Origin of the sequence: Maribacter zhoushanensis (assembly GCF_029350975.1) — a bacterium.
GTDB lineage: Bacteria > Bacteroidota > Bacteroidia > Flavobacteriales > Flavobacteriaceae > Maribacter > Maribacter zhoushanensis.
The window spans coordinates 57,672-115,342 of sequence record NZ_JARKMR010000007.1 but is presented as its reverse complement, the minus strand read 5'-3'; the positions used below and the strand labels follow the sequence as shown (position 1 = coordinate 115,342).

The following is a 57,671-nucleotide window of genomic DNA, read 5'->3' as shown; positions in this document are numbered from 1 at the left end:
GTCAAAATATTTAAGGGATATGCCTTTAAAGTTTTTTGTACGTATAGAATTTTTATTGGGTTTAATTGGTGGTATATCAGTGCCTTTACTTTTTTATTCGTTTGTGTCGGTCAGTGCCCTTGCGTTACAGATTATATGTTTGGTTATTATACTGCTAATTGGTCTTTTAACGGGTATGGAAGTTCCGTTACTTACATTTGTCTCTAATGAAGTTGATTTTAAAAATAATTTATCAAATGTGCTGTCTTTAGACTATATAGGCGGGTTGATAGCCACATTATTATTTCCCTTTATTTTATTGCCGTTTGTTGGTTTATATTACTCTTCTTTAATATTCGGTATTATTAATATTGTTTTAGGTTTGGTGTTGAATCATTTTCTTTTACAAAAATCTAAAAAGACGTTATTGTTAGGTCTAGCTTCAATGGCAGTACTTGTTGTACTAGTTATTTTTGGAGGTAAGTTTTTAAAAATATGGGATCAGGCAATTTATAAAAATCCAATAGTATTAAATGAGCAAACACCATATCAGAAAATTGTAGTTACAAAAAAGCAGGAAGACGTAAGGTTATATTTAAATAGAGTTATTCAATTTTCATCTTCTGACGAGTATAGATATCATGAGCCTTTAGTTCATGTTCCTATTTCATTACACGAAAACCCAAAAACTGTATTAATTCTTGGTGGCGGTGAAAATCTTGCCAGCAGAGAGGTTTTAAAGCATCCAAGTATTACGCAGGTAGATGTTGTGGACATTGATAGTACTATGTTTCATTTAGCTAAAAGAAACCCTTATTTTATGAAAATAAATGAAGGTGCAGCAAAGAATAAGCGTGTAAATCTAATAGCGGAAGATGCTTTTACATTTTTGCATAATGAAGCTAAGGGATATGATATTATAATTGCAGATTTGCCAGACCCTACAAACGAAGCTTTGGCACGGTTGTACAGCAAACAGTTTTTTCTATTAGCTAAACAACGATTGAATAAAAATGGATTATTTGTAACCCAGTCAGGTGAAATATATTTTTCAAATTCTGTGTTCAGTTGTATAAATAATACATTGTCACCAATTTTTAAATATGTAAAGCCATATCACTCTTACATACCTTCTTTTGGTGATTGGGGTTTTGTATTGGCAAGTGATGATAAGATAGAAGAGCGGAGTATTAAATCAACTCTGCCAAAAGATTTGAAATATCTGACCGAAAATCAATTTCAAATGGCTTTTCAGTTTCCTAAGGATATTACAATTAAAGAAACAAAAGTGAATACGTTAGATAGTCCGATTATTCTGAATTATTTCATTGATGATTGGAATAAGTGGAAAACCGATTTGCAATCGGGTACAAAATAAAAGACTCCTTTTAAAAAAAAGAAGTCTTTCTAGTTGTTCGATTTTTGATTGTAATTCTGTAATAAAGCATTTGAATGCTTTGCAGTCTTGCCTCAAGGTTGTTTAAAGTTAATCTTTTGAAATATTACCGGAACCAGAAGTTTTGGTATTTATTTTTTCAGGATTTCCTCTATAAGAAATATCACCAGAACCTGATACGCGAGCTTTAATAGATTTTTTTGCGGTAACCTCTATATCTGCAGAACCAGAAACTGTGGCTTCCACGTTGTCGGCTTCTAAATCAAAAGCCTCTATATCTCCACTGCCTGATATTGTAGCTTCAAAGTCTTTAGTAGCTCCGCTTAAGGCAATATTTCCTGATCCGGACATAGATGTAGAAATGGAATTTGAATCGATATCCAAAGTAATATCTCCCGATCCTGACATTGCAGTACTGAATTTATCGGCTTTAATTTTTGTTTTTCCAACGATATCACCAGAACCTGACATGGCAACATGGCTAATTGATTCTACAGGTACTGTAATGTGAATTCCAGATTTCCAATTACTTGATTTTAGATTAACGCCTTTTTCTGTTTTAATGACCAATTTGCCATCTTTTACTTCTGTGATAATATATTCTAAAAGATTTTCTTCACCTTTTAAGGTAATCTCTCCTTCATTACCAGAAACCAAGTCAACATCAAACCAGCCTGATACTGCTACTCCGTCATAATCGCCAGTATTTCTTTCAATGGTAATATTGTTTCCGTTTCCTTTAATAGTCTTTCCCCATTGTGCTGAACAGGAAAGGGAGATTAATCCCGCACATAATAATACACTTAACTTTTTCATGATATTCATTTTAAATTGATTGATATTTATTTTTTTGTAAAGCTTATTCCGCCATAGTCACTTGATAGTGTCATTCTATTTCCACTTCCTTTAGATCCGTAAAAGCCTTCGTAGTGTTTGTCAGAAGATTTTTCAGTACTGATGTTGATGGTGAAATCGTCCTTACCGCTAACTCCAGAATAACTAGTAGATATATCGAAATCAAAATGGTATTCGTTGTTATACCCAATTTTAATGCCCGTGTAATCTGTTCTTATCTCTACATTACCGGCATCTGCAGCTAATTCGTCTATACGAACCGAACCATAGTCTGCATGGATGGATACATCTCCATGAACAATACCTAGTTTTACGGTTATATAGTCCCCATTTCCATCTATATTTTTTAATTCAGAAACATCCATATTTCCATAATTGCTGGTGTATTCCAGATTATCCATGCTGCCAATGCTGGCATTTGTATAATCGGCATTTATAGCTAGGTTTCCGGCTTTTTCAATGGTAAAACCTGAGTAGTCTGCTCTAATCTCTCCACTATTGACGTAGCCAATGGTAGATTTAGAAGTATAATCGAAATTTAATTTATTGTTTCTACCTCTAAGCTCACCTAATTCTAATCTACCGTAGTCACAACTAATTCTGGCATGACCATCTATTCTGTCCAAAATAATATTACCATAGTCGTTGCTAAGGTTGACATTGTTTTTGATAGGTACTTTTATCGTGTAATTGATCTGCATATTAACATTGCTGTTATTTCCCCAGCTCCATCCCCAGCCATTACTACTTTTATTGAAAATAGTTTCAGCAGATACGCGTTCGTTACTAGCTTCAAAATCAACAGAAATCTCATCTAGTTTTTTCTGAACCTTATCTTCATTGTTTCCGTTGGTCTTAATATGAACTTCAATAACAATTTTGTTCTCGTTCCAGGAAGTGATGTTTAAATTGCCGTAAGAGTTGTCTATTTTAAGCAAAGCGTTGGCATTTACATTAAATTCTTTTTTAATGGTTTTTTCTCTGGTATGTTTACCATCAAAAGAATTATTGGCGGTAGCCACGGTTGTGAACGCTAGCATTAATAGCCAAGTGTATTTATATAGTAAAGTTTTCATCATTCGATTTTTTTATTGATTTAATATTTTCAATCTGTATCATTACTTCGTTAAGAAGGTCTATTCTAGTTTGGAAATTTGTGATCATAGCGCTTAATATTAGTTTGCTATTACCACCGTTTAAAAGGTCTTGTTCCATTTTTGTATAGTTCAATTGAAGTTTTTTCAATTGTGCCATGGTATCATTAATAATTCTTTCTGTTTCTGGTGATTTTTCAGAATTCAGTTCGTTGATCTGCTCTTCGATTAGGTTTGCAAAATAAAATTGTGTCTTAGAAGCTTCCGGCGAAATTTCGGCAACTTTTTCTTCTATACTATTGGCAGTGTTCAATTGAAAAATGCCAACGGATAATAGAATAGCAATAGAAGCGGCAACGGATAAGAATAACATCCAAGGATTCTTTTTCTTTGGTTCAAGCGTTGCCACGCCTTTAGATTCGTTTAATTTTTCTAAAAAACGTTGTTGGTGCCCACTGGTGGGTTCCGCATAATCCATTTTGTCCTGTAGCTCAATAAAAAGCTCGTCAATAGTATCTTTCTTCATTAGACCGCAAGTATTAATTTTTTTCTAAGACTTTCTTTAGCTCGTGAAACAGTAGTTCTGCAATTGGCATAACTAATATTCATGATTTCGCAAATTTCATCATAATCAAACCCTTCAATTAGATGTAAGGTCAAAGAAATTCTGTAATTGTCTTTTAAATCTTTCATGGTTTCCATCACTTTTTGAGCCTTTAGTTCTGTAAACACATGGTCAGATGCAATTCCGTCATTATCTTCGACCTTGTACAATACTTCATCTAAAGCAACTTCATTCTTTTTTTGTTGCTTTCTATATTGATGTATGCTGTTGTTGATAACAATGCGTTTCAACCAGGATCCAAAAGTTACTTCCCCTTTAAAAGTATGCAGTTTCGTAAATGCGCTTAAAAACGATTCTTGCATAATGTCTTCTGCTTGGGCAGTGTCTTTTACAATTCTGAGTGCAGTATTAAACATGGCCTTGTAATACCTGTTGTACACTTCTAGCTGTGCACTTTGTTTACCGGCTATGCACAATTGCACTAGCTCATCAATATGTTCCTTTTGTTGGCTCAAAAAGTGATTGGTTTATTGAAAGATGATTCAATTTACGGTTTGTTACAGTTTGGTAGAATTATTATTAAAAATTCTTTCTTTTTTATAAAGTTCAATTTTTAAAATGAAATAATTTAGTTGGCATAAGAATTGAAATACTTATGTGCAGATGAAGATGTAAAAAGCTGTATTCGCTTAGTTTTCATGGCTATTACAGTATTTATTTATAATTTATAAAAATAAAGTTCTGATCGTTTAATGACAGAATGACCGATATATGAGTATGGAAGATTCTAAATTTTCAAATTTTGACAATATGTCTTTACAAGGAATAGATCAAGATTCTGAGCTTATACCACTATTGACTCCAGAAGATGAGGAGCAAATGAATAGTGAAACCTTGCCTGAAACTTTACCAATTTTACCTTTAAGAAATACCGTGCTTTTTCCTGGTGTGGTAATACCTATTACTGCAGGTAGAGATAAAAGCATACAATTGATAAAAGATGCCAATAATGGCTCTAAGGTCATTGGTGTGGTTTCACAGAAAGATGAGGAAACGGAAAATCCGGATGTACAAGATATTAACACTTTAGGTACGGTAGCAAGAATTTTACGTGTGCTACAGATGCCAGATGGTAATACTACCGTAATTATACAAGGTAAAAAGCGTTTTGAGATTGCTGAGGTACTTACCAAAAAACCATATTTTACGGCAACGGTAAGAGAGACCGAAGAAATAAGACCGGAAAAGAACGATAAGGAATTCTTGGCTATAATCGAGTCAATCAAAGAATTGGCATTAAAGATTATTAGAGATAATCCTAATATTCCTAGTGAAGCATCTTTTGCCATTAAGAATATTCAAAGTAATTCATTCTTAATAAATTTTGTATCCTCTAATCTAAATTTAGATGTTAAGGCAAAGCAAGATTTATTAGAGATAGGTAGCTTACAAGAAAGAGCATTGGCAACATTGAAATATATGAATGTTGAAATGCAAAAGCTGGAGCTTAAGAATGATATACAGTCTAAAGTTAGAAATGACTTGGACCAGCAGCAAAGAGAATACTTTTTACATCAGCAAATGAAAACCATTCAAGAAGAATTGGGAGGCGTTTCATATGATGAGGAATTAGAGGAGATGAAAATCAAATCTAAAAAGAAGAAGTGGGGTAAAAAGGTAAAGGAACATTTTGATAAAGAACTAGCTAAAATGAAGAGAATGAACCCGCAAGTGGCGGAATATTCTATTCAACGAAATTATTTAGATCTATTATTGGAATTACCTTGGAAAGAATATTCAAAAGATAAGTTCGATTTAAAAAGAGCACAGAGAATATTAGACCGTGATCATTACGGTCTAGAAGATGTTAAGAAGAGAATCATTGAATATTTAGCGGTATTAAAACTGCGAAACGATATGAAGTCTCCAATTTTATGTCTTTACGGACCTCCGGGAGTTGGTAAAACATCATTGGGTAAATCTGTTGCAGAGGCATTAGGTAGAGAATATGTGCGTATGTCACTTGGTGGATTACGTGATGAAGCTGAGATTAGAGGTCATCGTAAAACTTACATAGGTGCAATGCCAGGTAGAATTATCCAAAGTCTTAAAAAGGCAGGTACATCTAATCCTGTTTTTATTTTAGATGAAATAGATAAGTTGTCAAACAGCAATCAGGGAGATCCTTCTTCTGCGATGCTTGAGGTTTTAGATCCTGAACAGAATAGCGACTTTCATGATAATTTCTTAGAGTTGGGTTATGATCTTTCTAAAGTAATGTTCGTTGCTACCGCCAATAATTTGGGTAGTATACAGCCAGCACTTAGAGACCGTATGGAAATTATAAATGTGAGTGGATATACTATTGAAGAAAAAGTGGAGATTGCTAAAAAGCATTTATTGCCAAAGCAATTGACCGAGCATGGTTTAGATGCTAGTCATTTAAAAATAGGAAAGCCACAACTTGAGAAAATTGTTGAAGGGTATACGCGTGAATCTGGTGTGCGTTCTTTAGAAAAGCAAATAGCCAAAATGGTACGTTATGCCGCTAAATCTATTGCTACAGAAGAAGCGTATGATATTAAAGTAAGCAATGAAGATATTATGGAAGTATTGGGAGCACCAAAAATGGAGCGTAACAAATATGAAAATAATGAAGTTGCGGGTGTGGTTACAGGTTTAGCTTGGACCAGTGTTGGTGGAGATATTTTGTTCATAGAATCTATACTTTCAAAAGGTAAAGGATCTATGAGTATCACGGGTAACCTAGGTAAGGTCATGAAAGAATCTGCTACCATTGCCATGGAATACATAAAATCTAATGCAGAACGTTTTGGTATTGATCCATCTGTATTTGAAAAGTATAATGTGCATATACATGTGCCAGAAGGTGCAACGCCAAAAGATGGGCCAAGCGCGGGTATTACCATGCTAACTTCTTTGGTTTCATTGTTTACTCAAAAGCGAATAAAAAAGAGTTTGGCAATGACGGGTGAGATTACTTTACGTGGTAAAGTGTTGCCTGTTGGTGGAATAAAGGAGAAGATTCTTGCAGCTAAAAGAGCAAAAATCAAAGAGATTATTCTTTGTGCGGATAATGAGCGTGACATCAAGGAAATCAAAGAATCTTACTTAAAAGGATTGACTTTTCATTATGTAAAGGAAATGTCTGAAGTTATTGATATTGCCATTACGGATGATAATGTAAAAAACGCAAAGGAATTATAATCTAGCTTTTCTTTATATTTTTGAAACAATGAAAAAAATTACCATTGCAATAGACGGATTCTCTTCTACGGGAAAAAGCACCTTGGCCAAGCAATTAGCGAAAAAGCTAGAATATGTATATGTGGACACAGGTGCAATGTACCGTGCGGTTACTTTATTTGCTATGAAATCTGGTTTTGTAGATGCAGTTAAAGTTGATGAAGACGCATTGGTGAATTCATTAGGTGACATTGAGCTGAATTTCATCTTTAATTCAGATGTAGGATTTGCCGAAATGTATTTGAATGGTGAAAATGTAGAGAAAGAAATTAGAACCATGCCGGTATCTAAGAATGTTAGTCAGGTTTCTGTAATACAAGCCGTACGAGAGAAACTAGTAGCTATGCAGCAAGCAATGGGTGTGGACAAGGGTATAGTGATGGACGGTAGAGATATAGGAACTGTCGTATTTCCAGATGCAGAACTTAAAATTTTCATGACCGCTTCACCAGAAAAAAGAGCGGTAAGAAGATACAAAGAATTGCTGGATAGGGGAGAGGATGTTGATTATGAAGATATTCTTGAAAATGTTCAAAAACGAGATTATATAGATAGTAACCGGGTAATTTCACCTTTAAAAAGGGCAGATGATGCCATAGAGTTTGATAATAGTGATTTAGGACTAGAGGATCAGTTTCAAAGAATCTATGAACATTCGCTTCGGGTTATTGAGAAGCAAGCATAAAAAAAAGAGGTTAGCATTGCTAACCTCTTTTTTTTATAGTATTGATACTATTTGTTTGGAATAACCAATACTTGATCTGGATGAATAACATCCGGATTTTTCAAGATACCAGTATTTGCTTCAAAAATCTCTTTGTATTTCATTGCATCACCATAGTAGTGTTTTGCTATTTTGCTTAAAGACTCACCACCTTTAACTACGTGTCTGTGATATACAGAATCGTCTTCAACAGAGATATTAGCTTTAATGTCAGAAGGGCTTTCACCGCCTAGTTGCTTAATTTTATCCCACATTAGGTCTTTTTCATAAGGCGTTTTTGCTTGTCCTTTTACTTTAAGAACATCACCTTCAACAGTTACATTACCGTCTTTTATACCTAATTGCTCACCAAGATCCAATACACCTTGATATTTTGCCTTAACACTCATAATTTTACTTTTTTTTAATGGTTATTATAATACTTCTAAGATAAGCATATTTAAGATGTATTACTCTAAAATCATGCCATAATCCATAAATGAACGTGTAATAAGTAGTTCTGTTGCCTAATTTAAATAAAATGATTATTTTTGCACACCTTTTTTGCAAGGAAGTCAAGAGAAAAAGGGATTAGATAAACAAATAAATATAACTACTTTCATAGTTGTTGCCTAAGTCTTGATAAGGTTATGGAATACAAATTATTAATCAGCAAATGGCTGAAGAAAAAACAAACGCAGAGGTAGAAGCTACTACTGAAGCAACACAACAAGCTGTTGAAACTCCACAGCAAGATCCAAAAGAATTCTTAGAAAACTTTAACTGGGAAAAATACGAGCAAGGAATTGAGCGTGTTGATGATTCTAAATTAAAGGAATTTGAAGAATTAGTTGCCGAAAACTTCGTAGATACTGCCGATGAGGAAGTAGTAGAAGGTAAGGTTGTTTATATTACTGATAGAGAAGCTATCATTGATATTAACGCAAAATCTGAAGGTGTAATTTCGTTGAACGAATTTCGTTACAACCCAGGTTTAAAAGTTGGTGACAAAGTAGAGGTATTGATCGATATTCGTGAGGATAAAAGTGGTCAATTAGTATTGTCTCACAGAAAGGCGAGAACTATTATGGCTTGGGACCGTGTTAATGCGGCTCATGACAAAGAGGAAATCGTTAGTGGTTTTGTTAAGTGCAGAACTAAAGGTGGTATGATCGTTGACGTATTTGGTATTGAAGCTTTCTTGCCAGGTTCTCAAATTGATGTTAAGCCTATTCGTGATTACGATCAGTATGTTAACAAAACAATGGAATTCAAGGTTGTAAAAATCAATCACGAATTTAAGAACGTTGTTGTTTCTCATAAAGCTCTAATTGAAGCTGATATTGAAGAACAGAAGAAAGAAATCATTAGCCAATTAGAAAAAGGACAAGTATTAGAAGGTGTTGTTAAAAACATTACTTCATACGGTGTGTTTATTGATCTTGGTGGTGTTGATGGTTTAGTTCACATTACTGACCTTTCTTGGAGTAGAATCAACCACCCGAACGAGGTTGTTGAATTAGATCAGAAATTAAATGTTGTAATTCTTGATTTTGATGAAAACAAATCTAGAATTCAATTAGGTCTTAAGCAATTAGAGAAGCACCCTTGGGAAGCTTTATCTGATGAAATTAAGATTGGTGATAAAGTAAAAGGTAAAGTAGTTGTTATAGCTGATTATGGCGCGTTCATTGAAGTTGTTGAAGGTGTTGAAGGTCTTATCCACGTATCTGAAATGTCTTGGTCTACGCACTTGCGTTCAGCACAAGATTTCGTAAAAGTTGGTGATGAGGTTGAAGCGGTTGTATTGACATTGGATCGTGAAGATCGTAAAATGTCTCTTGGTATCAAGCAATTGACTCCAGACCCTTGGACTGATATTACTACTAAATACCCTGTAGGTTCTAAGCATAAAGGTATTGTAAGAAACTTTACAAACTTTGGTGTTTTTGTTGAGCTAGAAGAAGGTATTGACGGTTTAATTTACATCTCTGATCTTTCTTGGACTAAGAAAATCAAGCATCCATCTGAGTTTACTAACGTAGGTGATACTTTAGAAGTTGAAGTATTAGAATTAGATGTTGATGGTCGTAAGTTAAGCTTAGGTCATAAGCAAACTACTGAAAACCCATGGGATAAATATGAAACTGAATTCGCTTTGGGTACAGTTCATACAGCAACCATTTCTGATGTAGTTGATAAAGGTGCAACAATTGAATTTAACGAAGATATTACTGCATTCATTCCTCAACGTCATTTAGAGAAAGAAGATGGTAAGAAACTAGGTAAAGGCGATGAAGCTGAATTCAAGATTATTGAGTTCAATAAAGACTTCAAACGTGTAGTAGCTAGTCATACTGCTATTTTCCGTGAAGAGGAGCAACGTAATGTAAAAGCAGCTGTCAAAAGACAAGCAGCTAGCGCAGATGAAGCTAAGCCTACTTTAGGTGATGCTAACGATGCACTACAAGCGTTGAAAGACAAAATGGAAGCTGATTCTAAGAAGAAGTAATTTCATTAGTACACATTCTTGAAAAAGGATGATAGATTAAAGCCCGGATATATATATCCGGGCTTTTTGTTTTTTAGGCTTTGATTGAGATGATATATTTGGTAAAGCAACTTAAGTTTCCAGATTGTAGGTTAATAGTATCGTTAGGAAATTATGATTGGTGCAAGAGACTTATAGGGTATGACTGAAGTAGCATAGCCAAGTCATGAAGCTCCTATAGGTAATATTGACAGTTGTGTTAAAGTAGCGATATATTCAATTATATATATAGTTGAGAAGAATAAATGTAAAAGCCTAGATTATTCATCTAGGCTTTTTTCAATATCCATAATTCTCAGTTCCTATTACGGTTCCAAAAAAATGAATTACTAATGGAGATTTTAATAATAGAAGTATAATTCACTTCATAATTTATTGTTTTAATAAGTATTTATTTTTTTAAATTAGTACACCTTCTTCTTTACAAACCAAATGTCTTCTAAGCTCAAGTTCAACGTTACTAAGTGAAAGTTCTCTTTTACCAATACGTTTTGTAAAAGTCCCTTAGAGCCATAGCTGTATGAAAGATTGATCATGGAGTGTGTACCTCTACTGGTTGGTATACCTATACCCGCTGTAAAATTATAGCCTTCTACTTTGTTGTCGCCTATTGCCAAGTATCCGTTGTCATAATTGTAACCTAGTCTGTATGCTAGTCTTTGACCATATTTGTAGCTAGTAGGGTCTTGAATGAATTCTAACCCGAAGGCATAAATATCTTGGTCTTCATAACTGCCAATATTTTCAGATTGATCGGTGTCTGTCCAAAAGTTTTTCTTGTAGTCTGCGCTAAAAGTCAATTCCTTAATAGGCTTAAGGCTTAGACCAAAACCTAGTTCAAGTGGTAGTTTAAAATCAGAAACATTATCAGAGCTCTCATCTTCAACAGAAATTGCTATTCCAGATATAGATTTGTCTACAGACCTTTTTAGATTGCCATTTAAGCTTGTAGGTAATTGTACGGTACTACCTATGGTTAATTTATCATTGATATCATATTGAAATCCAAAACCTAATCTTGCACCGCTATAATTTGTTTTTTCTATAGACTCAAAGGTAGAAGTATTGTAAATAAATGACTCTGTTTCTTCTATGTTCCCAAATAAGAAAGAGGCACTAAGACCTAATCTTAATTTAGGCATAATCGCATAACCAACATTTAGTCTAATATCATTTAATCCACCTAGTCCTGTTACATTACTTTTAAAAGAATCGGTAGATCCTTCAATATTGCTACTTACGCCAAGTAATGAATAGCCAACATCACTATAAGGAACCATGGTAATACCTGCACCCAAATTTTCCATTATTCTAAACCCGAATGCGAGATTGGAAAAATTTACATTAGATTTCTCTTCAGCAGAAGAAGTATTGCTATAGCTGTTAAACTCACCTGTTACACCAATATCGTATAAAAATGAATTTTGAGGAATAAGTGAGTAATTGGCAGGGTTAAGATTGTTAAGTTCATATGGGGATTTTATTCCAATACCGCTGTATCCTAAACTATTGAATTTACCAATACTGGTTTGGTTAATTACCCCTAAACCATATAATGAGTATGGTGAGCTAGTCAAAGCTTCAGATTGCGCTGAAGTTTGTTGCATTGCAAATAATGCTGCTATAGTAATAAATATAATTTGGTTAATCTTCATCGTATACTCCGTATGTTAATTCTAAAACTGTTTCATTTTCGCCATTGCCGTTTCCGTTGAGTATAAATCTATCAACTGTGGAATTATAATCAGGAGGAAGCAATATCAAAGCATCATCGATATCTCTATCATTTAATTGCAACTCCTCTAAATAATAGGATATGGGTATTTCATAATAGATATCATTAAATTCTTGATTATCCCTATTAAGAATAGCGTATGAGGTAGATGATAAAGTTTCTGTTAATTCATTGTTTTGATCAACCACATAAACAGCAAGAGTGTCTCTTAGTTTTAAATGATCATTGTATGATTGGGCTACAGGTTTTATTTTTAAAGTGCCGTCTAAAATTGTACCACTGCCAGGTATGTCATAAAGACTTTTAATGCTAGGGAATTGCACACGCATAGCTATACCTATACCGGCTTGTATATAACTTTGATTATTAGAGTCTGCGCTTTCAAGATTGGTCTTGCTGTCTGTTAAACTCTGTAAAGGAGTTATAGGGTCGTCTGCCGTGATACTGTTAAAAAATGGAATAGGAGTGGTAGTTGCATCTATTTGAATATCAAGATAATCTTGTTCAGATTCATATTCAGTATCTGTACTATAGTATAAACGCATATAGGTATTTTCAGAAGATTTAGAAAAACCAATAACAGACCCATCATCAACATCATCTGGCAAGAGGCCAATACCTTTAAAATAATCTCGATACTCATCAATGTTTACAATATCTTTTTCTTGAAGTTTAGAAAACACTTCATTACCAAAATCGTCTATGAGTTTTATAGTTATAGAATCGCCTGCCAAAGGTCTGGGGGTGTATTCAAAAAACCCTAGATCATCTTCATCATAACCAATTTTGCTTGTATTGTAGAAATAATCATCGTTTTCTGGTTTTAGACTCTCATTAATTTTTTTAATATGAATAGTATTTTTCTGGAGCGTATCATTATAATAATAGTTGTCATACCCCAATACCATAACAATACTATCAAAAACAGCCTCTGAATCTATCGTATAAGTTTCTGGTAGAAACTGCATATAACTAGAGGCAGTAACGGTACCGAATACGGTATCTGTATATTTTCCTAATAGTATTCTAGTAGATTCTGAAGTGACAATACTATCAAACTTCATAGTAGATGTACTGACCGTTAAAGTGTCTATCAGTATAAGTCGAATATTACTGTCTGTAAAAGTTTCGCCGGCAACAAATTCAGAATCATTGTAAATATCATCGCTACAAGAATAAGCGACAAAAGCGAGGAAACCGCCTACTATAATGATGTAGAGCGCACGTAGTTTGTTTAAGAACACCTTCATTTAGAAATTAATTTTTCTCAAAGCTAAATACCAAGCGTGGTTGTAAAAACCTGAATAGACGAATCGTGAATGTTAAGGGATAAACCCTGTTATTTGAACTATTAATCAAAAGTTTGTGTTCGTAGATAAAAACTAGGGTTTGGTATGTTAAAAATCAACCTTAATCTATTGTGTTTTTTTCAACGCTAGGGTCTCTAGTAGATTTGATCTTGAATTGAAAGAACCTTAAAACAAAAAAATAATGAATAAAAGAAAATCGTATGTGTACAAGATTACTGGTATAGCGCTATTGGCCATGGTAATTACAAGTTGTTCAAGTGATGATGACGGTGACGATTTAGGAAACTGGGTAGATAAATCTGTATTTGACGGTAGCCCAAGAAGTAGTATGTCTGGCTTTACAATTGACAATGTTGGCTATATGGGTGTTGGGTATGATGGTGATGATTATTTAGCTTCATTTTGGGCATATGATATAGAAGGAGATTACTGGTCTCAGAAAGCAGATTTTCCTGGTGCTGCCAGAAATGCTGCAGTAGGGTTTGAAATTGACGGTACAGGTTATATTGGGTCTGGCTATGATGGGGTTGATGAATTAACAGATTTTTATAGCTATAATACTGCATCAAATACATGGACGGAAATTGCGCCTTTAACGACTGCTAGAAGAAGTGCAGTTGGTTTTGGTGCTAATGGGTTTGGTTATGTTGGTACTGGTTATGATGGTGAAAATGATAGAAAAGATTTTTGGAAGTATAACCCAGCCAATGATTCTTGGACAGAGCTAGTAGGCTTTGGAGGAAACAAAAGAAGATCGGCAACGACCTTTACAATTGATGGTTTGGTGTATTTAGGTACAGGTGTTTCTAACGGGGTTTACTTGGATGATTTCTGGGTGTTTGATCCAACAACAGAAAGCTGGACAAAGAAATTAGATTTAGATGAAGAAGATGATTATGCCGTACAAAGAAGTAATGCTGTTGGTTTTGCATTAAATGGGTACGGTTATATAGCAACAGGTGAATTAGGTGGTGCTACCAATACGGTTTGGGAGTATGATCCAGTATCAGATGAGTGGGAGCAAAAAACTTCTTTTGAAGGAGCTACAAGACAAGATGCGATAGCATTTTCTAATGGTAGTCGTGTATTTATAGGAATGGGTAGAACGGGTACTTTATACCTAGATGATTTAGATGAATTCTTTCCTCAAGATGAGTACGAAGAGGAAGATTAACTTTTCATAGTGAGTGCAATTGTTAATTTTTTGGGTCAATCTGAGTGGATTGGCCCATTTTTAAACATTTATTTATGAGTTCTACTATAAAATACTCGGTAGTTATTGTGCTATTTTTGGCGTTAGTGTTTGGCTATTCCATTTATAATCAATCTGCAACAAGTCCAAGTCAACTATTTCATAGCGAGGTTGTAGATTTAAATGATGGATATGGTTATCAAATTATGAGGGGAGAGAAAGTAATTATTTTACAGGAATATATTCCTGGATTATCTGGTAAGCAAAAGTTTGAAACAGAAGAACAAGCCTTAAAAACAGCTAGTCTGGTATTATCGAAAATAGAAGATGGAGAGTCTCCAATGTTGTTGCCATCAGACTTAGTAGAATTGAATATTTCTACTGTGGTAGATCACTAATTACTTTATGCAAGCAATTTTTAAAAATAGGGTTCAAATAGTAGTTCATATTAGTTTATGGATATTATTATATGGATTTATTTTTTATCCTATTTTAAATAATGCAAGACCAATTCCTTCAGATGTATTTCCGAAGCTTCTTGTTATTATCATTCTTTTTTATTTTAACTATTTCTATCTAGTCCCAGAATTTTTATTAAAAAAAAGTGTGTTATCATATTTTATTTTATCGTTGGGTCTCTTAGTAGTTTCCGCTTTATTGTTGAATCATTTTTATGAACCCAGGTTTCCAGAAAATTTTTTCATGGACAGGGAACGACCAAGAGGTTTTATGATAATGCCATATTATAGATCTTTTGTAAGTCTTGCCATACCTTATGTTATCAGTGCCATCTTAAGAATGTATGTGGAGTGGAAACGTAATGAGAATTTAAGATTATCCGTTGAAAAAGAGAGTATAAAGTCAGAGTTGCAGTTTTTGAAAGCGCAATTGAATCCACATTTTTTATTCAATTCCCTGAATACAATTTACGCGCTTTCTGTAAAAAAATCACCAGATACTTCAGAAGCTATAGTGGATTTATCTGAATTAATGAGGTACATGATCTATGAGGCAGATAAAGATTTGGTACCCCTAAATAAGGAAATAGATTATATAAAAAGTTACATACAGTTACAGCGTTTAAGATTATCAGATAGTGAGAATGTGTCTTTAAAAATAACAGGAGAAGATAGGGGTAGGGCAGTGCCACCTTTATTGTTTATTTCATTTATAGAAAATGCATTTAAGTATGGTACAGACTATAAAGGTAAAACTTATGTAAAAATTACGTTGACTATAACAGACGCTTCTGTTTATTTAAATGTAAAGAACAAAATTGGAATCTTTAAAGAGCCTACTAAAAACTCAGGTATTGGCTTAGAAAATATCAGAAATCAATTAGAATTAATTTATCCAGGGTTACATAACCTTAAAGTTGATAATGACGGTAAAGATTATGAAGTGTCGTTAACTATTTACCAAAAAACAATCTAGCCTATGAAATGTATAATTATAGATGATGAGCCACTAGCTATTGAAATACTTTCTGGGTACTGTGAAAAGTTAGATTTTATTGAATTGGTAAACACCTACACAAATCCGTTAGATGCTATAACGGAAATCAAAGAAAAGAAAATTGACTTGATTTTTTGTGACATAGAAATGCCACAAATCAATGGCATAGATTTCATGGGTACTTTAGATAATAGACCTTTATTCATTTTCACGACAGCTTATTCGCAGTATGCAGTTGATGGTTTTGAGTTGAATGCAGTAGATTATTTGGTAAAACCAATACCGTATCATCGTTTTATAAAATCCGTTTCTAGAGTACAGGATTTAATTTCTAAAAAACAAGAACCAATTATGGAAGCAAATGTTTTCTCATCCGCAGGCGATAATTCAGTAGAAAAAAAGTTCATTTTTGTTAAAGCAGAATATGAGAGTATAAAAATTGATTTAGACCAAATTGAGTACGTACAAGGCTTAAAGGACTATTTAAAAATTCATATAGCTAATACCAATAAGACCATTCTTACTTTGATGAGTTTTAAGGAGATTATGAACAAATTACCTTCTAATCAGTTTCTTAGAGTGCATAAATCATATCTTGTCAATGTTGATTATATTAAAACGGTTCAACGTAATAGAATTGTTATAAATGATATGCGTATACCTATTGGTGAGAGTCATAAAGAAGCTTTCTTTTCTATTTTAGGCTTGTAGAATTATATTTTAGCGTACTAAAATTAATTTTTCGAATTTACTTCATAATATAAGCTGTCAAAGTTTAGATAGAATTATCTATTTTTGTTTAGCTAAAAGCACGGGTGCCAATTATGAGTCAAAAAGTTTTACTCTCTTCCAAAGAAATCAATATCATCCTGCATAGATTGGCTTGTCAGCTTCTTGAGAATCACTTAAGTTTTGAAAATACAGTTTTAATAGGCATTCAACCTAGGGGCAAGTTTCTTGCGCAACGCCTAACTAAGATTCTAAAAGAAGAATATAAGGTGAAGCAGATTGATTTAGGTTTTTTGGATATTACGTTTTATCGGGACGATTTTAGAAGGGGAGAAAAGACCTTAGAGGCAACAAAAACCAAAATTGATTTTTTAATAGAAGATAAGAACGTAGTCTTAATTGATGATGTGCTGTATACGGGTAGAAGTATAAATGCAGCATTGACCGCTTTACAATCTTTTGGTAGACCAAAAGACGTAGAACTCTTATGTTTAATTGATCGTAGGTTTAGCAGACATTTACCAATACAGCCTAATTACAGAGGTCGTCAGGTAGATGCTATTAATGATGAGAAGGTAAAGGTGATGTGGGAAGAAAATGACGGAGAAGATATTATATATTTAGTAAATAGATAAGAAAATGAGCGAACTGAGTGTTAAACACTTACTGGGAATTAAATACCTAAAGGAAACCGATATTCAGCTTATTTTTGAAACTGCCGATCATTTTAAGGAAGTGATCAACCGATCGATCAAAAAAGTTCCTTCGCTTAGAGATATTACTATTGCCAATATTTTTTTTGAGAATAGTACCAGAACAAAATTGTCTTTTGAACTTGCTGAAAAAAGGTTGTCTGCAGATGTGCTTAATTTTTCAGCCAGTCAATCTTCGGTAAAGAAAGGTGAAACTTTAATAGATACCGTAAATAATATTTTATCTATGAAAGTAGATATGGTGGTTATGCGGCATCCAAACCCAGGTGCGGGTATTTTCTTGTCAAAACATGTTAATGCTTCTATTGTTAATGCTGGTGACGGTGCACATGAGCACCCTACACAAGCGTTGTTAGACTCTTATTCCATTCGTGAAAAATTGGGTGATGTTGCGGGTAAAAATGTGGTGATAGTTGGTGATATTCTTCATTCTAGGGTGGCACTTTCAAATATTTTTGCACTAAAATTACAGGGAGCGAACGTTAAAGTTTGTGGTCCTAAGACATTGTTGCCTAAATATATAGAATCTTTAGGGGTAGGTGTTGAAACTAATTTAAGAAAAGCGTTGGAATGGTGCGATGTAGCAAATATGTTGCGAATACAGAACGAAAGATTAGATATTAGTTATTTTCCAACTACAAGGGAATATACCCAGCAATTTGGTGTGAACAAGAAACTACTTGATAGTTTGGATAAAGAAATTGTTATCATGCACCCCGGACCAATTAATAGGGGAGTTGAGATTACAAGTGATGTTGCCGATTCAAAGCAATCTATTATTTTGAATCAAGTTGAAAACGGAGTTGCCATACGTATGGCGGTAATATATTTATTAGCATCTAAAATTAAATGATATGATTTTTACTAAAGAAGAATCGTTGATTATCGTCTCTCAAGAAGAAATTTCTATTGAACGTTTTTTAGAAAATTTGGATAAGGAATATGATAAATTAAAGAATGACAATTTGGTGTTAGATTTATTGAGTTTCTCTGAGCTGACACCTTACAATGTTATTTCTTTTCTAGAAATAGCCAGAAAACACAAAGAGAATGAACAATCTTTTGTGTTGGTGTCCAACAAAGTATCTTATGATGACGTACCAGAAGAAATTAATTTAGTGCCTACACTTCAAGAAGCTAGAGATATTGTTGAAATGGAAGAAATAGAACGTGATTTGGGTATTTAGAGAAAACCCAAAACACCAATAAGAATACTTAAGTAATTTTTTATGCATCTTACTGTATTGGGTTGTTATGCGGCAACACCAAGAACACTTACAAACCCAACATCTCAAGTGCTGGAAATCAATAATCACATTGTGTTAATTGATTGTGGTGAGGGTACTCAAGTAGAGCTGAGAAGGCATAAGATAAAGTTCTCAAGAATCAACCATATTTTTATTTCCCATTTACACGGAGATCACTTTTTTGGATTACCTGGTTTTATTTCTACAATGAGATTGTTGGGTAGGGAGAAAGAATTACATGTTTATGGACCAAAAGGAATAAAAGAAGCAATTACCCTACTTTTAAAGTTGGGAGATTCTTGGACCAACTACCCGTTATTGTTTCATGAGCTATCAAGTAAAGAATCAGAACTTGTCTTTGAGGATAGTAAAATAAGCGTATCCACGATACCGTTAGATCATCGAATTTATACAAATGGTTATTTATTTCGAGAAAAAGTAGGGAAACGAAAACTAAATATTCATGCTGCCGAGGAATATGGTATTGATAAAGCATATTATCAAAACATAAAAAATGGAAAGGACGTAACTTTAGATGATGGAGAGGTAATTGCGAATACAAAATTGACTTTTGACCCGCCTAAACCAAAATCATATGCTTTTTGTAGTGATACTATTTATGATGAAAGCTTGGCTGCGAAAATCAAAAATGTTGATGTTTTATACCATGAATCTACATTTTTAGAGTCAGAAGCAGAATTGGCGACAAAAACCAAACATGCTACAGCTATGCAGGCAGCAAAAGTAGCAAAAGATGCAAGTGTAAAAACCTTATTATTAGGTCATTATTCTACACGTTACAAATCTATAGAACTATTTAAGGAAGAAGCTTCAACAATTTTCCCTAATGTGTTACTTGCCGATGATGGCAAGACTTTCGATTTTTAAACCTTTTAATCTGTTTTTATAGCGTTTATTTTCCTTTCTTTTTAGAACTTTGTTTATCTTGTTTTTAACACGAAAATGATGCAAAAAGATTTAGGGGATTATAGGAAATCTTACGAGAAAAGTGCGTTGATGGAAGACAGTATATCTGACAATCCAATCCAACTTTTTCAAACATGGTTCTATGAGGTTGAAAAATCTGATGGGGTAGATGAACCTAATGCCATGACCGTATCTACGGTAGGCTTAGATGGTTTTCCTAAAAGTAGGGTTGTACTTCTAAAAAAATACACTCACGAGGGTTTTATTTTTTATACGAATTACAATAGTGAAAAAGGTCGTGCCATTAGTGAGAACCCTAATATCTGTATTTCGTTTTTCTGGCCTAATTTAGAACGTCAGGTAATCATAAAAGGTATTGCAGAAAAACTCCCTGAAAATCTATCTGATGGTTATTTTGATTCAAGGCCAGATGGTAGCAAACTAGGTGCATTGGTTTCCGATCAGAGTACGGTAATAGATTCTAGAGAAGTTTTAGAAGATAAGCTTAGTAGATTGGAGAAAGAATATGAAGGTAAGGAAATTGAAAGGCCAGGTCATTGGGGCGGGTATTTGGTAAGACCGGTTTCTATGGAGTTTTGGCAAGGTAGACCCAATAGATTACATGATCGTATTAGATATAGCCTAACGGAAGAATATGATTGGAAAATGGAGCGATTAGCCCCTTAAATAAAATATAATGAAGAATCTATTTTTAATGCGTCATGGCAAGTCTTCTTGGGAGCTAAATGTTAGTGATCAAGATAGGGCGTTGTTACAGCGAGGAATTTCTGATGCCCGTTTGGTAGCCGATGAAATTGCAAAACTGAATTTAAAAATAGATCAAGTTTATACCAGTCCTGCAAACAGGGCGTTTCATACCTGTATGATTTGTTTGCGAACGCTATATTATCCTTTAGAGAATTGTAGTGTAACTGCAGATTTATATGATTTTTCAGGAAATCAAGTGTTCCAGTTTATTCAGCAATTAGATAATAATTTAAATAATGTTCTTCTATTTGGACACAACCATACTTTTACCCATTTAGCTAATTCTATGGGAGATAGGCGTATTGATAATGTGCCTACTAGCGGATTTGTTCATTTACAATTCCAAGAAAATACTTGGGCTAATGTTATCAAAGGCTCAACAATACAAACCATTTTTCCGAAGCAACTAAAAGCATGATAAAAAATAACAACCAGTACGTAAATAGAGAAATAAGTTGGTTATGGTTCAACGAGCGTGTATTACAAGAAAGCGCAGATAAGAATGTTCCATTAATTGAAAGACTTCGTTTTTTAGGTATTTTTTCAAACAACTTAGATGAGTTTTTTAAAGTTCGTTATGCAACGGTAAAGCGTATAGTTGAAGCCGGTAAAACTGGTAAAAGTGTATTGGGTGGTGAGAAAGCAAAAGACCTTTTAGAAGAGATTACAAATATTGTAATTGAGCAGCAAACCAAGAGTTTAACAATTCTTAGAAGAATTGAGCATGAGCTTGAGGGCGAGAATATTTTTATCATCAAGGAAACGGAATTAAACGAGAAGCAAAAAGAATTCGTTAAAGCTTATTTCTTGAAAGAGGTAAGTCCGCAGTTAATGACAATCATTCTGAATGATCTTACACGCTTTCCTACCTTAAAGGATACGGCAGCTTATTTGGCTGTTAAAATGGTAATTAAGAGTGAGGAGAGTAAAAAGGAAAAACGTTATGCATTAATTGAGATTCCAAAAGGAATAGATCGTTTTGTTGTACTGCCAGATGAAGCTGGTAAAAGTTATATCATTATACTTGATGATTTGATTAGGTATTGCTTGGACAACATTTTTACCATGTTTGAGTATGAATCTATTTCGGCTCACATGATAAAGATTACTAGAGATGCAGAATTAGATATTGATAATGATTTAAGTAAGAGTTTTATTGAGAAAATATCTTCAAGTGTAGAGCATAGAAAAATAGGTGATCCGGTACGTTTTGTATATGACAAAAGTATTGGTAGAGATACGTTGACTTTTCTAAAAGAAAAGATGAACATTGAAGATACGGATAGTGTAATACCTGGTGGCAGGTATCATAACCGTAGAGATTATATGGGCTTTCCTAGTTTAGGTAGAAAAGATTTACTGTATGACAAAATAACACCGTTACCCGTAAAAGGTCTTAGTGTAGAGGGTAGTATTTTAGAAAGTATTGCCAAAAAAGACTATTTGCAGTATACACCTTATCATACCTTTACATATGTTTTAAAGTTTTTGCGTGAAGCGGCTTTAGACCCTAAGGTTCGTACAATAAAGATTACGGTGTATAGACTGGCAAGTAATTCTCAAATTGCGGCATCTTTAATCAATGCCGTTAAAAACGGAAAACAAGTAACGGTACAAATAGAGCTTCAAGCTCGTTTTGATGAGCAGGCCAATATTGAGTATGCAGAGCAGCTACAGGCAGAAGGAGTAAAACTTATTTTTGGGGTACCAGGATTAAAAGTACATAGTAAAATATGCTTGATTGAGCGTGAAGAGGCTGGTTCTATTAAACGCTACGGATTTGTAAGTACTGGTAATTTCAATGAGTCTACAGCAAGAATTTATACCGATTTTACACTCTTTACAGCAGATGATTCTATACTAAAAGAACTGAATAAAGTCTTTGATTTCTTTGAGACTACTTATAAAATCAATAAATACAAACACCTTATAGTTTCTCCGCATTATACCAAGAATGCGTTTATGAAATTGATTGATAATGAAATAGCAAATGCCAAGGAAGGTAAAGAAGCTTTCATCAAAATTAAAATGAACAGTTTTACATCATACAAAATGGTAGATAAACTGTATGAAGCAAGTAGGGCAGGGGTAAAGATCCAGTTGATCATAAGGGGTATATGTTGCTTAATACCAGGTGTTGAGGGTATGAGCGAAAACATAGAAGCTATAAGTGTAATAGATAAATTTTTGGAGCATACCAGAATCTTTGCTTTCGCTAATGGAGGTGATACTAAAATTTATATTTCATCTGCAGATTGGATGACAAGAAACCTTGATTATAGAGTTGAAGTAGGTTGTCCAATTTATGATGAGGACATTAAAAAGGAATTAATGGATACTTTTGATATCTGTTGGAAAGATAATATGAAAGCGCGTGTATTCAATGCCGCACAAGATAATGCCTATAGAAAGACTACGTTACCTAGAATTAGGTCTCAATTTGCTACATATGAATATTATTCGAACAAACAAGAATCTTAAAAAAGAGCTCTTTTGAAGGTAAGAAAATTTGCAGCGATTGACATAGGTTCTAATGCTATAAGGTTGCTTACGCACAACGTTATTGAAGATAAGGGTAAAAAGACCCAATTCAGAAAAAGCGCTTTGGTCAGGGTACCTGTAAGATTAGGAGAAGATTCATTTACCGTAGGTGAAATATCTGAAGTAAATGAAGCAAGGTTGATAAAGACAATGAAAGCCTTTAAGCTTTTAATGGATGTAGCGGGAGTTGAGAAGTATAGAGCCTGCGCTACCTCTGCAATGCGGGAGGCAAATAATGGAAATGAGATTATAAAAAAAATCTCCCAAGAATCAGGAATAGAAATAGACTTGATTGATGGTAAGCAAGAAGCTGCAATAATAGCTTCTACCGACTTAAAGAGCTTAATTACTAATGATCAGTCATACCTGTACATTGATGTTGGTGGAGGTAGTACTGAATTTACCTTATTTTCTAAGGGCAAGATTCAAGTTTCAAAATCATTCAAGTTAGGTACGGTCAGGCTTTTGAATGATATGGTTAAGCCAGAAACATGGAAAAAATTAGAAGAATGGATAAAGGTTAATTTAAAAGACAAACCTAAATTATCAATTATAGGTTCTGGTGGTAACATAAACAAGTTACATAAGTTGTCAGGTAGAAAAGAAGGAGAGCCATTATCTTATATTTGGTTAAATGCTCAATATCATTTTTTAGACAGCTTAAGTTATGATGACAGAATATCAGAATTAGGATTAAATCCGGATAGGGCAGATGTTATAATACCGGCTACAAAGATTTTTTTATCAGCAGCTAAATGGAGTGGAGCCAAAAAAATTCACGTGCCTAAAATCGGTCTATCAGATGGTATAATTAAGGATTTATATAATTCTGAGAATAAGTAAGTTAAATTTTAACCGTGAATAGATTCTTTAGTACCTAAATCTTTCATGATTTGGGCTTCATATTCTAGAAGGCTGTCCCATTTTTTATTTACCTCTTCTAATTCACCATATTTACGGGCAAACTTTAAGAACATGGTATAATGACCAGCTTCACTAATCATTAACTTGTGATAGAAATCCGCTAGTTCTTTATCTTCCAATTCTTCGGAGAGCAGCCTAAAACGTTCACAGCTACGAGCTTCAATAAGTGCAGCATAGAGTAATCTATGAACCAATTGCGTAGTTCTGCTACCTCCCTTGGGAAAAAACTTGATTAGTTCAATAACATAGTCATCTTTACGGTCTCTGCCTAAAGTATTGCCACGCTTTAAAATAAGGTCATGTACCATTTTAAAATGACCCATTTCTTCTCTAGATAAAGCAACCATTTCAGTAACAAGCTCTGTATATTCGGGAAAAGATACTATTAGCGATATAGCCGTACTAGCGGCTTTCTGCTCGCAGTATGCATGATCAGTAAGAATCTCATCAATATTTTTCTCTACAATATTTACCCATCTTGGATCGGTAGGTAGTTTTAGACCTAGCATAGTTTACTTTTTTTCAAAATTAGAAAGATTTTGAAGACCATACCAATTTTAATCAAAAACCTAGATGTCTTAGTGCTTAATAATAATTATTTTTGAGTTACCATCAATCCAAAATCAAAATGCACGATCAACAAGATATTCATAGTTTATTATTACAATATGGTAATGAAGAAAGTGTTACTTGGTTAAAGGGTAAAATAGAAAAGATGGCTGGTATTAAATCTTCCAAAGATTTATTTATGACTTATAGCCTTTTAAATGTGAAGTTTGATGGTGTAGAGCCAATTTTATTTGAAAAATTCAATTCAGAAAATGCTCGGTATTTTAGTGAGCATTCGGCAAGTATTTTACAGGTAGCGCGTATTTATTTGCTGTCAGAAGTGCTAGGGCAAGATTTGGAATTCTACACTTCAAAGGTAGCGAATATCATACAGGTGGCTGATACCGGTGAATTAGAAACCTTTTTAAAATATTTAATTCTTTTACCCAATCCTGAAGCTTACAAGGAAACAGCAGTAGAAGCTTTAAGAACTAATATTGCAGCAATTTTTGATGCAATAACATTGAATAATCCGTATCCTACAAAGTATTTCAATGATCAACAATGGAATCAAATGTTCTTAAAAGCGGCATTTATGGAGCGTGACCTTTCGCAAATAGAATCTGTTGACGAAAGGGCAAATGCAGATTTAGCTAGAATAATATCTGATTATGCTCATGAAAGATGGGCTGCGGGAAGAAAAATAGACCCATTATTTTGGAGACCAGTATCAAAGTTTTTAAATGAAGCGCTTTTAAATGATATGAAAGTACTTTTAAGTAGTGAAGATAAAGTAGAGAATAATGCTGGCGCTCTTTGTTGTTATTACTCAGATAATGATAGAGCTATGGCGATTTTAAATAGTAAACCAGAGCTAAAACATAAAATAGCGGATGGTGAAATAACTTGGAATACGATTAAACAACAATAGAATGGAAGATAAAATGATGATTATTGACCCGCATGTCCACATGACGTCAAGAACAACAGATGATTATGAGGCAATGGCGGCTGCGGGAGTTGTGGCGGTAATTGAACCTTCGTTTTGGCTTGGTCAGCCTAGAACTCAAGTAGGCTCTTTTCAAGATTACTATAGTAGTCTAGTAGGGTGGGAGCCTTTTAGGGCTAGTCAATTTGGAATTAAGCATTACTGTACTATTGGTTTAAATTCTAAAGAAGCCAACAATGAAGCTTTGGCGGAACAAGTTATTGAATTGTTGCCCTTATACTTGCATAAAGAGAATGTGGTAGCTATTGGTGAAATAGGCTATGACGACCAAACACCTGCAGAGGACAAGTTCTTTAGAATGCAATTGGATATGGCGAAGGAATTAGATATGACCGTACAGGTACATACGCCACACCGAGATAAAAAAGCAGGAACCATAAAGAGTATGGAAGTGTGTTTAGAACATGGTTTAGACCCGGCTAATGTTATTATTGACCATAATAATGAAGAAACGGTAAAAGAAGTTCTTGACCGTGGTTTTATTGCTGCGTTTACTATTTACCCAAAAACAAAAATGGGTAATGAGCGTATGGTTGAGGTAGTTAGAAAATTCGGAAGTTCTAATATCATCGTTGATAGCTCTGCAGATTGGGGTGTCAGTGACCCATTGGCAGTGCCAAAAACAGCTTCTTTAATGTTGAAAAGAGGTATTTCTATGGAAGACGTTAGAAAAACCTGTTATCAAAATGCGTTAGATGCTTTTAGTAAGAACGGGAAAATGAAAGAAGCACATTGGTTACAACCAGATAGTATTAATCAATCGCAACTATTTAACGACAATAGTGTTTTAAGAGGTCAGAAGCCAAGAATAGACGAAGACCAAATTACCTAAAATGAAAGATAAGTTAATGGGTTTTGCTCGTTTGGCAAGACCTGCAAATTTGCCAACTGCAGCAGCAGATATTCTGGCGGGTATTGCTATCGCGTTATATCTACGAAATATAGAAGTACTTAATTTTCTGGTAGAGCAAAGCGGTGATGTGCTTTTATTGGTTTTTTCATCTGTTGCTCTATATGCAGGAGGGGTTGTTTTTAACGATGTTTTTGATGCGGAATTAGATGCTGTGGAAAGACCTGAAAGAGCTATACCTAGCGGACTGGTGCCGCAACGTGAAGCTGTTTATTTTGGCACTATTTTAATGTTGATCGGTATTACCCTGGCATTCAAATGTGCAATGTTGTCCGGACTCATTTCAGTTGCCTTGACCTTTGCAATTTTAACCTATGATGGGTATTTTAAGCAATTTGGTTTTGGCGGTCCATTGAACATGGGTATCTGTCGTGGGCTAAATCTTTTAATGGGAATGTCTATTTTAGGAACGGTTTCTAATTGGTACATTTCTCTAGTACCTGTAGTATATATCTTCGCTATCACTTTAATTAGTAGGGGAGAAGTACATGGGGATAATAAAAAACATATTGTTTGGGCGGGTATTTTATATGCAATTGTAATAACTTCAATTACTTTAATGGTAATGCTACAAACATCTCAAATTATATATATAATTCCGTTCTTAGTCTTATTTGGATATTTAATTTTTAAACCGCTATTAAAGGCTTACAAAGATAATTCTCCCAAAAATATTAAGAAAGCCGTAATGGGAGGTGTATTGTCGTTGGTGGTAATGAACGCTTGTTGGGTAGCCGGTTTTTCTAATTGGTACTTGGCCTTAGCTGTTTTATTATTACTACCATTATCAATACTATTGTCTAAACTATTTGCAGTAACATAAAATACATATGCAATTACAACCTATAAAACAGTCTTTTCAAGTTCAGTATGATTATCAGCTGTACTTTACCTCAGGGCTATTTGCTTTGAAGAATCCTTTATTCGCAAATCTAATTGCAGACTATAAAGATTTTGAGCCTGTTAAACTTCTTTTTGTGTTGGATGACGGAGTTGAAAGTCATCATCCTACATTAATAAATCAAATTGAAGCATATTGTGAACAGCATAAACAAATTATAAAGTACACCAATACATTAGTGTTGCCAGGTGGTGAGCAAGTAAAAAATAGTGATAAAGCTATAGATTCTGTATTGCAAGAAGTCAATAAAAACAAAATATGTCGCCATTCATTTGTAGTGGTTATAGGTGGAGGAGCAGTAATTGATATGGTGGGTTATGCCGCTGCAATTGCGCATAGAGGAGTAAAGTTGATTAGAATTCCAACAACAGTTTTATCTCAGAACGATTCTGCAGTAGGTGTAAAGAATAGTGTAAACGCTTTTAAAAAGAAGAATTTCTTAGGCACATTTGCGCCTCCATTTGCAATTATTAATGATAGTAGTTTTCTAGAAACCCTAGAACAACGTGATTGGATTTCCGGTATATCTGAAGCTATTAAAGTAGCTTTAATTAAGGATAAAACCTTCTTTAAATATATTGCAGAAAATGCTGTGGCATTGAAGAATAGAGAAATGGAGCCAATGCAATACGTAATTTATAAATGTGCAGAAATGCATATGCACCATATAGCACAAGGCGGTGATCCGTTTGAATCAGGGTCATCAAGACCTTTGGATTTTGGACATTGGGCTGCCCACAAGATGGAATTCATGACAAATTATGAATTACGTCATGGAGAAGCTGTTGCCAAAGGCATCGCATTAGATATTACTTATGCGCAGTTAATTGGATTAATTTCGGAAGTAGATTTACAGCACATTTTAGATGTTATGATTGCCATTGGTTTTGATTTGTCTCTTCCGGTTCAGGGAGAAGAACAAATAACGGCTCTATTGAACGGTATAGAAGAGTTTAGAGAGCATTTAGGTGGTAAGTTGACAATTACCCTAATTTCAGACTTAGGTGTAAAGCATGATGTTCATACTATTGATATGGAGCTAATGTCACAAGCAATTACAAAGTTGAATCATCAATTCGCATTAAATTAAGTTCAATGCAGCTAAAAGAGAATTTTCATTTAACCTATTGTACAAATATTCATCCTGGTCAAGACTGGAAAAGTACTTTTGAAAGTATTAAACAACATGTACCGATTATTAAGCAAGAAGTTTCAAAAGAACAACCTTTTGGGCTAGGGCTTCGCTTATCAAATAAAGCAAGTGAGGAGCTTGATTTAGGTGATAACATGTCCGATTTTAAAAAGTGGTTAGACGAGAATAATCTCTATGTATTCACCATGAACGGATTTCCTTATGGGGATTTTCATGATGAACGTGTGAAAGATATGGTACATGCTCCAGATTGGACAACCAATGAGCGTTTGAGGTATACCAAAAGATTGTTCCGCCAATTGTCGGAATTAATTCCCGAAGGTATGAACGGAGGAATATCAACATCACCTATAACCTATAAATACTGGCATAAAACAGAAAGAGAAACAAAAAATGCTTTTCAGGTTGGAGCTGAAAATATGCTCGAAGTTGCCAAGCACTTATTTGAAATTGAACAAGCTACAGAAACTTATCTGCATTTAGATATTGAGCCCGAACCAGACGGATTGTTAGAAAACAGCGATGAGGTATTGGCATTTTATTCAGAGTACTTATTGCCTTTAGGGACTGCTTATTTTAAAAAAGAACTGAATTTAAATCCGGAAGAGGCAGAAGCTTTAATTAAAAAATATATTACCGTTTGTTATGATGTTTGCCATTTTGCATTAGCTTATGAAGAGCCAGCCGATACATTTGCCAAGTTTAAAACAAAAGATATCAAAGTTGGTAAAATTCAAGTAAGTGCCGCATTGAAAATTCTTTTTAATGGAGAATATGATGAACGTATTTGGCAAGAGCTTTCACAATTTAACGAGCCTACCTATTTACATCAAGTAACTGAAAAAATACATAATCAAGTAAAAACTTATAGCGATCTGCCGCTAGTTCTAGAGGGTGATAGAAATCATAAAGAACTAAGGGCACATTATCATGTTCCTATTTTCTTGGAAAAATATGGCGAGTTGTTCTCAACACAAGATCATATTTTAAAAACAATGAATTATATGAAATCGAATCCTATATCTGAACACCTAGAAATAGAAACCTATACTTGGGAGGTGCTTCCGGCAGATTTAAAACAAGATTTATCAGTATCTATAATTCGTGAATTAGAGTGGTTTAAATCACACATGTAAAATGAAGAAAACGGTAGTCATAAATGTTGTTGGGTTAACAAAGCGATTGATAGGTGAGCATACTCCGTTTATTAAATCATTTTTAGAGAAAGGTCAAACCTCATACATAGAGCCGGTTTTACCGGGTGTTACTTGTGCTGTGCAATCTACCTACGTAACTGGTAAATGGCCATCTCAACATGGTATTGTTGGTAATGGTTGGTATTTTAAAGATGAGTGCGAGGTTAAATTCTGGCGGCAATCGAACAAGTTGGTAGAACAGTCAAAAATATGGGATGATGTAAAAGATAAGCATCCTAATTTCACTTGTGCTAATCATTTTTGGTGGTACAATATGTATAGTAATGTTGACTATAGTCTAACGCCAAGACCAAATTATTTAGCAGATGGCAGGAAAATTCCAGATGTATATTCTCATCCGGCACAGTTGCGTGATGATATGCAGAATACCTTAGGAACATTTCCTTTATTTGAATTTTGGGGACCAAAAACTACAATTAATTCATCGAAATGGATTGCTGATGCAGCACTGTTGACTGATAAAAAACATAACCCAGATCTTACATTTATTTATTTGCCGCACTTAGATTATAATTTGCAGCGATATGGTCTTGATTTTAAAATCATTTCCAAAGATTTAAATGAAATTGATACTGTAGTTAAACAGCTGGTAGAACATTATGAAGCATTAGAAACCAGGGTGATTCTACTTTCTGAATATGGGATTACGAATGTAAACAGACCAGTTCATTTGAATCGCATATTACGTGAAGAGGGTTTTATTGCTGTACGTGAAGAAAGAGGGTTAGAGCTTTTAGATGCTGGGGCAAGTGATGCTTTTGCCGTTGCAGATCATCAAATTGCACATGTTTATTGCAAGAATAAGCAAGATATTGAAAGGGTAGCTTCCTTGATTAAGAGTGTAGAAGGAGTAGAAAAAGTACTATATAGTGAAGATTTAAAAAAACATCATATAAATCATGAGCGTTGTGGTGATATTGTGATTGTTGCAGATAAGGATTCTTGGTTTACGTATTATTTCTGGCTAGATGATGCGAAAGCACCTGATTATGCAAGAATGGTTGATATCCACAAAAAACCAGGTTACGATCCGGTTGAAATGATGACAGATCCAAAAGATAAATTGGTGATGGCCAAAGTAGTTGGTAAGCTACTTAAAAAGAAAATAGGCTTTAGAACGGTCATGAATATAATACCGATCGATGCAACTTTGATTAAAGGTTCACACGGTAGATTAACTGAAGATGTAGAAGATTTTCCAATATTTATAAGTAATCATGTAACTGGTGATAACGATCAGAAAATTAGTGCAATACAAGTGCGTGATCTTATTGAAGATCACTTATTAAAGTAAATTTAAATGAATCTATTATTTAAGATATTAGGCTACGTTTTTGCTGTATTATTCACTGTAGGTGCAGGTTTACAATACAATGATCCAGACTCGTTACATTGGATTGTTATTTACGGTATTGCAGCTTTAATCTCTTTATTGTTTGCGCTAAATAAAGTAGGATATATTGTGCCATTGGTTTTAGGTGTACTAGCTTTTGTGGGCTTCATTTATCTTTATCCAACAGACTTTCAAGGGTTCGATTTAAATGACGGAGATATCGTTACTGTAGAATTAGGTAGAGAGGCTTTCGGACTTTTAATAATTTCGATTGTGCTTTTAGTCTTTGCTTTCAGAATTAGGAGAAGGTTATAAAAATAAATCGAATTCTTGTCTCAGCAAATCAATTACCGGATTCTTTTCTCTTAGTTTTTGGTATTTTTCTTCGGGAGTAAATGCAAATTTCGTAGATGTTGTTTCATTTACTGTAATATTTAAGTGAACGAAATGGTTGTTCAGTTTAGCACGTAAATACTCCATCAATTCAAACTGTTCACGCTCAATCTCCTTTTTCATGGTACCGTTAGGAAGCTCTAAATGAATAGCGAAGCCCTCTTTTAATTTAGGAATATCTGAATGTAGGTTAGAAGCTAGAATTTTTTGACCTTTCTTATCGATAATCTCTATAAAATCTGCCCAATGCTTACGGAGTTCATCTTCAGTAAATGGGTCTTTTGGTAGGTTGTTTTCATCAATAACAACCTCTATTTTGTTTAACTCGTGTTGTTTTTTGGCGTTTAAGCTAGAAATTGAAAGTCCTGAAACCCTTTTGATAGGGCGATTAATAATCGGCTTTTTAACATCAGTACTGGTTTCTGCTGAAGTTGATGTTTCAGTATTTTGTTGAGGTTCTTCTCTGGTTTTTTTAGGAGCTACTTGCGTCTCAATAGTTGTTGTAGCTTTTTTAGGTTCTACCAGGGTTTCCGTAGTACTGTTTATAGCACTTGTTGCTTTAGGAGTCTCGGTTTGTGTTACTGCTGGTTGATTTCCAGTTACAGGTTTAACTTCAGATTCCTTTTTGGATGGTCTTGGAGCTTGATTATAAAATGCAGATGGGGCAATGAAATCAATAGTCTTATTGTTAAGAGCTACGGATTCAGGATTTTTTTTTTCTCCATCAAAATTGATAGAGGCAAGTTTCATTAGCGTTAATTCAACAAGTAAGCGTTGATTTTTACTCGTTTTATACTTTAAATCGCAGTCATTTGAAATTTCCAATCCTTTAAGAAGGAAGGAGGGAGCCGTTCTTTTGCTTTGGTCTCTATATAGTTGTTGTGCGGCTTCGCCAACTTCTAGTAAGTTGATTGTATCTGGATGTTGGCATACCATTAAATCTCTAAAATGAGATGCAAGACCAGATATAAAGTGATGTCCGTCAAAACCAAGAGATAATGTCTTATTGAATAATATAAGTAACCCTGGAATATTATGCTCTAATATTAAATCTGTAGCCTCAAAATAAGTATCGTAGTCTAAGACATTTAAATTTTCGGTAACCGCTTTACGAGTAAGCTCTGAACCGGAAAAGCTGACAACCCTGTCAAAAATAGAAAGAGCATCACGCATAGCACCATCTGCCTTTTGGGCAATGATATGCAACGCATCATCTTTAGCATTTACACCTTGGTTTTCTGCTATATATTTTAAATACTCGGCAGCATCTTTAACCGTAATTCTTTTAAAATCAAAAATTTGACATCTAGAAAGAATCGTTGGTATGATCTTATGCTTCTCTGTTGTTGCCAAAATAAAAATAGCATGCTTTGGTGGCTCTTCTAAAGTTTTTAGAAATGCGTTAAAAGCGGACTGAGATAACATATGTACCTCATCAATAATATATACCTTGTATTTACCTACTTGTGGTGGTATACGTACTTGATCAATTAAGTTACGAATATCATCTACAGAGTTATTTGAAGCTGCATCCAATTCAAAAATATTGAATGCGAAATCTTCATTTTCTTTTTCGGTACCATCAGAATTTATCTGTTTTGCCAAAATACGGGCGCAGGTAGTTTTACCAACACCTCTTGGTCCACAGAATAACAAAGCTTGTGCAAGGTGATTTTGGTCTATTGCATTTTGTAGTGTATTGGTTATAGACTGCTGACCCACAACATCTTTAAATGTCTGGGGTCTATACTTTCTAGCCGATACAATAAATGGTTCCAAAATTCTATCTCTAATTAAACTTATACAAATATAAATATAGCCTTTAATTCTAACGAGAATAAAGAAAAGAGATCATCCTTAGTTATCAACAATTGCAGTACATTTGCGCTCAGCAGGCCACCTTATCGCTGCCAAGTAATTGGGAGAGGAAAGTCTGGACACCATAGTGCAGTATAGCGGGTAACGCCCGTCCGCAGAGATGTGAGGACAAGTGCAACAGAAAGCAAGTACAGTTCGGCTGTAGTGAAACCAGGTAAACTCTATACGGTGAAACGTCATGTAAATCGGTGTTTAAGGGCTGCACGCCCAAGTCGAAGGGTAGGCGGTTAGAGCTCAGGGGTAACCCTTTGCCTAGATAAATGATAAGGAATTCTGATTTTTTCAGAATACAGAATCCGGCTTATGGCCTGCTTTTTTTATGATTAGGTAGATTTGGAATTTACCTATTGGAAATAAACTTCAGCTTAGTTAAATATTCTCAGCACTTAAATAATAGGATCTCTTCTTTTACAACTTACTTTTCAAAAAAGCTAAATACGCTACCACCGTATTTTCTTGAATTTTTATAGTGTGAAAATTCAGCTAAACTAGTTCGGTTAGAATGCTCTATAATTAATACGCCATCTTCTAATAGAAGGTCATTTTCAAAAACCAGTTCGGGTAATTTTTCAAAATCCGTTAACTCCATATCGTAGAAAGGATCAGCGAATATGATATCGAATTTCTCTGTATTTCTTTGAAGAAAGCTAAATACATCGCTCTTTAAAGTGCGAATATTCATGTCTAGCAATTCAACCGTTTTGTCAATGAATTGTATGCATCCGGAGTGTGCATCTATAGCAAGAACATCATCAACACCTCTAGATGAGAATTCATAACTAATATTGCCGGTGCCAGCAAAAAGATCAAGGACTTTAAGGTCTGGAAAATAGTAGCTATTATTCAAAATATTGAACAAGCTCTCTTTAGCCATGTCTTTTGTAGGTCTAACAGGTAGTTTTTTAGGAGCCATTAAGTGACGACCTTTATGTTTTCCTGATATGATGCGCATTATATTGTATTAATAAGGGTGAAATCTATAGAGCCTGTTGCAGGTTCTCCAAGTTTTAATAGTTGAGCCGCTGAAGGTTCAAATATGCTGATATTCTGGATGTAATTATAGCAAAGTTGAAAAGTTTCGTCATCTTCTTCAATATCTCCAAATAGTTTTACAATAACGGTTTTAGGGTCTAATTCCAACTGCTCAATTACGAAAAGTAGGTAATAGACAAAATCCTCTTTTGTTTGATATTTAAAACTATTGTATAGAAGAAGTTTACGTTGATTTAGAACTGTAATATCTAATTGCTCTGTATTAACATGAACAAAACAGGTAATTGTTTGATTTTGTGTTTGGTTGTTTAGTAAGGACTGTAACAATACTGTGCCGGTATGCATAAAATCAAACTCGCCAAAAAGATCGTAGATGTAATTATTAATGTTAACATATGGCACATACACATTAACTAAGTCATGATTTTCAACCTCATCGTAAGCTAAAACATCGTTAGCTAATACCTTGGTATTGAATTTAAGGTATTCATTTAAATGATTGGGGTTGAATAATGATTTTGGTACCAGACCAAAAAGTGTATTTCTATGAACAGCTACAACTTCATCAAACTGCATGTTTTCTATATCATGCTTTTGTAAAAGAATTTGCAATTCATCTTTAGCGGTCATTGGGTTTTTTTCTTCAGAGAAATCTATTCTATCAGAAATCAACAATTTTTGCGAAACAGTATCTGCTACACAAAAAGAAAGTCCATTCAAGCTAACCTGAATGGACAATTTTTTAAAATTTTTATCCGCTATGTTTAAGCTATTATTTTTTAACTTTTTTGTCATATATGGATGGCCAGTTACCGCTTGTACTAACTTCGTCTAAAGAACCTACATAAATAGATGGTCCGTTTACTTCTTCTACACTTAATGCAGCTTTTTCACGAGATAATAAATCTTTAGGCTGATCGTAAAGAACAACTTCTTTATCAACTTTTGCTTCAAAAACAGGAGCTTTATATCCACTCTTTTCAACAAAACCAGCTTTCATTGTAAATTTCTCACCGTTTGCTGCTGTAGGTACATCCATTAAGCTCTTGTATCTAGCATCAGATTTAAAAAGTGAATCTTTTACAGAAACAGTTCCTAATGTATCGATGATTTTCATTTCTTTTAGCATATCAATTCCATATGCCTTGTCAAATTCCATGAAAGAAGAGTCTCTCTGTTGTGTAATAACATATTTACCAGTATCGATAAAACGAATAAGACTGTTGAAGTCGTTAGCGTATTTGCCGTTTACTGTTTTGTAGGCCTCTTGAGAGTTTTTAATGTCTTTCAATTTGGCGATAACCTGAGAATAGCGCTCTATTTTTACCTCTTTAAATTTGATTGGTCCTGTTATGGAGTTGTAAATAAAGTATCCTAAAGCGATACATCCAATCCAAAGTACTATTTGTATTATGGTCTTCATTTCGTATGTGTTATTTTTATTTAGTGGTCTTCACAAATCTACAATTTTTTTTTAATCGTAAAAGTTTTTAGGCTAAAAATCATCTTTATCTTTGAAGCCACATGAAACCAACAACACCCGCATCATTCTATAGTATACTAGAAACCAAATTTCCTCACTCACCAACTGCCACACAATCAGTGGCTTTGCAGAAATTGGCCGAATTCACACTTTCAACTGTTAAAGATGAAGTTTTTTTGTTAAAAGGTTACGCGGGTACTGGTAAAACTACCTTAATAGGCACTTTAGTTAACAGTTTATGGAAGGTTCAGAAGAAGGCGGTGCTCATGGCACCTACGGGTAGAGCGGCAAAAGTGATGTCTAATTATTCAAAAACGCAGGCATTTACTATCCATAGAAAAATATATTTCCCCAAAAAGCAAAGTGGTGGTGGAGTACAGTTTGTAATGGCCCCTAATAAACATAGAGATACCTTATTTATAGTTGATGAAGCATCTATGATTCCGGACACGGCGGCCGACTCTAAATTATTTGAAAACGGATCTTTGTTAGATGATTTAATGATGTTCGTCTATTCTGGTCACAAATGTAAGTTGTTATTAATAGGAGACACCGCCCAATTACCACCGGTTCATTTAGTATTGAGTCCTGCTTTGGATGGTGATAAACTTTCTTTGAATTATAATAAAGAAGTAGTTCGTTTAGAATTAAATGAAGTAGTAAGGCAAGCAGGAGATTCAGGCATTTTGGCAAATGCAACCCTGTTAAGGGAGCAATTGCAAAGCGAATTCTTTGAAGATTTTAAATTTGATGTTGATCCGTTTACAGATATAGTAAGGTTAATAGATGGAAATGAGATCCAAGAAGCTATTGATAGTTCATATTCGGAAAATGGAAAAGAGGAAACAGCATTTATAGTACGTTCCAATAAAAGAGCGAACCTATACAATCAGAATATTAGGGAACGTATACTGTTTTTAGAGAACGACATTGCTGTTGGCGATTTTATGATGGTAGTTAAGAATAACTATTATTGGTTAAAGCCAAGTTCAGAAGCTGGATTTATTGCTAACGGAGATATTATAGAGATTCTAGAAATATATGACATTAAGGAGATCTACACCTTTAAGTTTGCGGAGGTTAAGGTTAAAATGGTCGATTATCCAAATATGGCACCGTTTGAAACGGTATTGTTATTAGATACCATTACTGCTGAATCACCTTCCTTATCTTATGAGGATGGTAATAGATTATATCAAGAAGTAATGAAAGATTTTGCGCATGAAAGTTCTAAGTATAAAAAGTTTTTGGGCGTTAAGAATAATAAGTATTTCAATGGGTTGCAAGTAAAATTCTCATATGCCATAACCTGTCATAAATCTCAAGGGGGACAATGGGATACCGTTTTTATAGAACAGCCATATTTACCTAATGGTATAGATAAAGAATACTTACGCTGGCTGTATACAGCGGTAACTAGGGCAAAGAGCAAGTTGTATCTTATTGGTTTTAAGGACGATTTTTTTCTTGATTAAGAAAAGGCTATTTTAGTAAATATTCATACCAGAAAGAACATCACACCAATAGTAAACAGCATATGACAACAGATACGGTTTTAAGTATATTTTTAGGAATAGGATTGGCGGCATCTGTAGGTTTCAGGGTGTTTTTACCATTGTTCGCCTTGAGTTTGGCATCTTATTTTGGTGTATGGGAACTAAATGATAATTGGCAATGGATAGGAAGTTTAGTTGCGGTATTAACCTTAGGTATAGCAACATTGTTAGAAATATTTGCCTATTTCATCCCATGGTTCGATAATTTGTTAGATAGTATTGCGGTTCCTTTAGCGGCAATAGCAGGTACCGCAGTGATGGTGTCTACGGTTGCAGATTTAGATCCCGTAATCACTTGGTCATTGGCAATAATTGCGGGTGGTGGTACTGCTACGGCAATAAAAGGAGCTGGAGCAACAGGTAGGTTGGCGTCAACCGCTACAACTGGTGGTTTGGCAAATCCTGTAATAACTACTGTAGAAACAGGTACTGCAGCGGTAGTATCGGTCGCTTCGATATTTGCACCTATCTTAGCAGCGGTTTTGGTAATCATCATCTTGGTTGTCATTTTTAGGATATACAGAAGCCTAAGACCAAAGGCAAAAACATAAAATAGAAGTAGTTGAAAAAAATAGCAATGATTCCTGCCCGTTATGCGGCATCAAGATTTCCTGCAAAATTGATGCAGGATTTAGCTGGTAAACCGGTCATTTTAAGAACTTATCAAGCTGCGGTGCACACCAAGTTGTTTGATGAAGTATATGTGGTTACAGATAGTGATGTTATCTATGACACTATTGTTAAAGCAGGTGGTTTGGCAATTATGAGTAAAAAAGAACATGACTGTGGTAGTGATCGTATTGCAGAAGCGGTTATGCAGATGGATGTTGATATAATTGTAAATGTGCAAGGAGACGAACCATTTACTGACCGCGAAAGTTTAGAAGGGGTAATGAAGGTTTTTGAGGATGACATTCACAAAGAAATTGATTTGGCATCTTTAATGGTTAAGATAACCGATGAAGAAGAAATCAATAATCCCAACACTGTAAAGGTAATTGTAGACAACAGAGATTTTGCATTGTATTTTTCAAGGTCACCAATACCTTACCCAAGGGCAAAAAGTGAGCAGACCATATATTACAAGCATAAAGGTATATATGCCTTTAGAAAAAGTGCTTTAATGGATTTTCAAAGGTTGCCTATGTTACAGCTAGAGGCAACGGAGAAAATTGAAGCTATTCGTTATTTAGAATATGGTAAGAAGATTAAAATGGTAGAAACAAATGTTCAGGGTATAGAGATTGATACGCCTGAAGATTTAAAGAGAGCTCAAGCGGCATGGAAATAAATTTTGATGGAATAAATGTAATTGGCTTTGATGCTGATGATACCTTATGGGTAAATGAAACTTACTTTAGGGATACTGAAGATAAGTTTGCCAATTTATTGGAGAAGTACGAAACCAAAAATAAAATAGATCAGGAGCTCTTTAGAACAGAAATAAAGAATTTAAATTTATATGGTTATGGTGTAAAGGGATTTATGCTTTCTATGATTGAATGTGCTCTAGAACTGTCTAATAATGAGGTTTCTACTAAGACGTTGGGAGCACTTTTAGATTTAGGTAAAGATATGATTACCCAGCCTGTTGAATTATTGGACGGAGTAGAAGATGTTTTGAAAAGTTTAAAAGATAGGTACCGATTAATAGTCTTGACAAAAGGAGATCTATTAGATCAAGAACGAAAATTAGAACGATCGGGATTGTCAGAGTATTTTCATCATGTAGAAGTATTGAGTGATAAAAAGGAAAAGAATTATAGTCATTTGTTAGAACATTTACAGATAGCCCCAGGTGAGTTTTTAATGATAGGTAATTCTTTGAAATCCGACGTTTTGCCGTTAGTTGAAATAGGGGCAAGAGCTGTGCATGTGCCATTTCATACCACTTGGGAGCATGAAAAGGTAGAAGGTCCGGTAGAAAATAAGGGATACATGACTATTTCTACACTAACGGATATTTTGGAATATGTTTAATGATAGTGGACGTGAATAAACAAATGACATTGAAGAAAATACCAACAAAGGCTTCGGAAGAGTTTAGAAATTTTCCAATGGTACCAAGAGTAGTGTACGGTAAAGGAAGTTTCAGTACCCTAGGCGATATTTTAATGCCAAAAAGAAAACATTCAGAAGCACCAATGATTTATTTGGTAGATGATGTTTTTGAAAATACTGAACTTATAAGTAGAATACCTAATATTTTTTGTGACCAGATTATTTTAATTTCTGCGGAAGAAGAGCCGAAGACAGCGCAAGTAGATGCCCTTGTGAAAATGATACAAGAAAAGTTTACTGAATTACCGTCAGGCATTGTTGGTATCGGTGGTGGTACTTTATTAGATTTGGCAAAAGCAGTTGCAATAATGTTGACCAATAATGGTAGCGCATCAGAATATCAAGGGTGGGATTTAGTCAATAAACAAGCTATCTATCACGTAGGTGTACCTACTATAAGTGGAACCGGAGCAGAAGTGTCAAGAACTACAGTATTAATGGGCCCCGAAAAGAAACTGGGCATTAATTCTGATTACACCACTTTTGATCAGGTTTTGTTAGATCCAGATTTAACTAAGGGCGTATCAAAAGAACAATGGTTTTATACAGGTATGGATTGTTATATACATTGTATAGAATCATTGAACGGAACTTTCTTGAATGCCTTTAGTCAAAGTTATGGCGAGAAATCTTTAGAACTTTGTAAAGAAGTATTTTTAGAAGATATAGAGGCATCGGACAGTAGAGAGAAGCTGATGATGGCATCTTGGCATGGAGGTATGAGTATTGCATATTCGCAGGTTGGTGTGGCTCATGCTATGAGTTATGGCCTAGGATATGTTTTAGGTGTTAAGCACGGTATAGGCAATTGCCTTGTCTTTCAATATTTAGAAGAGTTTTATCCTGAGGGAGTGGAAGTTTTCAATAAAATGCTTAAAAAGCATGATATTAAGTTACCAAAAGGAATTTGCGCAAACTTGTCTAATTCAGAAATGGATACTATGATAACTGTTGCCTTAGGTATGGCGCCTTTATGGGAGAATGCTCTAGGCAAAGATTGGAAATCAGTAATTACTCCTGAAAAGTTAAAAGCTATTTATAAAAAAATATAGTTTATTTCAATTACTTATTTAATTCGCAGTATTTCTCAATTGGGGTAATCTGCAATCATATGATATGCAACAAATAGCAAAATTTATATATTTTAAAATTCTAGGATGGAAACTCAATGGAGCTTTTCCTTCCCATTTGGATAAGTTTGTTGCTATTGTAGTACCACATACCAGCTGGTGGGATTTTTTGTTGGGATTGTTAATTCGTGCTGTCTGGCAAGAAGAAATAAATTTTGTAGGCAAAAAGAGTTTATTTAAACCTCCATTTGGTTGGTTTTTTCGTTGGACAGGTGGTGCGCCTATAGATCGTACCAAAACCAATGATACCGTAAAAGCTACAGCAGCCATTTTCAGTGAGCGAAAAAGGTTCAGACTGGCACTTTCTCCCGAAGGCACCAGAAAAAAAGTAGAGAAATGGAAAACAGGATTCTACTACATTGCTAAAACCGCCAATGTACCCATTGTATTAGTGGCGTTTGACTACGGCAAAAAAGAAATAAAATTATCAGAACCTCTTATCCCAACCGAAGATAAAGAAGCTGACTTCAAAATATATCATGCTTTTTTTGAAGGGGTAGAGGGGAAGTATTGATAAATTTATTTCTGTTTTTTTTGAATTCTAATCTTACAAACAAAAAAGGAGACCAAATAGGTCTCCTTTTTTATTTTAAATATGTAAAGTTTATTCTTGCATAGAGTGATATACATTCTGCACATCATCGTCTTCTTCTAATTTTTCTAGCAGCTTTTCTACATCCGCAGCTTCTTCTTCGTTTAGTGATTTCGTTACTTGCGGTATACGTTCAAAGCCTGAAGATAAAATTTCTATTTCACGGTTCTCCAATTCTTTTTGTAGGGCGCCAAAACTTTCAAATGGTCCGTAGATTAGAATTCCATCATCGTCTACGAAAACTTCTTCTGCTCCGAAATCAATTAATTCTAACTCTATTTCTTCCGGGTCTAAACCTTCTGCAGGAATACGGAAGTTACAAGTATGGTCAAACATGAATTCAACAGAACCAGATGTACCTAAGTTACCGTTGCATTTATTGAAGTAACTTCTAACATTGGCAACAGTTCTTGTATTATTGTCAGTGGCAGTTTCTACTAGTACCGCTATACCATGAGGGGCATAACCTTCAAAAAGAACTTCTTTATAATCACCAAGACTTTTGTCACTTGCTCTTTTAATAGCGCGCTCAACATTGTCCTTAGGCATGTTGACCGACTTGGCATTTTGAATAACTGCTCTTAGTCTTGAATTAGAATCTGGATCCGGTCCGCCTTCTTTTACGGCCATCACAATATCTTTGCCTATACGAGTAAAGGCTTTGGACATTGCTGACCATCTTTTCATTTTACGTGCTTTTCTAAACTCAAAAGCTCTTCCCATGGTAAATTATTTTAAACAAATGTACAAAAACGTATAACGTTCAGAAATCAATAAATGAATTTCGTGAATGCCATTTTTGATTATTGATATTGGTTATTAAAATTCACTTTCTATTATATCCTCTATTGTTCTAGCAAGAACAAAATCTTTTTCGGTAACACCGTTTGCATCGTGAGTGTTTAAACGAATATTTAAGGTATTATATACATTACTCCAATCTGGGTGATGACTTTGGGCTTCACATTCAAAAGCAATTCTTGTCATCACAGAAAATGCTTCCTTAAAATTTTTAAATTCAAATGTGGTTTCTATGGCGCCATCCACATATTCCCATCCGTCAAGTTGACCCAAATAGTCCGCTATTTGCTGATCAGTAAATTTTTCCATTTCTTTCATAATTGCTACTAATTTAAAACATGATGGTCAATAATATCTTGAAAAGTAAACTGTAAGTTTTTGGGTAAGGTATTGGTCTTTGGCAAAACAGCCAAATATCTATCTTCATTGGTGGTATACACCCTTTTTATAATAGGATTAAAATTGCCAACACGTTCTAATATTTCTTTTATAAAATCTTCATGATGCGTTAAGTTGTTACTTCCTAAGTGATAAATACCAGTTTTGTTTCTATTTATAAGATAATGAATTTGTTGGGTTAATTTATCGTCATTGGTGACATTTAATATCAAATTAGGAAATACTTCTACAGGTTCATTTTCTATTATAGCCTTTTTCATATCCTTGACCCTGGGAGAGCCGTTGCCAAATACCATGGGTACTCTTAGTATAGCCATTTTGTTTTTTGGTAGCCTAAGCAACATATTTTCAATCTTGATTTTGAGTCTGCCATAAACACTTTCAGATAAAGTCTTGTCCATCTCGTAAGATGGATATTTGCTATACGCATCAAAAACATTTGCTGAAGAAATGAAGTATATCTTACAATCTTCTTTTAGAATATATTCTGATATATGATTATGTGCAATGACTAGGGCTGCAAAATTTCCCCTTAAAGCAGAAACAATTACTTGTGGCTTAACTTCTTCTAAAACTTCAACGATATCATCTTCTTCAAGGTTATAATGTACAAATTGCTTATTTGCTGAAAACGTATTTGCAGCATGGCAATAGGTGCCATAGGTATCAAAATAATTACAAAGCTCTTTGTAAATAGCATTACCTATGAATCCGCTTCCGCCAAGAATCAATATTTTTTTAGAGTCTAATTTCAAAAAATAGAAAGTTCTGTTTCTGTAGTTAATTTTTCTAGGGCAAGCATTCCTAATTTAGAATTTCCTTTTGGGTTGAGTCCTGGAGACCAAGTAGCTACACAGAATTTATTTGGTAATAATGCAACGATACCGCCACCGACACCACTTTTGCCCGGTAAGCCAACTTCAAAGGCAAATTCCCCAGCTTCATCGTAAAATCCGCAAGTAAGCATTATAGCATTAATACGTTTCACTTGAGTTACGGTTAAGAATATATTGTTTCTTCTACATTTTCCATGATTCATGAACATAAAAAATGTGTTGGTTAACTGTGCACAACTCATGCTAAGTGAACATTGATGAAAATAAAAATCTAAAACTACATCTACGTCATTTTTTAGATTTCCATAGGATTTTAAAAGATTTGCAGCTGCAAAATTCCGGAACCCTGTTCGTTTTTCAGAATTTGCTACGTCTACATCATAACGAATAGAATCGTCGTTTGCAATATCTTGAACGAATGCTAAAAACTCTTCCTTAGGATTTTCTAATTGAGATACTAAAATATCGGCAATTACAATGGCACCCGGATTTATCAAAGGATTCCTAGGAATTCCATTTTCTAATTCCAAAAGCGATAAATGATTAAAAGGGTCTCCAGATGGCTCGACATCTACACGTGTCCAAATCTTTTCCCCAATTAACCCTAAGGCCATTGAAAGACTTAGAACTTTAGATATACTCTGTATAGAAAACCTTTCATCTGAATTGCCTGCAGAATAGTTTTGTTGTTTGTTATCTATAAGATGAATGCCAAAATTATTTACATCAACCTTTGCTAATTCTGGAATGTAATCTGCAATCTTACCTTTATTCTTTTCTTTGCTGGCAGCTTCATTTATAGTGGTAAGAATACTTTGAAAATCTATCATTTACTTTTTGTAAAAGGGTAATTTAACTATAGTTGCAGGTACAGCTTTCTTTCTAATTTGAATGTTTATTTTGCTACCTATTTCCGTAAATATAGGAGGAACATAACCAAGTCCAATTCCAGTTCCCATAGAAGGTGACATGGTACCTGAGGTGACTACACCAATTGTTTTTCCGCTAGTATCAACAATATCGTAACCATGTCTTGGTATGCCACGTTCATCCAATATAAACGCTACCAATTTACGTTCGGGTCCATGTTGTTTTTCTTTTGCCAAAGCTTCAGAATTCACAAAGTCTTTGGTGAATTTTGTCACCCATCCTAGGCCAGCTTCAAAAGGAGAGGTGTTGTCATCAATATCATTTCCGTAAAGGCAGTATCCCATTTCTAGACGTAAGGTGTCTCTTGCGGCTAATCCTATAGGTTTTATACCAAAATCGGCTCCTGCTTCAAAAACTTTATCCCAAATTTGTTTGACCTCTTCATTTTTGCAATAAATTTCAAATCCACCAGAACCTGTATATCCAGTAGCAGAAATAATAACATTTTCAATACCTGCAAAATCAGATACTTCAAAGTGATAAAACTTGATATCAGCTAAGTTTACAGAAGTTAATGATTGCATTGCCTCAACCGCCTTTGGACCTTGTATTGCTAAAAGCGAATATCCTTCAGAAATATCTCGCATATCTGCTTTTAAATCTGAGTTATAAGATGAAATATGGTTCCAATCTTTTTCAATATTAGAGGCGTTTACTACCAATAAATATTGCTCGTCTTTAATTTTATATATGATTAAATCATCTACGATACCGCCCGTTTCATTAGGTAAACAGCTATACTGTGCTCTACCAATAGTTAATTTTGAGGCATCGTTAGAAGATACTTTTTGAATTAAGGCTAATGCATTTGGTCCTGAAATTAAGAACTCACCCATATGCGATACATCAAAAACCCCAACAGCATTACGTACTGTTTCATGTTCGGCATTTACACCTTCGTAAGAAACAGGCATATTGTAACCAGCAAATGGCACCATTTTGGCACCAAGAGATTCGTGTGTTGTGGTAAGTGCAGTATTTTTCATCTTAATCTATTTATTAGCAATACAAATTTATCGAAAATAAATAGAAGCAAATGTGGCTAATCCCTGAATTGGGAAAATATTATTCTTTAATTAAGTTCTAAGATTTTAAAAGAAAATTTTTGAGTCCGTCGTAAGTTGAAATCTTAATAGATTTTTTAGTTTTTCCCATCACTCTCTGAATCTGAGAAGGAATTTCTAGTTTTTCATCAAGTGTTTCTTCAACGATATCCAAGAATTTTACCGGGTGCGCAGTTTCTAAGAAAATACCATAGGTGTTAGGGTGTTGTTCTTGATACTTTTTTAACCCCAAGTAACCTACAGCACCATGAGGATCAGCAATGTATCCATTGATATTGTAAATTTCTTTTAAGGCATCTTTTGTTTGATTGTCATTAAAAGGATATGAAGAAAGATTCTTTTTTAAATCTTCGAAATTATCTTGAAATAAATGCCTAATTCTTATAAAGTTACTTGGATCGCCAACATCCATGGCATTAGAAATAGTGGCTGTTGATGGTTTAGGGGTATACTCATTTGTAAGCATAAACTGCGGTACGGTATCATTCACGTTTGTGGAAGCTATAAAATGCTTTACAGGCATACCTAGGCGTTGAGCAACTAAGCCTGCACAAATATTACCAAAGTTTCCTGACGGTACAGAGAACACGATTTCTTTACCTTTTGATTTTGTTTGCTTATAGGCAAAAAGGAAATAGAATAATTGTGGCAACCAACGGGCAACATTAATAGAGTTGGCCGAAGTCAGCTTCATATTGTCAAGAAGTTCTTTGTCTAAAAAAGCATTCTTAACCATAGCTTGGCAATCATCAAAAGTACCATCTACTTCTAAAGCGGTAATATTTTTGCCTAAAGTGGTTAATTGTCTTTCTTGAATATCGCTAACTTTTCCACTAGGATAAAGTATAACCACTTTAACACCCTCAACACCTAAGAATCCGTTTGCTACAGCGCCACCCGTATCGCCAGAAGTAGCAACAAGTACGGTCACTTCATTTTTTGTAGACCTAGAAAAATAGCCTAAACATTGTGCCATAAAACGAGCGCCAACATCTTTGAAAGCCATGGTAGGTCCGTGAAATAATTCTAATGTGGCAATATTGGGGGTAATTTTAACTACTGGAAAATCAAAATCCAATACTTCTTTTAATATGTCTTTTAAAACATCATCAGGAACAATGTCCTCTACAAATTGTTGAATTGCCTTAAACGCGATTTCTTCGTTAGAAAAGGTTTCGATATTCTCAAAAAAAGAACTTGGTAACGGATTGATATTTTCTGGAAAATACAAACCTTTATCAGGTGCAATACCGTTAACTACGGCAGTGTCAAAAGAAACCTCTGGAGCTGTATTGTTTAAACTATAAAATTTCAAATTGAATATTTTTAAATGTTATCAATGTACCAGTGCTCAACTTATAAAAGTTTAACGCCTTCCATATTAATTTTAGATACGTGTATTTCGTAAGCTATACCAATTTTATCGTAAACTGTTTTCATTGCATTACCTACATTGATAGCAGTTTCTTCCCCTTTGCTAAATGAAAAGATTGATGGTCCGGATCCAGAGATGCCAGAACCTAAAGCACCAGCTTCTAAAGAGACTTTTTTGACTTCGTCAAAACCAGGTATTAAGATAGAACGTATTGGCTCTACTATATGATCTTCTAAAGACCTGCCTATTAGTTCATAATCTTCTTTGAACAAACCTGCAACCAGACCACCAACATTTCCCCATTGTTTAATACCGGTTTCCATAGAAATAGTTGTCTTTAGAATCTTTCTAGAATCCGATGTTTTTATTTCTATCTGCGGATGGATTATTGTTATGTATAATTCTGACGGAGCAGGAATATCAATAATATCCAAAGGACTATAGCTGCGTACCAATGTAAAGCCACCGAATAGGGCAGGGGCAACATTATCTGCGTGAGCAACATCACTAGCTAAGCGTTCGCCTTCCATAGCAAATTTTACAAGTTCAGTTTTGCTGAACGGATTGTTCAATAAATGATTCATTGCCCAAACAGCACCGGCAGAACTAGCAGCACTGCTGCCAATACCACTACCAGGTTTTATTCTTTTATCAATTTCAATTTCAAACCCGCCATCGTAATCAGATGCCAATAAAAATGCATTACCAGCAACACCGGCTACATTGTTTAGGGTCTCTTTAGGTAGGTCTTGCCCTGTAAGTTTGGTTATTTTTATTCCCTTTTGAGGTACTTTTCTAACTACCATTTCATCACCGACAGCATCTAAGGCAACGCCTAGAACATCAAATCCGCATGAAACGTTTGCAACTGTTGCAGGGCAAAAAACTTTAATTTCATTTTGGCTCATAATAAATACTTTATGTTATGAAATTTAGAAATTACCAATTCGTATAATATCCGCAAAAATACCAGAAGCCGTTACGGCAGCACCAGCACCAGCACCTTTAATGATCATAGGCTGATTAGGGTATCTTTCCGTATAAAATAGTACAATATTATCACTGCCTTCTAGGTTGTAAAAGTCATGACCCTTAGGTATTTCTTGTAGACCTACGCTTGCTTTGCCATTATCAAACTGGGCTACATATTTCAACTTGCTATCTGAATTTTTTGCACTAGTAAATAAAGACTGAAAATGAGCTTCATTTTGTATTAAAGAAGCAAAGAATTCATCATTGTTTGCTGTGTTTAAACTTTCTTCAGGTAAAAACGAATTATTGGTAATATCACTAATTTCCAATTGATTTCCACTCTCACGAGCCAAAATCAAAATTTTACGCATTACATCAACACCACTTAAATCAATTTTTGGATCAGGTTCCGTATATCCTTCTTCCTGAGCTTGTTTTACCACATCATGGAAGGTAGTTTTGTTATTGAAATTGTTGAAAACAAAATTTAAACTACCGGATAACACCGCCTGAATTTTCAAAATTTTATCACCAGATGCTATTAAGTGTTTTAAAGTATCTATAATAGGTAGACCGGCACCAACATTAGTTTCAAACAAGAAAGGGGCATTATATGTTCTGGCTAAAGATTTCAAATGAGAATAATTCTCAAATGTAGATGAACAAGCAATTTTATTACAAGTTACAACAGAGATACTATTGCCTAAATACTCGCTATAGGTTTTAGAAACCTCTTCACTGGCCGTATTATCAACAAATATGCTATTTCTGTAATTTAGGCTATTCACCAACTTTAAAAACTTAACCTTATCTGCTTTTTCACCTGATGCAAGTTTTGAAGACCAATCATTTAAATCAATACCTTTTTCATCAAAAAGCATTGTCCTAGAATTAGACATTCCTATAACTCTAATGTTTAATTTTAAATTCTCTTTCAAGAATTTACGTTGTTCTTTAATTTGCTCTAAAAACTTTGCACCAACATTACCAACACCCATTACAAAAAGGTTCAGTTGCTTAATGTTTTCTTCAAAAAACTCTTCGTGCAATGCGTTCAGAGCTTTTTTGACATCCTTCTCATTAATAATACATGAAATATTTCTCTCAGATGCACCTTGGGCAATCACTCGTATATTAACATTGTTTTTACCAAGCGTACTAAACATTTTACCACTCAAACCTTGGTGACTTTTCATATTATCACCCACTAAGGCTACAATAGCTAAATCTTTTTCAGGTATTACTTTTTTTATTCGTCCTCTTTCAATCTCATATTCAAAAGCTTCATTTACAATATTTATAGCCTTTTCAACATCATCGGCAGAAATACCTACACATATAGAGTGCTCAGACGATGCTTGCGTAATTAACACCACACTAATATCTGCTTGAGAAAGTACTTCGAAAAAGCGTTTTGAAATTCCGGGTATACCTACCATACCTGGTCCTTCTAAAGAAAGTAGTGCAATATTACCAATATGGCTTATTCCACGAACGGTCTTTCCTTTTTCATTTTTAGATTTAGTAATTAGTGTTCCTGCTTCATCAGGACTAAAGGTGTTCTTAATAACTATAGATATACCTTTAGATAATACAGGCTGAATAGTTGGTGGGTAAAGCACTTTAGCGCCAAAATGAGAAAGCTCCATAGCTTCTTCATAAGAAATATGCGGAATAGCTTTTGCCTGTTTTACCATTTTTGGGTTGGCGGTATACATACCACTGACATCTGTCCAAATTTCTAATACATCTGCATCTATAGCAGCTGCGTAAATGGCTGCAGTATAATCAGAACCGCCTCTACCTAGGGTTGTAGATATTCCATCTTCAGAAGTAGCTATAAAACCTGGGCAAACCGTTACTTTTTTATCTGAAGCTTTAAAGTGTTCAATGCAGTTAGCGTTGGTTTTTACAAAATTAACTACATTTTTACCGTTGAGCTTGTGCGTAACAATAAGCTCTCTGCTATCTTTAAACTCAGTGTCTAGTTTTTCACTAATAAGGTATTCGCTAATGATATAGGAGGAAAGAAGTTCGCCGTAGCTAACTATTTTATCTGATAATTTAGGAGTGATTTCTCCAATAAAAAAAGCACCTTCTAATAATGTTTCCAGTACATTGAATTCACTTTTTACTTTGCTTAATACCTTGCTTTGTGCTGTAACCGGAATAAGCTCTTTTATGGTAGATAAGTGTCTTTCTTCTAATGTACTTAGAATATTTTTATAAGATTCATCTTGAACAGAAGCTAAGGATCCAGCTTCTAGTAAAAGATCGGTTACACCTCCTAAAGCTGAAACAACCAGTATTATTGGGTCGTTATACTTAGAGATAATATTTTTAATTTTAATTATATTTTCAGGCTTGGCTACAGATGAGCCACCAAATTTTAGAACTTTCATGATATGAAATATTGACTTTGTAATTTAAAAAACGGTGTAATTAAACACGGGTACGGAGATATATAGTATTTAACCCCTAAGGGTGAAACATGCCGTAGTTGTACCATAAGTAATAGTAGCTGAAGTGAAATCGAATGTTATGTCTGTTTTATAGCAGTCCATAAATACTAATGGTTGAAAATCAAAAGTAGTACATTTGATAACTTAAACAAATCATTCCACAATTTTTTACGGAATAGTTATTTTTTAGATATAAATACAAGAAAGAATGAAATTATATAGTGCAAAACAGATTTATAAAGCAGATCAGATTTCCATTAAAAAAGAAGAGATAGAAAGTAATGAGCTAATGGAACGTGCGGCTTTACAACTCTTTAATTGGATGCATTTACGCATGCAAGGAGCTCCTGTTAAAATACATTTATTCTGTGGTATTGGTAATAATGGGGGAGATGGCATTGCTCTAGCAAGGCATCTTGTTGATCATGGATATAATTTAGAAGTATATGTTATCAATTATAGCGAAAAGCGATCTAAAGATTTTCTAATAAATTTAGACAGATTAAAGGATCGTAAGGTTTGGCCTCATTTTATGAATTGTGATGATGAGCTACCGGTAATAGGAAGAGAAGATGTTATAGTAGATGGTATTTTTGGAATTGGATTGAATAGAACACCAGATGCCTGGGTTAAAAAAGTAATTCAACATTTAAATAGTTCTGAAGCATTTATTCTTTCTGTTGATATTCCGTCAGGATTGTTTACCGATGAAGGTCCTGAGGATTTCGAATCTATAATCAAGTCAAATTATGTCTTAAGTTTTCAAACTCCCAAGTTGGTATTCTTTCTTCCTGAAACAGGCAAGTTTATAGATCAATGGGAAGTGTTGGATATAGGACTAGACCCGGAATATTTAAGAGATACAGAAACCAATTATGAATTAATAGGTAAAAATGAAGTTCTTACCTTGTATAGACCGCGTGAAAAATATGGACACAAAGGTACTTACGGGCATTCATTGATAATTGGCGGTAGTTATGGTAAAATGGGTTCGGTATGTCTTTCGTCTAAAGCAGCACTTTATTCAGGTAGTGGTCTTGTAACATCTTATGTGCCTAAAATAGGATATAATATTTTGCAAACTTCTTTGCCAGAAGTTATGGTTTTAACAGATGCCGATGAAAATGAACTTACCGATATAAAGTTTGATATAAAGCCATCAGTTATTGGAGTAGGGGTTGGTATTGGTACTAGTGAGGATACGGTAATTGCTTTATCTAGTTTCTTAAAAAGTAATAAGTTGCCATTAGTAATAGATGCTGATGCTCTTAATATTCTTTCTCAGAATAAAGAGTTGTTAAAAGAATTACCAGAAGATTCCATTTTAACTCCGCATCCAAAAGAGTTAGAGCGGTTAATTGGAAATTGGAAAGATGACTTTGAAAAATTAGATAAGGTCAAGAAATTTTCTAAAAAATATAAGTGTATAGTTGTTGTTAAAGGAGCGCATACTATTGTTGTGAAGAATGATAAGGGTTATGTAAATACAACTGGAAACCCTGGTATGGCTACCGCAGGAAGTGGTGATGTCTTAACAGGTGTAATTACGGGGCTAAGAGCTCAGGGTTATCCTGCCTTAGATGCGGCAATATTTGGGGTCTACTTGCATGGCAGAGCTGGTGATATTGCTGTAGAATCTACAGGATTTCAATCTTTAACAGCATCTCACCTCATTGATAATATGGCTGGAGCATATTTAGATTTATTTAAAATGCCTGAACAACCTGTAGTTGAAGAGGAGAATCAACAAAATTGATTTGGTTTAAGAATTAACTCTTCTTTTTACCCATTTTAAAGCATTATCAAATTCTATAAAAAACTTCATAGGTTTTTTATAAAACAGTTTTTCAATCTTAAAGTTATGCATGTCTATCTCTTTTACAGAGACAATTGCAAAAGCTTTAAGGTTGTCTAATTGCTTAAGATAGTTGTATATGGTCGGGTCAATGGCAAAAGAATTTTTGCGTAAACTTATAAAGCCAAAGTTTCTGTCCCTAAAATGAATTTCAGATATACCAATAATTTGATATGCTCTCTCTAAAGTTAATGTAGCTCCCTCGTCAAAGATTGATACCATGTAATTATCATAAACTTGAATTTTTCCGGTTTCTAATTCGTACTCCCGCACGATTACCTTTTTCTTGGTAGATCCTAACTTCATTCTTATATTATTATATAGTGTGTCTGAAGCGAAAGTATAATGAACTACATTTTCTAGGTAAATTTTTAGTTTAAACGCTAAAATATCGTTCATACTGCGTATGCCTACTGTTCAGTGTATTTGTATTCTTACAATTGAAATTGAATTATACGAAAAAGGAGCCCTACAAAGGGCTCCTTTTTTATATAGTAGTAAAGTGAGAATACCTATGTTTTAGGTGATTCTTCCTCTGCTTTTTCAATTTTAATGGTTAATTCTTCACTTTTCTTATCAAGATCGATATAAATAATATCTCCTTCTTTAAGCTTAGAATTCACTATTTCCTCTGCAAGTGCATCTTCAATATATTTTTGAATAGCTCTTTTAAGCGGTCTAGCTCCATACTGTTTGTCAAAGCCTTTCTCTGCGATATAATCTTTAGCTTCGTCCGTAAGGTTCAAGTGGTAACCAATATCTTTGATTCTCTTGAACAACTTCGCTAACTCAATATCAATAATCTTATGAATATCTTCTCTTTCTAGAGCGTTAAAAACGATTACATCATCAATTCTATTTAAGAATTCAGGAGCAAAGGCTTTTTTCAAAGCATTTTCAATAACACCTTTTTGGTGTGCATCTTCTTGTGACTTTTTGGCAGAGGTACCAAAACCAACACCTTGTCCAAAATCTTTTAATTGTCTAGCGCCAATATTAGAAGTCATTATAATAATGGTATTTCTAAAATCAATTTTACGACCAAGACTATCTGTTAGGAAACCATCATCTAAAACTTGCAAAAGCATGTTGAATACATCTGGATGCGCTTTTTCAACTTCATCTAAAAGAATTACAGAGTAAGGTTTTCTTCTAACTTTTTCAGTCAATTGACCGCCTTCCTCGTAACCTACGTATCCTGGAGGTGCACCAACTAATCTAGAAATGGCAAACTTCTCCATATACTCACTCATATCTATACGAATAAGTGCGTCTTCAGAATCAAAAAGTTCTTTTGCCAAAACTTTTGCCAACTGTGTTTTACCAACACCTGTTTGACCTAAGAATATAAACGAGCCAATTGGCTTGTTAGGATCTTTAAGTCCGGCTCTGTTACGTTGTATAGCTTTAGAAACCTTTGCAACCGCATCATCTTGACCAATAACGTTAGATTTAATAAGCTCTGGTAATCCTGCTAATTTATTGCTCTCTGTTTGTGCAATTCTATTAACGGGAATTCCGCTCATCATAGAAACTACATCTGCAACATTGTCTTCGCTAACAGTTTCTTTGTTAAGCTTACTATCATCTTCCCAGCGCTCTTGAGCTATGGAAAGTTCCTTTTCTAGACTTTTCTCGTCATCACGTAACTTTGCAGCTTCTTCATATTTCTGCTTTTTGACAACGCTGTTCTTAAGTTCGCGAACATCTTCCAATTTCTTTTCTAATTCAAGAATTTGTTTTGGAACATCCATATTTACAATATGTACACGAGAACCAGCTTCATCTAAAGCATCAATAGCTTTGTCCGGTAAAAAACGATCTGTCATGTATCTATTTGTCAACTTAACACAAGCTTCAATAGCTTCGTCAGTATAAGTTACATTATGGTGATCTTCGTACTTACCTTTTATGTTATGAAGAATTTCAATTGTCTCATCAACAGAAGTTGGTTCAACAATAACTTTTTGAAAACGTCTTTCTAGTGCACCGTCCTTTTCAATATACTGTCTGTATTCATCAAGGGTAGTGGCACCTATACATTGAATTTCACCTCTAGCCAATGCTGGTTTAAACATATTGGAAGCATCTAAACTTCCGGTAGCTCCACCTGCACCAACAATAGTATGAATTTCATCAATGAACAAAATGACGTCATCATTCTTTTCAAGTTCGTTCATAACCGCTTTCATTCGCTCTTCAAACTGTCCACGGTATTTTGTACCGGCAACCAAAGAAGCAAGATCAAGGGTAACAACTCTTTTGTTATAAAGAATTCTAGAAACTTTTTTGTCGATTATTCTTAGGGCAAGTCCTTCTGCAATGGCACTTTTACCAACACCTGGCTCACCTATAAGCAATGGGTTGTTCTTTTTTCTTCTACTAAGAATTTGAGAAACCCTTTCTATTTCTTTTTCTCTACCAACAACAGGGTCTAGTTTATTCTCCTCGGCCATTTGGGTAAGGTCCCTACCAAAATTGTCTAATACCGGGGTTTTAGATTTTTTGGAGCCTTTTTGACTAGAAGAAGCGCCAAAAGTACTTTCTTTACCTTCGTTCGTTTCTTCAGAGTCACTAGGAAAAGATTCGGCCGTTGGGCCATCTACCATATCGTCGTCACTTGTTATCATAAACTTAAATTGTTCCTTAACTCCGTCATAGTCCACTTTTAATTTATGTAAAAGTTTCGTAGTAGGGTCATTTTCATTTCTAAGAATACAAAGTAAAAGGTGCGCTGTATTAATAGAAGAACTTTGAAAAAGTTTAGCTTCTAGAAATGTAGTTTTCAATGCACGTTCTGCCTGCCTTGTTAAGTGTAAATTCTTTTTATCTTTTTGTACGCCACTGGCGTTAGGGTTAGAGGGACTAAGTATTTCTACTTTTCTACGTAGGTGTTCAAGATCAACTTCTAAAGCATCTAAAATGCTTATAGCCTTCCCGTTTCCATCTCTAAGAAGCCCTAGCATGAGGTGCTCGGTACCGATAAAATCGTGACCAAGTCGCAATGCTTCCTCCTTGCTATAAGCAATTACATCCTTAACTCTTGGGGAAAAATTATCATCCATATACTATATTATCTACTATAAAATTACTAAATATGATTCAATCAATGGCAAATACCGTACCTATAATCGTTAAAGTTATTGTAAAACCCATTAAATGCAGCTTTAATAGTGTCTAAATCCTGATATAAAGTAAAAATTAACATAACTATGCCAAGTGTTAATAAAAAATAATATTATTAAATCCACTTATTCTTAAAACGCTCAGGATTTAAGTATATTGGCATGCTTTTTTACTAATTAAAAAACAGAAGATTTTAAAATGGCTGACGGTGAAAAATTGATTCCCATTAATATTGAAGAGGAAATGAAATCTGCCTACATTGATTACTCAATGTCGGTCATTGTGTCACGAGCCCTGCCAGATGTCAGGGATGGATTAAAACCCGTACACAGAAGAGTTCTTTTCGGAATGCATGAATTAGGAGTTAGAAGTAATAGCTCACATAAAAAATCTGCACGTATTGTTGGTGAAGTTTTAGGTAAGTACCACCCGCATGGTGATACTTCGGTATATGATGCCATGGTTCGTATGGCTCAGGAATGGAGTTTGCGTTACATGTTGGTAGATGGTCAAGGTAACTTTGGTTCTGTTGATGGTGATAGCCCTGCGGCAATGCGTTATACGGAAGCCCGTATGCGTAAGATTGCAGACGATATGCTTATTGACATAGAAAAGGAGACCGTAGATTATCAATTAAATTTTGATGACTCTTTAAAAGAACCAACGGTACTGCCAACAAGGGTTCCAAGTTTGTTGGTGAACGGTGCATCTGGTATTGCTGTAGGTATGGCTACCAATATGCCACCACACAATTTGTCTGAAGTTATAGACGGTACGGTTGCATATATTGATAATAACGATATTGAGATAGATGAGCTTATAACACATATTAAAGCGCCAGATTTTCCTACTGGAGGAACTATTTATGGCTATGATGGTGTAAAAGAGGCTTTTCATACAGGTAGAGGACGTGTAAAAATGCGTGCAAAAGCAACTTTTGAAGAAGTTCAAGGTCGTGAATGTATCGTTGTTACTGAAATTCCTTACCAGGTCAATAAGGCGGACATGATCAAGAAAACTGCCGATCTTGTTAATGATAAGAAGCTAGAAGGTATAGCTAATATTAGAGATGAATCTGACCGTAACGGTATGCGTATCGTTTACATCTTAAAGAGAGATGCTATTCCTAATATTGTTTTGAATATGCTGTTTAAGTATACGGCATTGCAAACATCTTTTAGCGTTAACAACATTGCTTTGGTTAATGGAAGACCACAGTTGTTAAATGTCAAGGAAATGATTCATTATTTCGTTGAGCATAGACATGAAGTTGTGGTTAGACGTACGCAGTTCGAATTAAAGAAAGCTGAAGATCGTGCTCATATCTTAGAAGGGTTAATTATTGCATCAGATAATATTGATGAGGTAATTGCTATCATAAGAGCTTCTAAAAATGCTGATGAAGCAAGAACAAACTTAATTGAACGTTTCAAGTTAAGTGAAATTCAAGCGAAGGCAATTGTAGAAATGAGACTTCGTCAACTAACTGGTCTAGAGCAAGATAAGTTAAGAACGGAGTATGATGAAATTATGCTTCTTATTGCAGATTTAAAAGATATTCTTGATAAGAAAGAGCGTAGAATGTCTATCATCAAAGATGAACTTCTTGAAATTAAAGACAAGTACGGAGATGAAAGAAGGTCTGTAATTAATGTTGCAGGTGGTGATCTTAGTATGGAAGATATGATTCCAGATGAGCAAGTGGTAATTACCATTTCTCATGCAGGTTATATTAAGAGAACTCCGTTAACGGAATACAAGACACAAAATAGAGGAGGGGTTGGTCAAAAAGCATCTTCTACAAGAAATGAAGATTTCTTAGAACATTTGTTTGTAGGTACCAATCACCAATATATGTTATTCTTTACCCAGAAGGGTAAATGTTTCTGGATGCGTGTATTTGAAATTCCGGAAGGAAGTAGAACATCAAAAGGACGTGCAATTCAGAACCTTATAAATATTGAGCAAGATGATAGTGTAAAAGCATTCATTTGTACTCAAGATTTAAAGGATGAAGAATATATAAATGCCCATTATGTTATAATGGCTACAAAGAAAGGTGTTGTTAAGAAGACATCTTTAGAACAATATTCAAGACCACGTCAAAATGGTATTAATGCCATTACCGTGCGTGACGGTGATGAATTGTTAGAAGCTAAATTAACTACAGGTTCAAGTGAGATTTTCTTAGGACTTAAATCTGGTAAAGCAATTCGTTTTGAAGAAAGTAAGACAAGACCAATGGGTAGAAATGCTTCTGGGGTTCGTGGTATTACTTTGGCAAATGATGAAGATGAGGTAATCGGTATGGTTTCTGTTCATAATTTTGAAGATGAGATATTAGTTGTTTCTGAAAAAGGTTATGGTAAGCGATCTAGTATTGATGATTATAGAGTTACCAACAGAGGAGGAAAAGGGGTTAAGACTATTAGTGTGACCGATAAAACGGGTGGACTGGTAGCTATTAAAAACGTTACCGATTCTGATGACTTAATGATAATCAATAAATCTGGAATTGCTATTCGTATGAGCGTAGAGGATTTACGTGTAATGGGTAGAGCAACACAAGGTGTTAGATTGATAAATATTAAAGGTAACGATTCTATTGCTGCAGTTGCAAAGGTTATGAAAGATGAAGATGATCTTGAAGAATCTGAAATACTTGATATTGAGGTAAATGCAGAAGATGGCACGGAGATTGATAATTCTGATTCCAAAGAAAGTACAGACACCGATAATTCT

53 protein-coding genes and 1 other RNA gene (2 of these 54 cut by a window edge) are annotated in these 57,671 nt (G+C 34.5%); 32 read left to right on the top strand and 22 right to left on the bottom strand.

What is annotated here, in order from left to right:
• Positions 1–1,357, top strand: the 3' portion of a protein-coding gene (locus tag PXD56_RS16930; protein ID WP_276494512.1) for a polyamine aminopropyltransferase. 170 nt of this gene lie to the left of the window's left edge; only the last 1,357 of its 1,527 coding nucleotides appear in the window; its start codon lies beyond the left edge, outside the window; its stop codon occupies positions 1,355–1,357.
• Between the two features lie 108 nt (positions 1,358–1,465).
• Here the strand turns inward: PXD56_RS16930 and PXD56_RS16925 are convergent, their stop codons facing one another.
• From PXD56_RS16925 to PXD56_RS16910, 4 genes are read right to left on the bottom strand one after another with little or no spacing between them, the layout of a single operon-like run.
• A complete protein-coding gene (locus PXD56_RS16925) occupies positions 1,466–2,191 on the bottom strand; it encodes a head GIN domain-containing protein (RefSeq protein ID WP_276494511.1) in 726 nt (241 codons plus the stop codon).
• Between the two features lie 26 nt (positions 2,192–2,217).
• Positions 2,218–3,306: a DUF4097 family beta strand repeat-containing protein gene (locus PXD56_RS16920; protein ID WP_276494510.1), complete on the bottom strand. Its 1,089-nt coding sequence runs from the start codon at positions 3,304–3,306 to the stop codon at positions 2,218–2,220.
• Positions 3,287–3,850 (bottom strand): hypothetical protein, encoded by a 564-nt coding sequence (locus tag PXD56_RS16915; RefSeq protein ID WP_276494509.1) that lies wholly within the window; start codon positions 3,848–3,850, stop codon positions 3,287–3,289. Before PXD56_RS16915 ends, PXD56_RS16920 begins: the two co-directional genes overlap by 20 nt.
• A complete protein-coding gene (locus tag PXD56_RS16910) occupies positions 3,850–4,404 on the bottom strand; it encodes an RNA polymerase sigma factor (RefSeq protein WP_276494508.1) in 555 nt (184 codons plus the stop codon). The genes PXD56_RS16915 and PXD56_RS16910 overlap by 1 nt, the downstream gene beginning before the upstream one ends.
• Positions 4,405–4,666: 262 nt before the next feature.
• On the opposite strand from PXD56_RS16910, the gene lon reads away from it, so the two are divergent.
• Both lon and cmk read left to right on the top strand, forming a co-directional pair.
• Positions 4,667–7,117 carry an endopeptidase La gene (lon, locus tag PXD56_RS16905; RefSeq protein ID WP_276494540.1) on the top strand — a complete coding sequence of 817 codons (2,451 nt, stop codon included), beginning with the start codon at positions 4,667–4,669 and terminating at the stop codon, positions 7,115–7,117.
• Between the two features lie 28 nt (positions 7,118–7,145).
• Positions 7,146–7,841 (top strand): (d)CMP kinase, encoded by a 696-nt coding sequence (gene cmk / locus PXD56_RS16900; RefSeq protein WP_276494507.1) that lies wholly within the window; start codon positions 7,146–7,148, stop codon positions 7,839–7,841.
• Positions 7,842–7,888: 47 nt separating this feature from the next.
• Here the strand turns inward: cmk and PXD56_RS16895 are convergent, their stop codons facing one another.
• Positions 7,889–8,269: a LysM peptidoglycan-binding domain-containing protein gene (locus PXD56_RS16895; RefSeq protein ID WP_276494506.1), complete on the bottom strand. Its 381-nt coding sequence runs from the start codon at positions 8,267–8,269 to the stop codon at positions 7,889–7,891.
• Positions 8,270–8,535: 266 nt separating this feature from the next.
• Here PXD56_RS16895 and rpsA point away from each other — a divergent pair, with 266 nt between their 5' ends.
• Complete coding sequence (gene rpsA / locus PXD56_RS16890) at positions 8,536–10,371, top strand: 30S ribosomal protein S1 (protein WP_036155742.1); 1,836 nt, start codon at positions 8,536–8,538, stop codon at positions 10,369–10,371.
• Between the two features lie 443 nt (positions 10,372–10,814).
• Here rpsA and bamG read toward each other — a convergent pair whose 3' ends face one another.
• Positions 10,815–12,065: a BamG family beta-barrel-assembly machinery protein gene (bamG, locus tag PXD56_RS16885; RefSeq protein WP_276494505.1), complete on the bottom strand. Its 1,251-nt coding sequence runs from the start codon at positions 12,063–12,065 to the stop codon at positions 10,815–10,817.
• A complete protein-coding gene (locus PXD56_RS16880) occupies positions 12,055–13,395 on the bottom strand; it encodes a DUF4270 family protein (RefSeq protein ID WP_276494504.1) in 1,341 nt (446 codons plus the stop codon). The genes bamG and PXD56_RS16880 overlap by 11 nt, the downstream gene beginning before the upstream one ends.
• A 241-nt stretch (positions 13,396–13,636) precedes the next feature.
• Between PXD56_RS16880 and PXD56_RS16875 the strand changes: the two genes are divergently transcribed.
• From PXD56_RS16875 to PXD56_RS16820, 12 genes are all read left to right on the top strand, one after another.
• Positions 13,637–14,629 carry a Kelch repeat-containing protein gene (locus PXD56_RS16875; protein ID WP_276494503.1) on the top strand — a complete coding sequence of 331 codons (993 nt, stop codon included), beginning with the start codon at positions 13,637–13,639 and terminating at the stop codon, positions 14,627–14,629.
• Positions 14,630–14,703: 74 nt separating this feature from the next.
• Complete coding sequence (locus PXD56_RS16870) at positions 14,704–15,045, top strand: DUF4907 domain-containing protein (RefSeq protein ID WP_276494502.1); 342 nt, start codon at positions 14,704–14,706, stop codon at positions 15,043–15,045.
• 304 nt (positions 15,046–15,349) lie between these two features.
• On the top strand, positions 15,350–16,081 hold the full coding sequence (locus tag PXD56_RS16865) for a sensor histidine kinase (RefSeq protein ID WP_276494501.1): 732 nt from the start codon (positions 15,350–15,352) through the stop codon (positions 16,079–16,081).
• A gap of 3 nt (positions 16,082–16,084) precedes the next feature.
• Entirely contained in the window at positions 16,085–16,813 is a 729-nt protein-coding gene (locus PXD56_RS16860) for a LytR/AlgR family response regulator transcription factor (RefSeq protein ID WP_276494500.1), read from the top strand.
• A gap of 113 nt (positions 16,814–16,926) precedes the next feature.
• Complete coding sequence (pyrR, locus tag PXD56_RS16855) at positions 16,927–17,466, top strand: bifunctional pyr operon transcriptional regulator/uracil phosphoribosyltransferase PyrR (RefSeq protein ID WP_276494499.1); 540 nt, start codon at positions 16,927–16,929, stop codon at positions 17,464–17,466.
• Positions 17,467–17,470: 4 nt separating this feature from the next.
• Complete coding sequence (locus tag PXD56_RS16850; protein WP_058105770.1) at positions 17,471–18,397, top strand: aspartate carbamoyltransferase catalytic subunit; 927 nt, start codon at positions 17,471–17,473, stop codon at positions 18,395–18,397.
• A 1-nt stretch (position 18,398) separates the two neighbouring features.
• Entirely contained in the window at positions 18,399–18,731 is a 333-nt protein-coding gene (locus PXD56_RS16845; RefSeq protein ID WP_276494498.1) for a ribonuclease Z, read from the top strand.
• A gap of 42 nt (positions 18,732–18,773) precedes the next feature.
• Positions 18,774–19,679, top strand: a complete 906-nt coding sequence (locus tag PXD56_RS16840; protein WP_276494497.1) for a ribonuclease Z — start codon at positions 18,774–18,776, stop codon at positions 19,677–19,679.
• A 78-nt stretch (positions 19,680–19,757) separates the two neighbouring features.
• Entirely contained in the window at positions 19,758–20,405 is a 648-nt protein-coding gene (pdxH, locus tag PXD56_RS16835; RefSeq protein WP_276494496.1) for a pyridoxamine 5'-phosphate oxidase, read from the top strand.
• A gap of 10 nt (positions 20,406–20,415) precedes the next feature.
• Positions 20,416–20,904: a SixA phosphatase family protein gene (locus tag PXD56_RS16830; protein ID WP_276494495.1), complete on the top strand. Its 489-nt coding sequence runs from the start codon at positions 20,416–20,418 to the stop codon at positions 20,902–20,904.
• The gene (ppk1, locus tag PXD56_RS16825) at positions 20,901–22,967 is read left to right on the top strand and encodes a polyphosphate kinase 1 (RefSeq protein WP_276494494.1); all 2,067 of its coding nucleotides are present in this window, start codon (positions 20,901–20,903) and stop codon (positions 22,965–22,967) included. Before PXD56_RS16830 ends, ppk1 begins: the two co-directional genes overlap by 4 nt.
• Before the next feature lie 12 nt (positions 22,968–22,979).
• Positions 22,980–23,870 carry a Ppx/GppA phosphatase family protein gene (locus PXD56_RS16820; protein WP_276494493.1) on the top strand — a complete coding sequence of 297 codons (891 nt, stop codon included), beginning with the start codon at positions 22,980–22,982 and terminating at the stop codon, positions 23,868–23,870.
• Between the two features lie 8 nt (positions 23,871–23,878).
• Here the strand turns inward: PXD56_RS16820 and PXD56_RS16815 are convergent, their stop codons facing one another.
• Positions 23,879–24,460: a MiaE family protein gene (locus PXD56_RS16815; RefSeq protein ID WP_276494492.1), complete on the bottom strand. Its 582-nt coding sequence runs from the start codon at positions 24,458–24,460 to the stop codon at positions 23,879–23,881.
• 119 nt (positions 24,461–24,579) lie between these two features.
• Here PXD56_RS16815 and PXD56_RS16810 point away from each other — a divergent pair, with 119 nt between their 5' ends.
• The 7 genes from PXD56_RS16810 to PXD56_RS16780 are packed head-to-tail and all read left to right on the top strand — an operon-like array spanning position 24,580 to position 31,338.
• The gene (locus PXD56_RS16810) at positions 24,580–25,431 is read left to right on the top strand and encodes an EboA domain-containing protein (protein ID WP_276494491.1); all 852 of its coding nucleotides are present in this window, start codon (positions 24,580–24,582) and stop codon (positions 25,429–25,431) included.
• Between the two features lies 1 nt (position 25,432).
• Positions 25,433–26,341: a TatD family hydrolase gene (locus PXD56_RS16805; protein ID WP_276494490.1), complete on the top strand. Its 909-nt coding sequence runs from the start codon at positions 25,433–25,435 to the stop codon at positions 26,339–26,341.
• A gap of 1 nt (position 26,342) precedes the next feature.
• Positions 26,343–27,242 (top strand): UbiA-like protein EboC, encoded by a 900-nt coding sequence (gene eboC / locus PXD56_RS16800; RefSeq protein ID WP_276494489.1) that lies wholly within the window; start codon positions 26,343–26,345, stop codon positions 27,240–27,242.
• A gap of 7 nt (positions 27,243–27,249) precedes the next feature.
• Complete coding sequence (locus PXD56_RS16795) at positions 27,250–28,410, top strand: 3-dehydroquinate synthase (protein ID WP_276494488.1); 1,161 nt, start codon at positions 27,250–27,252, stop codon at positions 28,408–28,410.
• A gap of 5 nt (positions 28,411–28,415) precedes the next feature.
• Positions 28,416–29,609, top strand: coding sequence for a metabolite traffic protein EboE (gene eboE / locus PXD56_RS16790; RefSeq protein ID WP_276494487.1), 1,194 nt, complete (start codon positions 28,416–28,418; stop codon positions 29,607–29,609).
• 1 nt (position 29,610) lies between these two features.
• Positions 29,611–30,984, top strand: coding sequence for an alkaline phosphatase family protein (locus PXD56_RS16785; RefSeq protein ID WP_276494486.1), 1,374 nt, complete (start codon positions 29,611–29,613; stop codon positions 30,982–30,984).
• Between the two features lie 6 nt (positions 30,985–30,990).
• Positions 30,991–31,338, top strand: coding sequence for a transmembrane 220 family protein (locus PXD56_RS16780; RefSeq protein WP_276494485.1), 348 nt, complete (start codon positions 30,991–30,993; stop codon positions 31,336–31,338).
• Here the strand turns inward: PXD56_RS16780 and PXD56_RS16775 are convergent.
• Positions 31,333–33,195 carry a DNA polymerase III subunit gamma/tau gene (locus PXD56_RS16775; protein ID WP_276494484.1) on the bottom strand — a complete coding sequence of 621 codons (1,863 nt, stop codon included), beginning with the start codon at positions 33,193–33,195 and terminating at the stop codon, positions 31,333–31,335. The genes PXD56_RS16780 and PXD56_RS16775 overlap by 6 nt on opposite strands.
• A gap of 109 nt (positions 33,196–33,304) precedes the next feature.
• Between PXD56_RS16775 and rnpB the strand changes: the two genes are divergently transcribed.
• Positions 33,305–33,613: RNase P RNA component class A (gene rnpB, locus PXD56_RS16770), an RNA gene on the top strand.
• A 96-nt stretch (positions 33,614–33,709) separates the two neighbouring features.
• Here the strand turns inward: rnpB and PXD56_RS16765 are convergent.
• Genes PXD56_RS16765 through PXD56_RS16755 form a run of 3 tightly spaced genes read right to left on the bottom strand, consistent with a single transcriptional unit; the run spans position 33,710 to position 35,710 of the window.
• Entirely contained in the window at positions 33,710–34,246 is a 537-nt protein-coding gene (locus PXD56_RS16765) for an RsmD family RNA methyltransferase (protein WP_276494483.1), read from the bottom strand.
• Complete coding sequence (locus tag PXD56_RS16760; protein ID WP_276494482.1) at positions 34,246–35,082, bottom strand: DUF3822 family protein; 837 nt, start codon at positions 35,080–35,082, stop codon at positions 34,246–34,248. Before PXD56_RS16760 ends, PXD56_RS16765 begins: the two co-directional genes overlap by 1 nt.
• On the bottom strand, positions 35,060–35,710 hold the full coding sequence (locus PXD56_RS16755) for a hypothetical protein (RefSeq protein ID WP_276494481.1): 651 nt from the start codon (positions 35,708–35,710) through the stop codon (positions 35,060–35,062). Before PXD56_RS16755 ends, PXD56_RS16760 begins: the two co-directional genes overlap by 23 nt.
• A gap of 101 nt (positions 35,711–35,811) precedes the next feature.
• Here PXD56_RS16755 and PXD56_RS16750 point away from each other — a divergent pair, with 101 nt between their 5' ends.
• The 6 genes from PXD56_RS16750 (at position 35,812) to PXD56_RS16725 (ending at position 41,031) form a co-directional block, all read left to right on the top strand.
• Positions 35,812–37,245 (top strand): ATP-dependent DNA helicase, encoded by a 1,434-nt coding sequence (locus PXD56_RS16750; RefSeq protein WP_276494480.1) that lies wholly within the window; start codon positions 35,812–35,814, stop codon positions 37,243–37,245.
• Between the two features lie 62 nt (positions 37,246–37,307).
• Positions 37,308–37,877, top strand: a complete 570-nt coding sequence (locus PXD56_RS16745; RefSeq protein ID WP_276494479.1) for a DUF4126 domain-containing protein — start codon at positions 37,308–37,310, stop codon at positions 37,875–37,877.
• 26 nt (positions 37,878–37,903) lie between these two features.
• Complete coding sequence (gene kdsB, locus PXD56_RS16740; RefSeq protein ID WP_276494539.1) at positions 37,904–38,617, top strand: 3-deoxy-manno-octulosonate cytidylyltransferase; 714 nt, start codon at positions 37,904–37,906, stop codon at positions 38,615–38,617.
• On the top strand, positions 38,608–39,306 hold the full coding sequence (locus PXD56_RS16735) for an HAD family hydrolase (protein ID WP_276494478.1): 699 nt from the start codon (positions 38,608–38,610) through the stop codon (positions 39,304–39,306). Before kdsB ends, PXD56_RS16735 begins: the two co-directional genes overlap by 10 nt.
• Before the next feature lie 23 nt (positions 39,307–39,329).
• Positions 39,330–40,439, top strand: coding sequence for an iron-containing alcohol dehydrogenase family protein (locus PXD56_RS16730; protein ID WP_420828455.1), 1,110 nt, complete (start codon positions 39,330–39,332; stop codon positions 40,437–40,439).
• Between the two features lie 64 nt (positions 40,440–40,503).
• Positions 40,504–41,031, top strand: a complete 528-nt coding sequence (locus tag PXD56_RS16725) for a 1-acyl-sn-glycerol-3-phosphate acyltransferase (protein WP_276494477.1) — start codon at positions 40,504–40,506, stop codon at positions 41,029–41,031.
• Positions 41,032–41,121: 90 nt separating this feature from the next.
• On the opposite strand, the gene PXD56_RS16720 is transcribed toward PXD56_RS16725, so the two are convergent.
• From PXD56_RS16720 to thrA, 8 genes are all read right to left on the bottom strand, one after another.
• Positions 41,122–41,832 (bottom strand): YebC/PmpR family DNA-binding transcriptional regulator, encoded by a 711-nt coding sequence (locus PXD56_RS16720; RefSeq protein ID WP_276494476.1) that lies wholly within the window; start codon positions 41,830–41,832, stop codon positions 41,122–41,124.
• Positions 41,833–41,928: 96 nt separating this feature from the next.
• Complete coding sequence (locus PXD56_RS16715) at positions 41,929–42,219, bottom strand: 4a-hydroxytetrahydrobiopterin dehydratase (RefSeq protein WP_276494537.1); 291 nt, start codon at positions 42,217–42,219, stop codon at positions 41,929–41,931.
• A gap of 17 nt (positions 42,220–42,236) precedes the next feature.
• Positions 42,237–43,064, bottom strand: a complete 828-nt coding sequence (locus PXD56_RS16710; RefSeq protein WP_276494475.1) for a sugar nucleotide-binding protein — start codon at positions 43,062–43,064, stop codon at positions 42,237–42,239.
• Entirely contained in the window at positions 43,061–43,975 is a 915-nt protein-coding gene (locus PXD56_RS16705) for a glutaminase (RefSeq protein ID WP_276494474.1), read from the bottom strand. The genes PXD56_RS16710 and PXD56_RS16705 overlap by 4 nt, the downstream gene beginning before the upstream one ends.
• Positions 43,976–45,061 (bottom strand): glycine cleavage system aminomethyltransferase GcvT, encoded by a 1,086-nt coding sequence (gene gcvT / locus PXD56_RS16700; RefSeq protein WP_276494473.1) that lies wholly within the window; start codon positions 45,059–45,061, stop codon positions 43,976–43,978. It abuts the gene before it with no gap.
• A gap of 97 nt (positions 45,062–45,158) precedes the next feature.
• The gene (gene thrC, locus PXD56_RS16695) at positions 45,159–46,454 is read right to left on the bottom strand and encodes a threonine synthase (RefSeq protein WP_276494472.1); all 1,296 of its coding nucleotides are present in this window, start codon (positions 46,452–46,454) and stop codon (positions 45,159–45,161) included.
• Positions 46,455–46,495: 41 nt separating this feature from the next.
• Complete coding sequence (locus tag PXD56_RS16690; protein WP_276494471.1) at positions 46,496–47,422, bottom strand: homoserine kinase; 927 nt, start codon at positions 47,420–47,422, stop codon at positions 46,496–46,498.
• 24 nt (positions 47,423–47,446) lie between these two features.
• Positions 47,447–49,888, bottom strand: coding sequence for a bifunctional aspartate kinase/homoserine dehydrogenase I (gene thrA / locus PXD56_RS16685; RefSeq protein WP_276494470.1), 2,442 nt, complete (start codon positions 49,886–49,888; stop codon positions 47,447–47,449).
• 268 nt (positions 49,889–50,156) lie between these two features.
• On the opposite strand from thrA, the gene PXD56_RS16680 reads away from it, so the two are divergent.
• Complete coding sequence (locus PXD56_RS16680) at positions 50,157–51,704, top strand: NAD(P)H-hydrate dehydratase (RefSeq protein ID WP_276494469.1); 1,548 nt, start codon at positions 50,157–50,159, stop codon at positions 51,702–51,704.
• 6 nt (positions 51,705–51,710) lie between these two features.
• Here PXD56_RS16680 and PXD56_RS16675 read toward each other — a convergent pair whose 3' ends face one another.
• Positions 51,711–52,109 (bottom strand): hypothetical protein, encoded by a 399-nt coding sequence (locus PXD56_RS16675; RefSeq protein ID WP_036155664.1) that lies wholly within the window; start codon positions 52,107–52,109, stop codon positions 51,711–51,713.
• 206 nt (positions 52,110–52,315) lie between these two features.
• On the bottom strand, positions 52,316–54,868 hold the full coding sequence (locus PXD56_RS16670; protein ID WP_276494468.1) for an ATP-dependent Clp protease ATP-binding subunit: 2,553 nt from the start codon (positions 54,866–54,868) through the stop codon (positions 52,316–52,318).
• 259 nt (positions 54,869–55,127) lie between these two features.
• Between PXD56_RS16670 and gyrA the strand changes: the two genes are divergently transcribed.
• Positions 55,128–57,671, top strand: partial view of a DNA gyrase subunit A gene (gene gyrA, locus PXD56_RS16665; RefSeq protein ID WP_276494467.1) — the 5' portion only. Its footprint extends 15 nt past the window's final position; the window shows 2,544 of its 2,559 coding nt (coding positions 1–2,544); it begins with the start codon at positions 55,128–55,130; its stop codon lies off the right edge, out of view.

What these genes read in the sequence shown, in the direction of transcription:
- PXD56_RS16845 (WP_276494498.1), top strand. Translation starts at nt 18,399, where the DNA reads ATGATTTTTACTAAAGAAGAATCGTTGATTATCGTCTCTCAAGAAGAA.
- eboC (WP_276494489.1), top strand. Translation starts at nt 26,343, where the DNA reads ATGAAAGATAAGTTAATGGGTTTTGCTCGTTTGGCAAGACCTGCAAAT.
- lon (WP_276494540.1), top strand. Translation starts at nt 4,667, where the DNA reads ATGGAAGATTCTAAATTTTCAAATTTTGACAATATGTCTTTACAAGGA.
- PXD56_RS16725 (WP_276494477.1), top strand. Translation starts at nt 40,504, where the DNA reads ATGCAACAAATAGCAAAATTTATATATTTTAAAATTCTAGGATGGAAA.
- PXD56_RS16925 (WP_276494511.1), bottom strand. Translation starts at nt 2,191, where the DNA reads ATGAAAAAGTTAAGTGTATTATTATGTGCGGGATTAATCTCCCTTTCC.
- eboE (WP_276494487.1), top strand. Translation starts at nt 28,416, where the DNA reads ATGCAGCTAAAAGAGAATTTTCATTTAACCTATTGTACAAATATTCAT.
- bamG (WP_276494505.1), bottom strand. Translation starts at nt 12,065, where the DNA reads ATGAAGATTAACCAAATTATATTTATTACTATAGCAGCATTATTTGCA.
- pdxH (WP_276494496.1), top strand. Translation starts at nt 19,758, where the DNA reads ATGCAAAAAGATTTAGGGGATTATAGGAAATCTTACGAGAAAAGTGCG.
- PXD56_RS16705 (WP_276494474.1), bottom strand. Translation starts at nt 43,975, where the DNA reads ATGATAGATTTTCAAAGTATTCTTACCACTATAAATGAAGCTGCCAGC.
- PXD56_RS16860 (WP_276494500.1), top strand. Translation starts at nt 16,085, where the DNA reads ATGAAATGTATAATTATAGATGATGAGCCACTAGCTATTGAAATACTT.
- PXD56_RS16755 (WP_276494481.1), bottom strand. Translation starts at nt 35,710, where the DNA reads ATGAAGACCATAATACAAATAGTACTTTGGATTGGATGTATCGCTTTA.
- PXD56_RS16815 (WP_276494492.1), bottom strand. Translation starts at nt 24,460, where the DNA reads ATGCTAGGTCTAAAACTACCTACCGATCCAAGATGGGTAAATATTGTA.
- PXD56_RS16865 (WP_276494501.1), top strand. Translation starts at nt 15,350, where the DNA reads ATGGACAGGGAACGACCAAGAGGTTTTATGATAATGCCATATTATAGA.
- PXD56_RS16875 (WP_276494503.1), top strand. Translation starts at nt 13,637, where the DNA reads ATGAATAAAAGAAAATCGTATGTGTACAAGATTACTGGTATAGCGCTA.
- PXD56_RS16795 (WP_276494488.1), top strand. Translation starts at nt 27,250, where the DNA reads ATGCAATTACAACCTATAAAACAGTCTTTTCAAGTTCAGTATGATTAT.
- PXD56_RS16895 (WP_276494506.1), bottom strand. Translation starts at nt 8,269, where the DNA reads ATGAGTGTTAAGGCAAAATATCAAGGTGTATTGGATCTTGGTGAGCAA.
- PXD56_RS16780 (WP_276494485.1), top strand. Translation starts at nt 30,991, where the DNA reads ATGAATCTATTATTTAAGATATTAGGCTACGTTTTTGCTGTATTATTC.
- PXD56_RS16680 (WP_276494469.1), top strand. Translation starts at nt 50,157, where the DNA reads ATGAAATTATATAGTGCAAAACAGATTTATAAAGCAGATCAGATTTCC.
- thrA (WP_276494470.1), bottom strand. Translation starts at nt 49,888, where the DNA reads ATGAAAGTTCTAAAATTTGGTGGCTCATCTGTAGCCAAGCCTGAAAAT.
- rpsA (WP_036155742.1), top strand. Translation starts at nt 8,536, where the DNA reads ATGGCTGAAGAAAAAACAAACGCAGAGGTAGAAGCTACTACTGAAGCA.
- PXD56_RS16750 (WP_276494480.1), top strand. Translation starts at nt 35,812, where the DNA reads ATGAAACCAACAACACCCGCATCATTCTATAGTATACTAGAAACCAAA.
- PXD56_RS16675 (WP_036155664.1), bottom strand. Translation starts at nt 52,109, where the DNA reads ATGAAGTTAGGATCTACCAAGAAAAAGGTAATCGTGCGGGAGTACGAA.
- ppk1 (WP_276494494.1), top strand. Translation starts at nt 20,901, where the DNA reads ATGATAAAAAATAACAACCAGTACGTAAATAGAGAAATAAGTTGGTTA.
- PXD56_RS16880 (WP_276494504.1), bottom strand. Translation starts at nt 13,395, where the DNA reads ATGAAGGTGTTCTTAAACAAACTACGTGCGCTCTACATCATTATAGTA.
- PXD56_RS16850 (WP_058105770.1), top strand. Translation starts at nt 17,471, where the DNA reads ATGAGCGAACTGAGTGTTAAACACTTACTGGGAATTAAATACCTAAAG.
- pyrR (WP_276494499.1), top strand. Translation starts at nt 16,927, where the DNA reads ATGAGTCAAAAAGTTTTACTCTCTTCCAAAGAAATCAATATCATCCTG.
- kdsB (WP_276494539.1), top strand. Translation starts at nt 37,904, where the DNA reads ATGATTCCTGCCCGTTATGCGGCATCAAGATTTCCTGCAAAATTGATG.
- PXD56_RS16810 (WP_276494491.1), top strand. Translation starts at nt 24,580, where the DNA reads ATGCACGATCAACAAGATATTCATAGTTTATTATTACAATATGGTAAT.
- PXD56_RS16785 (WP_276494486.1), top strand. Translation starts at nt 29,611, where the DNA reads ATGAAGAAAACGGTAGTCATAAATGTTGTTGGGTTAACAAAGCGATTG.
- PXD56_RS16715 (WP_276494537.1), bottom strand. Translation starts at nt 42,219, where the DNA reads ATGGAAAAATTTACTGATCAGCAAATAGCGGACTATTTGGGTCAACTT.
- PXD56_RS16720 (WP_276494476.1), bottom strand. Translation starts at nt 41,832, where the DNA reads ATGGGAAGAGCTTTTGAGTTTAGAAAAGCACGTAAAATGAAAAGATGG.
- PXD56_RS16765 (WP_276494483.1), bottom strand. Translation starts at nt 34,246, where the DNA reads ATGCGCATCATATCAGGAAAACATAAAGGTCGTCACTTAATGGCTCCT.
- PXD56_RS16920 (WP_276494510.1), bottom strand. Translation starts at nt 3,306, where the DNA reads ATGAAAACTTTACTATATAAATACACTTGGCTATTAATGCTAGCGTTC.
- gcvT (WP_276494473.1), bottom strand. Translation starts at nt 45,061, where the DNA reads ATGAAAAATACTGCACTTACCACAACACACGAATCTCTTGGTGCCAAA.
- PXD56_RS16690 (WP_276494471.1), bottom strand. Translation starts at nt 47,422, where the DNA reads ATGAGCCAAAATGAAATTAAAGTTTTTTGCCCTGCAACAGTTGCAAAC.
- PXD56_RS16730 (WP_420828455.1), top strand. Translation starts at nt 39,330, where the DNA reads ATGACATTGAAGAAAATACCAACAAAGGCTTCGGAAGAGTTTAGAAAT.
- PXD56_RS16830 (WP_276494495.1), top strand. Translation starts at nt 20,416, where the DNA reads ATGAAGAATCTATTTTTAATGCGTCATGGCAAGTCTTCTTGGGAGCTA.
- PXD56_RS16840 (WP_276494497.1), top strand. Translation starts at nt 18,774, where the DNA reads ATGCATCTTACTGTATTGGGTTGTTATGCGGCAACACCAAGAACACTT.
- PXD56_RS16805 (WP_276494490.1), top strand. Translation starts at nt 25,433, where the DNA reads ATGGAAGATAAAATGATGATTATTGACCCGCATGTCCACATGACGTCA.
- PXD56_RS16670 (WP_276494468.1), bottom strand. Translation starts at nt 54,868, where the DNA reads ATGGATGATAATTTTTCCCCAAGAGTTAAGGATGTAATTGCTTATAGC.
- cmk (WP_276494507.1), top strand. Translation starts at nt 7,146, where the DNA reads ATGAAAAAAATTACCATTGCAATAGACGGATTCTCTTCTACGGGAAAA.
- PXD56_RS16870 (WP_276494502.1), top strand. Translation starts at nt 14,704, where the DNA reads ATGAGTTCTACTATAAAATACTCGGTAGTTATTGTGCTATTTTTGGCG.
- PXD56_RS16915 (WP_276494509.1), bottom strand. Translation starts at nt 3,850, where the DNA reads ATGAAGAAAGATACTATTGACGAGCTTTTTATTGAGCTACAGGACAAA.
- PXD56_RS16760 (WP_276494482.1), bottom strand. Translation starts at nt 35,082, where the DNA reads ATGACAAAAAAGTTAAAAAATAATAGCTTAAACATAGCGGATAAAAAT.
- PXD56_RS16735 (WP_276494478.1), top strand. Translation starts at nt 38,608, where the DNA reads ATGGAAATAAATTTTGATGGAATAAATGTAATTGGCTTTGATGCTGAT.
- PXD56_RS16745 (WP_276494479.1), top strand. Translation starts at nt 37,308, where the DNA reads ATGACAACAGATACGGTTTTAAGTATATTTTTAGGAATAGGATTGGCG.